This is a genomic window from Shinella sp. SUS2, assembly GCF_001262505.1.
Taxonomy (GTDB): domain Bacteria; phylum Pseudomonadota; class Alphaproteobacteria; order Rhizobiales; family Rhizobiaceae; genus Shinella.
In genome coordinates this window covers 57,672-112,355 of the sequence record NZ_KQ410742.1, presented here as the reverse complement: position 1 = coordinate 112,355, position 54,684 = coordinate 57,672, and the positions used below count along the sequence as shown (strand labels likewise).

The window sequence follows — 54,684 nt, the reverse complement described above, 5'->3', positions numbered from 1 at the left end:
TTCAACCTTCAGCACGGCGAGCAGCGACACGGAATTGGCTTCGCCCGAATTGTAGAGATAGCCGATCGTCTTGGCGTTCGGCAGGATTTCCTTGAGCAGCGCGATATGCTCGGCAACCGGCGACAGGTCCGAAAGACCGGTGACGTTGCCGCCGGGCTTGTCCATGTTGGTGACGAGCTGCGCACCGAGCGGGTCGGACACGGCAGTGAAGACGACCGGAATGTCCTTCGTCGCGGAAACGACGGCCTGCGCGGACGGCGTGGAGATCGGCACGATGACGCTTGGATCTTCGCCGGCGAACTGGCGGGCGATCTGGGCGGCCGTCGCGGGGTTGCCCTGCGCCGATTCGTAGAGGAACTTCAGGTTCTCGCCTTCCTTGTAGCCGGCCGCTGCCAGCGCTTCCTTCACGCCGTCGCGGGCAGCGTCGAGCGCCGGATGTTCGACGATGGCGGTCACGGCAACCGTGACCTCTTCGGCCTTGGCCGGCAGCGTAATCGCGAGCGTTGCCGCGAAAGCAAGCAGAAGGTGGCGCATGGATGGTCTCCCTAGAATGATTTTAGGCTGTTTCTAGGCAAAACGGGCCTTCAAATCAATTCTCGGAATCGGCTTCATCAATCACAATTTCTGATAGGAAGCCGCGGCGGGACGGCTTTCAGTCGTCCTCGCCGTGCCCGACGATCATCATCGCCTCGAACGCCATGCGATCGACCTTGCGCATACGCTCGGATTCCGATTTCAGCTGGCCGCAGGCAGCGAGGATGTCGCGGCCGCGCGGGGTGCGGATCGGCGAAGCATAACCGGCCTGGTTGATGAAGTCGGCAAAGCGCTCGATCTGCTCCCAGTCGGAACACTGGTAGTTGGTGCCCGGCCAGGGGTTGAAGGGGATGAGGTTGATCTTCGCAGGAATGCCCTTCAGCAGCTGGATCAGCAGTTTGGCGTCCTCCAGCGTGTCGTTGACGTCCTTCAGCATCACATATTCGAAGGTGATGCGCCGGGCATTCGACAGGCTCGGATAGGCGCGGCAGGCGTCGAGCAGCTCCTTCAGCGGGTACTTCTTGTTGATCGGCACCAGCATGTCGCGCAGGTCGTCGCGCACGGCATGCAGCGAAATCGCCAGCATGACGCCGATTTCCGAGCCGGTGCGATAGATTTCCGGCACGATGCCCGAGGTCGACAGCGTCACCCGGCGCTTGGAGAGCGACAGGCCGTCGCCGTCGGTGGCGATCAGCAGCGCGGTCTTGACGCTTTCGAAATTGTAGAGCGGCTCGCCCATACCCATCATGACGATGTTGGAGACCTTGCGGCCTTCCGCCGGAACGATGGCGCCGGCCGGCGTGTCACGGTCCGGGAAGTCGCCCAGCCGGTCGCGGGCGAGTAGCAACTGCGAGAGAATTTCCTCCGATGTCAGGTTGCGCACCAGCTTCTGCGTGCCGGTATGACAGAAGGAGCAGGTGAGCGTGCAGCCGACCTGGCTGGAAATGCAGAGCGTGCCGCGGCCTTCCTCGGGAATGTAGACGGTTTCGATCTCCACCGGCCGGCCTGCACCGCGCGGGGGAAAGCGCAAGAGCCACTTGCGTGTGCCATCGCTGGAAATCTGCTCGTCGACGATCTCGGGACGGGCAATGGTGAAATGCGTCTTCAGCATTTCGCGCATGTCCTTGGAGACATTGGTCATGTCGTCGAAATCGGAGACGCCGCGTACATAGAGCCAGTGCCAGAGCTGGCTGACGCGCATCTTCACCTGGCGCTCGTTGACGCCTTTTTCGACGAGCGCCCGGCCCATCTCCTCGCGTGTGAGGCCGATCAGCGACGGCTTTTCGGCGGCGGGAAGGGTGCGGATGGCCGGCGCCTTGACGGGCTCGGCCGTGTTGAGAAAGTCCATGCTTGCAGCCATCGGGTCATCCTCAAGAACAGGGCACGCCGGCGCAGGCTTTTGCGCCACAAGCGGTCCATGCTCGACAGAAGTTCATTGCGGGCCTGCCGGTGCCGCTCGATGCGGCGCAAGGCCCAGTTGCCGGCCCTTTAGCACTGTTCCGGCGCAAAGTCACCTGCCCGCCCGGTTGTGCAAACGAAAAGGCCGGCGAGGGCGCCGGCCTTTTCGGTTTCTATCCGCCTCGAGACTCAGCGGCAGCTTTCGATCTGCTTCAGCGCCGCGGAAATGCCGGACAGCGAGTAGGAGTAGGACGTGCCCGTGCCACGGCGGGATTTCGCCTCGACCCGCATGTCCTTGCCGCCCTTCATGGCGGCGACGAGGGCCGGCTCTTCGGCGGCGTTCTCCACCCAGGCCGAGTTGCCCTTGGTGAACATCACGAAGGTGCGGCCGTCGATGACGACGTTGACCTTGGAGGCTTCCTGCAGCGGATAGCCCATCATCGCCTGCGGTTCGTAGCTGATGTTCTGGCCCGGGCGCTGCGAGACGAGGAAGAACACGTCGCCGTGGTCTACGCCGGCCGGGTTCTTTTCCTTCGGCACCGACAGCACGTAGCAGACCTTGCCACCGTTCGCCTGGTAGGAATAGGCGCCCCAGGCATTGAACTGCTGAATGCGCGTCGGCGACTGGGCCGAGGCAACGCCTGCGGTCACGACGACGAGGGCGAGTGCGGTTGCGAGCTTTCTTACGAACATGTTTTCCTGCCGGTTGTCTTGCCAGTGATTGCCCGGCCGAAGGCGGCGCCTTCGATGCCGGTGTCGGCCACGCATGATGACGATTTGATTTATTTTGACTTAATTCAGGTTACCAAACCGTCAACATGCACGCATTTTACTAAGGTCTTCCGCGCCGCACCGGGACAAATTTGCGTCGAAACACGCCGCTGCCTTTCAGGTGTTTTTGCCATTCGCAAAGACACTGTCGTTCTTCGTCGGCACAACTCCGCATGCAAAGCTGCCGAGCCTTTTTGCGGGAAGTGCCGAGAACGGCGGGCGTGCCCAGTCCCCATGTGGTGAGATTGAACCTGTCGAAGCCATTTAAGGCATAAGGAATAGGGCAAGAATTTGACTTCTCGCCCTTGGGTCGAGAACGGCAAGGGCTGCAGCGGGAGGCTCAGCCAGCCGGCTGTGCGTCCGGCTCGTCCGCAAGAGCCTTGTCTGCAGCCACATAGTGGTCTTCGCGGATATGTCCGCGGATGGCGGCGAAGGCGGCCGTCAACACGGCGATGTCGTCGGAAAAGCCGACGAGAGCGAAGAAATCGGGTACGCCGTCGAGCGGCAGCACGAAATAGGCGAGCGCAGCGAGCAGGATGCCGCGAACCTTGGTCGGCGTGCGGGAATCCAGGGCGCAATAGTAGGCGGCGACGAGATCGCGGGAGAACGGCACCTGCCGCATTGCACGCTTGAGGACCGGCCAGAACCGCTTCTTCACGCGGCCCTCCTGACGCTCCTGCTCGTCCTCATCTCCCGGCAGAAGGATCTCGCCGATCTTCACGTCATCCATGCATGGCCTCCTTCAGGTGGCGATGCCGGAAAAACCCGGCGCGAAACATATGGGAACGGCTTCACGGGTCTTCAACTCTTCGTGCGCAGAGCCGCCGCCTTGTCCATTGCGGTCGCCAGCTTGAAGTCCAGCTCCGTCAGTCCGCCCGCATCATGGTTCGTCAACCGCACCTCGACGCGGTTGTAGACGTTGAACCATTCAGGGTGATGGTTGAATTTTTCCGCTGCGAGCGCCCCCTCGGTCATGAAACCGAACGCCTCGCGGAACGATGCGAACTTGAATTTCCTCTCGATGGCGATGCCGTCTTCCGATCGGGCCCAGCCGTCAAGACTTGCCAGCGCTTCGGCGATCGCCGCGTCGTCGAGCTTTTCCTGTTTCATGGCGTCGTCTCCTTCTCCGCACTCTACCATAGAAAACGGCGCCCGAAGGCGCCGTGTTCCGTTTGCCGAAAGGCCGGTCAGACGAAGAACTGGCCGCCATTCGCCGAGATGGTCGAGCCGGTGATGAAGCCGGCGTCGTCGGAAGCGAGGAAGACGACGATGCGGGCGATCTCGTCCGGCTCGCCGAGGCGGCCGACGGGGATCTGCGGGATGATCCGCTCGTTCAGCACCTTTTCCGGGATGGCGCGCACCATTTCCGTACCGATATAGCCGGGGCATATGGCGTTGACCGTAATGCCCTTTGCGGCGCCTTCCTGGGCGAGCGCCTTGGTGAAGCCGAGGTCACCGGCCTTGGCGGCGGAATAGTTCGCCTGGCCCATCTGGCCCTTCTGGCCGTTGATCGAGGAAATGTTGATGACGCGGCCGAAGCTGCGGTCGCGCATGCCGGTCCAGACCGGATGGGTCATGTTGAAGAGGCCGGTGAGGTTGGTGTTGATGACCGCGCCCCACTGCTCCGGCGTCATCTTGTGGAACATCGCATCCTTGGTGATACCCGCATTGTTGACGAGGATGTCCACCGGGCCGAGGTCGGCCTCGACCTTGCCGATGCCTTCGACGCAGGCCTCGTAGCTCGCGACATCCCATTTGTAGACCGGAATGCCGGTCTCCGCCTTGAAGGCGTTCGCGGCATCGTCATTGCCGGCATAACTTGCAGCCACCTTGTAGCCGGCCGCCTTCAGCGCTACCGAAATGGCAGCGCCGATGCCCCGCGACCCACCCGTTACCAATGCTACCCTGCTCATGTGGCTCACTCCCCTAGAACTGTTTTTGAGTCGACCCGTCGCCCTGCCGGCGGCAGGTCATGGCAAAGCAGCCCGTAAGCTGATGCTTACATGCTCTCAACGCACATCGCCACGCCCATGCCGCCGCCGATGCAAAGCGTGGCAAGGCCCTTCTTTGCGCCGCGGCGCTTCATTTCGAAGAGCAGCGTGTTGAGGATGCGGGCGCCCGACGCGCCGATCGGGTGACCAATGGCAATGGCGCCGCCGTTGACATTGACGATGGACGGATCCCAGCCAAGGTCCTTGTTGACCGCGCAGGCCTGGGCCGCGAAGGCTTCGTTGGCTTCCACAAGATCGAGATCGCCGATTTTCCAGCCGGCGCGCTCGAGCGCCTTGCGGGAGGCCGGGATCGGGCCGGTGCCCATGATCTTCGGGTCGACGCCGGCCGTTGCCCAGGAGACGATGCGGGCGAGCGGCTGGATGCCACGGCGCGCGGCTTCCGCTTCGCTCATCAGGAGCGCGGCAGCGGCGCCGTCGTTGAGGCCGGAGGCGTTGGCGGCGGTCACGGTGCCTTCCTTGTCGAAGGCGGGGCGAAGCTTGGCCATCGATTCGAGCGTCGCCCCATGACGGATATACTCGTCGGCATCGACGCTGACGTCACCCTTGCGGCCCTTGACGATGAAGGGAACGATCTCGTCCTTGAAGCGGCCTTCCTTCTGCGCGGCCTCGGCCTTGTTCTGCGAGGCGACGGCGAAGACGTCCTGCTCGTCGCGCGAAAGCTGCCACTGCCTGGCGACGTTTTCGGCGGTGATGCCCATGTGGTAGCCGTAGAAGGCGTCGGTCAGGCCGTCCTTGATCATCGTGTCGATCATCTTGAAATCGCCCATCTTCACGCCGCCGCGCAGATGCGCGCAATGCGGCGCCATCGACATGGATTCCATGCCGCCGGCAACGATGATGCCGGCATCGCCCGTGGCGATCTGCTGCATGCCGAGCGCGACGGCGCGCAGACCCGAACCGCAGAGCTGGTTCATGCCCCACGCGGTCGCTTCCTGCGGAATGCCGGCCTTCATGGCAGCCTGGCGGGCCGGGTTCTGGCCTTCACCGGCCGGCAGGACCTGGCCGAGGATCACCTCGTTCACCTCGCCCGCTGCCACGCCCGCGCGCTCCAGAACCGCCGAAATGACCGTCGCCCCGAGCTCATGGGCAGGCGTGTTGGCGAAGGCTCCATTGAAGGATCCGACCGCGGTGCGGCCGGCGCTGGCGATGACGATGGATGGGGTGCTCATATGTGCTTCCTCAGTTCTGACAACCTTGCGGTCGGCCTTGGAACCAGGCCCGGCGCACGAACGGCGCGAGCGTGGCGGTTCTCCCGAAATCAAAACTGGCAAAGCGGAGGGGGAGAGTCAAACGGGATATCCGGCGCCGCTAAAATTTCATGGAAGCGGCGTGCAGCATGAAAATCCATGTTGCGCAGCATTGCTCGCCGCATCGCACAATTCGATTGTCAGCGCGCGTCTTTTTGCCGATACTCGCGAGGACCAAAAAAGAAATGGAAATACGGGGATGAGGAGACCCTAATGGCCAGGAACGACGGTCAGATCGTCATCAAGAAATATGCGAACCGGCGGCTCTACAACACGGGCACGAGCACCTATGTGACGCTGGACGATCTCGCGGTCATGGTGAAGAAGGGCGAGGAATTCATCGTGCAGGATGCCAAATCCGGCGAGGACATCACCCATTCCGTACTGACGCAGATCATTTTCGAGCAGGAATCGAAGACCGGCAACACGCTTTTGCCCATCTCGTTCCTCCGTCAGTTGATCTCCTATTATGGCGATCAGATGCAGATGGTGGTGCCGAGCTATCTCGAGCACTCCATGCAGGCCTTCACCGAGCAGCAGTCGCAGATGCGCGAACAGATCAACAAGACGTTTGGAGATACGCCGCTCGGCAAGAACCTGCAGGTGCCGATGGCGCTGATCGAGGAGACGACGCGGCGCAACACGGAAATGTTCCAGCAGGCGATGAAGATGTTCTCGCCCTTCGCCAATGCGACGCCGCCGAAGGAGACCCGCAAGGCGGAGCCCAAGGACCTCGACGAGCTGAAGGAACAGTTGCGCGCGCTCCAGACGAAACTCGACAATCTCAGCTGAGAAAACCGGCCAGCGCGGGCTTGCCCCGCGCTGCTACAGCCCGATCGAAAGGTCTCGGCTCGCCGTGCGGATCGACACGGCAAAACCCGCGATGACATCGATGAACGTGATCGTCATCAGGATGAAGAAGATTTGTGTCGCCGCGCCCTGCACGAGCAGGAATTCGACGAGAAACACCACGAACAGCACCATCGACAGCATGTGATCGAGCAGCGCGCGCGAACCCGGGCGTGTGGCCTTCAGGATTTCCACGAAGAGCAGAACGAGCGCGATGAGGATCAGGAGATCGCCGAAGGCCATCGTCCAGGTCGTGCCGGACAGCATGTTGACCGCTATCACCTCGCTGTCGAGAACGGCGACGCCGCCATCGCCGAAGAGACCGGTCATGGCAAGGTTGTAGAGGGCGAAGGGGATGATCAGCAGCGGTATGGCCAGAAGCATGGGCGGCGGTCTCCTAACGGCCGTCTTCGCACGAGCGGCCCTATGGCCCTCTTAGCCCAAGAATTGGCACAAGAAAATGTCGCTGCGTCGTCGACCAAGCCTTTCGGGACGTCTGGCCAAAAGAAAAGGGCCGGCAAGCCGGCCCCTGATCTCAGCTGATGCCGAAAACGCTTATGCGCTTTCCTTCGGCGTCAGAACCTGGCGACCGCGGTACATGCCGGTCTTCAGGTCGATGTGGTGCGGACGGCGCAGTTCGCCCGAGTTCTTGTCTTCGACGTAGGTCGAACCCTTCAGAGCGTCTGCGGAACGGCGCATACCGCGCTTGGACGGGCTCGTTTTTCTTTTCGGTACAGCCATTTCACTAACTCCACTTATCGGGCAAACACATCCACAGGCCACCGGATGGGCGACAGGGACATGTCTTTATCTCGGAAATTGGGCCGGCTTATACACAGCAAAATCCCGCTTGACCAGTCCCCGGGCGGTTTTTTTCGATTCCGCCGGTCAGGCCTCGTCTTCGGGCACGATCCACGGTTCGGCGAGCGCCGCCGTCTGCCACTTCTGCCAGGCCGGGTGCGCCTTCATGCGCGCCATGTAGGCCAGCACGGTTTCGTCGCGGGTCAGGCAATAGGCTTCGAACCGGTTGACGACCGGGGCATACATCGCATCGGCGGCGGAAAAGGCGCCGAACAGGAACGGTCCGCCGGAGCGCGCGAGCGCCGTCTTCCAGATCGTCTCGATGCGGGCGACGTCATCCATGACGCCGTCGGGCAGCTTGATTTCGCTCGGCTTGCGACGGATGTTCATCGGGCAGGCATTGCGCAGCGCGCGGAAGCCGGAGAGCATTTCCATCGATATCGCCCGTGCTTCGGCCCGTGCCGCGGCGTCCTTTGGCCAGATGCCGGCGTCGGGAAAGAGCTCGGCGACATATTCGATGATCGCCAGCGATTCCCATACCCGCACCGCGCCGTGGTGCAGAACCGGCACCTTCCCGCTTGGCGAGATCTTGATGAATTCCGGGTTGCCGGCGGGAAAGTCGAAGGGGATGACCTTGTCCGTGAACGGCACGCCGGCTGCCGCCATGGCGATCCAGGGCCGGAAGGACCAGGAGGAATAGTTCTTGTTGCCGACATAGAGGATGAGGTTCGACATGGTGTTCCTGCGCTTCTGAGATGACGCAGACCCTAGGCCTTCACCGGAGCATTCACCAATGAAAAGGCCTGAACCTACTCATAAAGGCATTTGATATATTCGCCCGATCGGCTGGCGCGCCGCTCGATGAGGCGGGCGAGACGCTGCAGACCACGACCCGGTTTTCCGGCGTTGCGCTCATAGGGGTTCGGCAGCGAGACGGCGAGAAGCGCGGCCTGCCGGCGTGAGAGCTTGGCGGCCGGTACCTTGAAATGGTGCTGCGCCGCGGCCTCGATGCCGTAGATGCCGGGACCCCATTCGGCGATGTTGAGGTAGATTTCCATCAGCCGCCTCTTGCTCCAGACAAAGTCTGCCGCGACGGCAAGCGGCAGTTCCATCGCCTTGCGTACGAAGGAGCGGCCGTTCCAGAGGAAGAGGTTTTTCGCCGTCTGCATCGGGATTGTGCTGGCGCCGCGGGTCTGCTCACCGGCCAGCGCCTCGTTGACGACGGCGCGCATCTCGCCCCAGTCGACCCCGCCATGGCGGCAGAACTGGCCGTCCTCGGACATCATGACGGCCTGCACGAGATTGGGTGAGATGTCGTCGAAGTCCACCCACTGCCGGTCGTAGCCGCGCAGGAGCGCGAGATCGCGCAGCATCAGCGTGGAAACCGGCCGCACGAATTCGACCGTGTAGAGCAGGATCAGCACATAGGGCAGCGCGACGATGGCGAGGACGATAAGCACGAGGCGACGCCAGTTCCGGCGAAGCTGGCTCATCCAGCCATCCTTCTCACCGGCCTCTGTCTCCGTGTTGACCGCATCTGCGCGTGTTTCCGGTACGATGTCCAAGAGCCGGCGTCCGTCCTTCCGTCGTTGGGCCTTCATACCGTTACGGCTCGGCAAAAACCAGTCTGCGCCGCGATTCTTTGAAGCAGCCCAGGCATGGCCGTTGCTTCGGCCCGGAGCCCATGCCAAAGAGCGGCCATGAGCGAACGTTACCAGGAATTCCAGTCTCTCCTGAAGGGCAATGCCGAGGCGGTGGAAACACTGCTTGCCACGCTTTTGTCCGGCACTGTCGCGGCGGATGAGATCGCCCGTCCCGAGCGGCTGCTCGCCGCCATGCGCCACGGTGTGCTCAACGGCGGCAAGCGGCTGCGGCCCTTCCTCGTCATCGAATCCGCCGCGCTCTTTCCGGGCGTGGAGCGCATGGCGGCGTTGCGCGTCGGTGCGGCGCTCGAATGCATCCATTGCTACTCGCTCGTGCATGACGACCTGCCGGCCATGGATGACGACGACCTGCGCCGCGGACAGCCGACCGTGCACATCGCTTTCGACGAGGCGGCCGCGATCCTTGCCGGCGACAGCCTGCTGACGCTTGCCTTCGACATCGTCGCGGCACCCGAAACGCATCTGCCCGATGCCACCAGGACGGCGCTGGTACTGGCACTCGCCCGTGCCGCCGGTATCGGCGGCATGGCCGGCGGCCAGGCGCTCGACCTTGCGGCCGAGACCGAGGCCCCGGACGAGGCGGGTATCGTGACGCTGCAGAAAATGAAGACCGGCGCGCTGCTGCGCTTTGCCTGCGAGGCCGGTGCGATCGTTGCGGGCGCTTCGGCTGAGGAACGGATCACACTGCGCCGCTACGGCGAAACGGTGGGCCTTGCCTTTCAGATCGCCGATGACCTGCTCGATCTCACCGCCGATGCCGCGACCATGGGCAAGGCGACCGGCAAGGACGCTGATCGCGGCAAGGCGACGCTGGTCGCCCGGCGCGGCCAGACCTGGGCGGAGAACCGATTGCGCGAACTCGTTGCGGAGGCCGAGACGCTTCTTGCGCCGTTCGGCCATCGCGCCGGCATCCTCATCGAAACCGCCCATTTCATCGCCAATCGCAGGAACTGACGCCATGAGCAAATTCTGGTCGCCGATCGTCGCCACGCTCAAGCCCTATGTCGCCGGCGAGCAGCCGCGCATCCAAAACCTCATCAAGCTCAACACCAACGAAAACCCCTACGGCCCTTCGCCAAAGGCGATCGCCGCCATGCAGGCCGCCGTCGCCGACAGCCTGAAGCTCTATCCGGATCCGGGTGCGCTGGCGCTGCGCCAGTCGATCGCCCGTTTCCACGGCGTGGATGCGGATGAGGTTTTTGTCGGAAACGGTTCCGACGAGGTTCTGGCGCATGCCTTCGTTGCGCTTCTCAAGCACGACAAGCCGCTCGTCTATCCCGATATCACCTACAGCTTCTACCCGACCTATTGCCGGCTCTTCGACATCCGGGCGGAGGAGATTGCGCTGAAGGACGATTTTACCATCGACCTTTCGGACTACGACCGGCCCTGCGGCGCCATCATCCTGCCGAATCCGAATGCCCCCACGGGCATCGGCCTGCCGCTTTCGGCGATCGAAAAACTGGTCGCCGGGCACCCGGACCAGCCCGTGGTGGTGGACGAGGCCTATATCGATTTCGGCGGTGAGAGCGCAATCCCGCTGACCCGGAAATACGACAACCTGCTCGTCATCCACACGCTGTCGAAATCCCGCTCGCTGGCGGGTCTGCGCGTCGGCTATGCCATCGGCCGGCGCCCGCTGATCGATGCGCTGGAACGTGTCAAGGACAGCTTCAACTCCTATCCGCTCGACCGTGTCGCGCAAGCCGGTGCCGCCGCCGCGATCGACGACCGCGAATGGTTCGACGAGACGCGGGGAAAGGTCATCGAAACGCGTGAACGCGTCACCGGAGCGCTCCGCCAGCGCGGTTTCGAGGTGCTGCCCTCGCAGGCGAACTTTGTCTTCGCCCGTCATCCCGGCCATAGCGGCGAGGCGCTGGCGAAGGGGTTGCGCGAGCGCGCCGTGCTGGTGCGCCACTTCGCCAAGCCGCGTATCTCTGATTTCCTGCGCATCACCATCGGTACGCCCGAGGAATGCGACCGGCTGATCGCGGCGGTCGAGGAGATCGTCTGACGTTTTCGGACGATACCCGCCTCCGCCGAACACGGGGACATGTGGTGCAATTCTCCCGCTAGGCGGTGAAAAGGCGATCGGCTATCGTCTGCCGATAGCCACCGGTGCCTCATGACCGATCTCACACCCTACCTGCCGCAGCTCGCCGTCGCCTGGACGGCCTATTTCATCGCCACGGCATCGCCGGGGCCGGCGATCATCGCCATCATCGCGACCTCGATCAGCCGGGGCCGACGGGCCGGACTGGCACTGGCCTGCGGGGTGCTGACGGGATCCTATATCTGGGCCATCCTCACGGCTTCCGGCCTTTCCGCCCTTATTCGTACCTATGGCGAGGCGATCGTCGTCCTGAAGATCGTCGGCGGCTGCTATCTGCTCTGGCTGGCGTGGAATGCCTGGCGTGCGGCGCGCCGGAGCGAGGAGGTCTATCGCATGCAGATGGCCGCAATGCCCGCGCTGTCGCCGCGCCGGCAGTATCTCAAGGGCCTCGGCATCCACATCACCAATCCAAAGGCGATCTTCAACTGGATCATGCTGACGTCGCTCGGCATGCCGCCGGGCGCGCCGGGCGAGGTCATGGCGACGTTCATTGCCGGCTGCATGGCAATCGGGGTCTGCGTCTTCCTCGGCTTCGCGCTGGTCTTTTCGCTCGGCCCGGTGCACCGGGCCTATCTCAGGGCGCGCCGCGCCATAGAGGGCGTCATGGCCGCCTTCTTCGCCTTTGCCGGCTTCAAGCTGCTGACGGCACGGCTGTGATCGCGCAAGGGCAGCCCGCCTATTCGGCGGCTGCCTGGCCCTGGCCGTAGCGCTTTTCGATATAGTCGTTGACCAGCGTCTCGAATTCGCCGGCGATATTGGTGCCGCGCAGCGTCATCGCCTTCTTGCCGTCGACATAGACGGGGGCGATCGGCAGTTCGCCGGTGCCGGGCAGCGAGATGCCGATATCGGCATGTTTGCTTTCGCCGGGCCCGTTGACGATGCAGCCCATGACCGCGACCTTCAGCCCCTCGACGCCCGGATATTTTTCCCGCCAGACCGGCATGTTCTTGCGGATATCGTCCTGGATCTTCTGGGCGAGCTCCTGGAAGACCGTGGAGGTGGTGCGCCCGCAGCCCGGACAGGCGGCGACGACGGGAATGAACTGGCGAAAGCCCATGACCTGCAGCAGTTCCTGCGCCACCTGCACCTCGCGGGTGCGGTCGCCGCCGGGCTCGGGCGTCAGCGAGATGCGGATCGTGTCGCCGATGCCCTGCTGCATGAGAATGCCCAGCGAGGCGGAGGAGGCGACGACACCCTTCGTGCCCATGCCGGCTTCCGTCAGGCCGAGATGCAGCGCATGGTCGGAGCGCGCCGACAGCATCGCATAGACGGCGATGAGGTCCTGCACGTTGGAGACCTTCGCCGAGAGGATGATATGGTCGCGGGCAAGGCCGATCTCTTCGGCAAGCTCGGCGGACAGCAGCGCGGACTGGCAGATCGCCTCGCGCATCACCTGCTGGGCGGTCAGGGGAAAGCCCTTGTCCTGGTTCTCGTCCATCAGCCGGGTCAGGAGCTCCTGGTCGAGGGAGCCCCAGTTGACGCCGATGCGGACCGGCTTGTCGTGGCGGATCGCCGTCTCGACGATCGCGGCGAACTGCTTGTCTTTCTTGTCCTTGAAACCGACATTGCCGGGATTGATGCGGTATTTCGCCAGCGCCTCGGCGCAGGCCGGATGATCGGCGAGCAGCTTGTGACCGATATAGTGGAAGTCGCCGACGAGTGGCACGTCCATGCCGAGCCTGAGCAGGCGCTCGCGGATCTTCGGCACCGCCGCCGCGCTCTCGTCGCGGTCGACCGTGATGCGCACGATCTCCGAGCCGGCGCGGTGAAGGGCCGCGACTTGCGCCACCGTCCCGTCGATATCGGCCGTATCCGTATTGGTCATCGACTGCACGACGACAGGTGCGCCACCGCCGACGAGCACGCCGCCGACATCGACGCCGACGGACTGGCGCCGCGGCTTCGGTTCAAAGTCGAAGGAGAAGGACATTCGGGAGCCTCTTGCTCGAAAACCGGCCGCATGGGGCATCGCTCGCGCGGCCTTTGCCCTCAGGTGGATCAGGAAACCGGGCTTGTCAACCGTCGGGGCCGGAACGCGCGACGATTTGATCGCCGCGCGTCCTGCGTTCAGGGGCGTTCGCGCACGTCGGCATGCACGGCGTGGTGCGAGAGCAGCAGCACAACGACGAAGAGCACCGGCAAAAGGGCGAAGATGATGGAAAAGCCCGTATGTTCGGCGATGAAACCGATGACGGAGGGGGCGAAGAGCGAGCCGGAATAGCCCATCACCGTCGCGACGGAGAGTGCCACACCCTGGGCAAAGCCCGGCAGGTTGCCGGCGGCGGAAAAGGCGATCGGCACCATGTTGGAGATGCCGATGCCGCAGATGGCGAAGCCGAGCATGGCCATATAGGCATTCGGCGCCAGCCCCGCGACCACCATGCCGATCATCGCCATGACGGTGCAGAAACGCAGCGTCTTCACTGCGCCGAAACGGTCGCGCACATGGTCGCCGGCAAAGCGCATGGCGGCCATGGTGAGCGAGAAGGCGCCGAAGGCGAAGCCCGAGAGCGCCAGCGAAGCGCCGAGTTCGTCGCGCATGTAGAGCGCGCCCCAATCAAGGATCGCGCCTTCCGGCACCATGGAGAACAGCGCCATGAGGCCGATCATCCAGGGCAGCAGCGTCATCGGCAGGCGCACCTTCTGGCGCTCCTCGTTCGGATGCGGCGCATCGTGCAGCACGAAGGGCCAGGTAACGGCGAGCGTGGCGGCGCCCAGCACGGTCAGCAGGACCGCATGGCCCAACACGCCGAGCGTCTCGATGAGGAAGCCGCCGGTTGTGGCGCCGATAAAGGCGCCGAGGCTCCAGAAGGCATGGCAGGACGACATGATCGCGCGCCGCATGGATTTTTCGACCTCGACCGCATTGCCATTCATCGCCACATCCATGGCGCCCATCAGGCCACCGAAGAGGAAGATGGCGAGCGCGCCGAGCGGAACGGTCGGGGCAAGGGACAGCAGAATGAGGGGCAACAGGAAGAGGACGGATGCTGCCTTCACCGTACGGGTGGTGCCGTAATGCGCGATCAGGAAACCGGCGATCGGCATCAGCACGAGCGAGCCGATGCCGAAGCACATGATCATCAGACCGAGGCCGGATTCGGAGAGCGACAGGCGGCTGGCGAATTCCGGGATCTTGGGTGCCCAGGCGCCGGCGAAGGTGCCGTTCAGCAGGAAAAGGCTGGAGACCGCCAGCCGTGTCGGCGGGAAGGCGGTTTTCGCGAAGCTGCTGCCTTTGATGGCATTTTCGGGCGTCGTCATGGGAGGTCCGTTTCAGGATGCTGGGAGAGGCGCCTATCCGGCCCGCAGGGTGTCGATGCCGGCGGCGGCGAGCACCGCCGCCTCCGTTTCACCCGCATCCGCCTCGATCACGGCGCTTGCCACGCGGGACAGGGGGGCGACAGAATAGGGAGCTGCGGTGAAAAGCTTGTCATTGGTGACGATGACGATCACCGTCCGGCTGCGGGAGGCGACGAAACGCTTGAATTCCGCCTCCTCGAAGCTGTCGGCTGTGACGCCGGCCTCGGGATCGATGCCGCAGACGCCGAGCACCAGCACGTCCGGCCGAAGGGCCTCGGCGTCCCGCATCGCCTTGGCGCCGATCGCCGCGCCCGAGCGGGCATCGATCAGTCCACCAAGCTGGATCGTCGTGATGTCGTGCTCGAGCAGCGCGGCCGCAATGGCCGGCCCGTTGGTCGCGACGGTGAGGCCTGCGGCTTGTGGCAGGGCGCGGGCGAGCGCGACATTGGTGCTGCCGGCATCGAGAAAGACGGTGGCGCCGGCGGGGATGAGGCCGGCGGCGGTGCGGGCGAGCGCTGCCTTGCGCTCACCGGCGATCGCCATGCGCTCGTTCATCGTGGTGGAGGCGTGCGTCATGCGCAGTGCGCCGCCATAGACCCGGCGGCAGAGGCCGGAGGCGGCCATTTCACGCAGATCTCGCCGGATCGTGTCTTCCGACACGCCCAGCTCCTGCGCCAGTTCCGCCGCGATGACCCGCCCCGAAAGGTCGAGCCGCGCGCGGATCAGGTCTTGTCGTTCCCCGAGCAGAAGAAGGTCCTGTCCAGACATTACCGAATCCAATCGTGCATGATTGCGTAGCAATGCGCACAAGTCGGCAGAAACGTCAATGAACGGGGACAATCACATTTGATTGCTGTCCGAAACGGGGCGGTTTTACAGAGGGGGCCGGAAACGAGCGGAGGCCCCCTTGGGGAAGCCCGCCGTCAGGCGTAGGCGAAGTCCGTGGTCTTGCCGACCAGAACGGAGCGTAGCTTCTCCAGCGCGCGGTTTTCGATCTGGCGCACGCGTTCCTTGGAAATGCCGAGCACGGCGCCGAGTTCCTCGAGCGTTGCTCCGTTTTCCGCCAGTCGCCGGGCACGAATGATCTTCATTTCACGCTCGTTAAGCTGGCCGAGGGCGGCGTGTAGCCAGTGATGGCGGCGTTCGCCGTCGATGCTGCCTTCCGCCTGCTCGTCGGGAAGCGGTGCGTCACTGGTGAGAAAATCGAGCCGGTTTGAGCCTTCGCCTTCGGCGGAGGAGATTGGCGCCTGGAGCGAAACATCGGAGGAGGAAAGGCGGGCATCCATGGTGCGCACGTCGGCGGTGCTGACCCCGAGCGCGGCGGCGATCTCCTGATGCATCGCCTCGGCGGTGAGGTGGGTGTCGCCGCGCGCAAGGCGCGCGCGCAGGCGTCGCAGGTTGAAGAAGAGCGCCTTCTGCGCCGAACTGGTGCCGCCGCGTACGATCGACCAGTTGCGCAACACATAGTCCTGGATGGAGGCGCGGATCCACCAGCTGGCATAGGTGGAAAAGCGGACCTGCCGTTCCGGTTCGAAACGGGCGGCCGCCTCCAGAAGGCCGATGTAGCCTTCCTGCACGAGGTCGCCCAACGGAAGGCCGAAATTCCGGAACTTTCCGGCCATGGAAACCACCAGCCGCATATGGGCCATGGCGATGCGGTTGCGCGCTTCCTGATCCTTGTTGTTCTTCCAGGCCTGGGCGAGTGCCTGCTCTTCGTCCCGTTCGAGATAGGGCGCGGACATTGCGAGCTTGATCATGCGGCGGTCTGCGGTCGTCGTAGCCATGGGGGTCTCTCCACGTTAACCGAACCGGCGCAAGGAGGCCTGTTTCTGCCTCTGGTCTTGCGCCCTGCTTGATGATGACGTTTCGTAAAGGCCGGCGGATCGCTCGAAATCGGCTTTCAAGAAAATAAAGTGGCGAGCCACCTCCGCGGCCGCCCGAAGCCGGTCGTCTTCGGGGTGGAAAACGACCCAGGGCCGGAAAAGTTCCCACAAAAAAACCCGGCTGTTGCCAGCCGGGCTTTAAAATCGAACGTACCGCCCTAGATCAGGCCGCCTCGTCCTGCGAGTCGTCCTCGTCGATGGTCTTGCCGCGCTTCGGACCCTTGGCGAGGTTCGTTTCAACGAGGCGAACGGCTTCGGTTTCCGACATCTTGTTGACGGCGGCGATTTCACGGGCCATGCGGTCGAGCGCGGCTTCATAGAGCTGACGCTCGGAATAGGACTGTTCCGGCTGATTTTCCGCGCGGTAGAGGTCACGGACCACTTCGGCGATCGAGATCAGGTCACCCGAATTGATCTTGGCATCATATTCCTGCGCGCGGCGCGACCACATGGTGCGCTTCACGCGGGCCTTGCCCTGGACAACCTTCAGCGCGCGTTCGACGAAATCGGTCTCCGACAGTTTGCGCATGCCGATCGAAACGGCCTTGGCAACCGGCACCTTGAGACGCATCTTGTCCTTTTCGAAATCGATGACAAAGAGCTCAAGCTTCATGCCGGCGACTTCCTGCTCCTCGATGGCCACAATCTGGCCAACGCCGTGAGCGGGATAGACGATCGATTCACCGGTCTTGAAACCCTGGCGCGTGGAAGATTTCTTCTGCTGGGTCGTCATTCTGTTCAAATACTCCCTGTTACGCTCCCGGCATGGCCGGGTGGGTCCGGGGACCCGGGAAAGACGGGGGCACCGTTGCGGTGTCACCACTCTGGTCCGTCCGCCATGCGCAAAAAAGGTCCCTGGCGACGCGTTCACATTTGAGCAACCGGAGCTGCCTATGGGAGGTGAGCGGCGTTGAGGGATCGTTTGCTTTCGTGGTGGTGTTCGGGCACGCAAAATGCCGCGATGTGGATCAGTATCCGGACCCTACCACAAAAAAGTGCCGAAATCAATAATTTGCTTCGCATGGGTCATCAAGCCTGTCCCATCGCCTTTTGACGGGAGCACGCTTTTTTCCCCAGCTTCGGTTGCCGCCTTATGCGGCGATCAATCGCCCTGGCCCGGATTGGGAGAGAAGTATTTCTCGTACTTGCCTTCCTCTCCGTCCATTTCCTTCGCTTCCGGCATCGCATCGCGCTTGACCGTGATGTTGGGCCAGACGGCGGCGAATTCCGTGTTGATCTTCAGCCATTTGTCGAGGCCCGGTTCGGTATCCGGCTTGATCGCCTCGGCGGGACATTCCGGTTCGCAGACACCGCAGTCGATGCATTCGTCGGGGTGGATGACGAGGAAATTCTCACCCTCGTAAAAACAGTCGACCGGGCACACTTCTACACAGTCCGTGTACTTGCAGCGAATGCAGTTGTCGGTCACGACATACGTCATGAGGAACTCCAGAATCGTCATAAGGCGGGCGCGGACGAGACCATCCGTCACCGCAGGATCCGTCACGCGATCGGCTTGCCGGACAAGGGAGACCGCGCGTATCGAGGGCCGTCCGGAGGCTGAGGTAAAGGCTTTGCGGGCGGTTTGCAAGCGTAATACATGCGCCGCCGGGCGCTTGCGAGGTATAGAATTCTAATCCTCGTCGTCGCCGGGAAAACCGTGCAGGCGGTCTGTTTCGCGGCGTTCCCGCTTGGTGGGCCGGCCTGCGCCGCGCTCGCGTGTCGCCTGCTCGAAAAGTGAGCGTTCCTCGCGCGGCGGCGGGGGCGGCGTCATGTCGCTGTAGAGAAGGCGGGCCTCCTCGTAGGGTCCGCGGCGCTCGCCCGAATGCAGCACCTTCACGACCATGTCGTGTCGGTCGAGCGAGATCAGCACGACATCGCCGGGGTGCACTATATGCGAGGGCTGGCGGATTTTCTGGCCGTTGATGCTGACATCGCCCGCTTCTACGGATTTCGCCGCCAGCGAGCGGGATTTGCGCAGCCGCGCGAAGAACAGCCACTTGTCGATGCGCTGTCGCGCCTGACCCGCCGGCTGCTCCTCGTTGCGTGCCATCGGCTTACTTCTTCAACTGCTCCTTGAGCGCTGCGAGCTTGGCGAAGGGAGAATCCGGGTCGATCGGCTTTTCCTTGCGGGGCGGTCGGGCCTCGAACTTCGCCTGCTGCGGCTTGCCGCCGCGATCGTTGCGATCGGGGCGGTGCTCGTTTCGATCGGGGCGGTTTCCGCCCTGCGGCTTTCCGTCGCGGCCCTTGGCCTGATCGGGGCGGCCGCGGCCGCCGTCACGCCGCTCGCCGCGTTCGCCGGCCGGCTGGCCGCGATGGCGATCACCGCCGCGCCGCTCGCCCTGACCCTGACGCTCGCCCTGGCGATCCCCATGGCGCTCGCCGCCCTGGCGGTGACCCTGGCGCTGGTTGTCGTGGCGAGAGCCCGGACGCCAGAGCAGCACCGGCTTCACTTCGACCGGTTCGCCTTCGACGATACCTTCTGTCGGTGCTTCCGCGCTCTCGGTGGCCGGAGCCTCCGTCGGTGCAGCCGAAGCCTCTGCGGCAGCGACAGGTGCGTCGTTGTCGCTCTCCGCCGCGTCGGCATCGTGTTCGTCGGAGATTTCCGCGCTCGCCTCGGCCGGGGCTGCGGCGGCTGCATCGGCCGGTGCCTGCGCGGCGAGATGGGCGGCGACCTCTTCTGCCTTTACGCTATCAGCACGGTAGCCGAGGCCCTTCAGGATTTCTTCCATGTCGTCCGGCGTCGCACCGAGAATGGAGAGCATGGCGGTCGTCGCCATGAAACGGCGGCCGTCATAGGCGCCCTCGGGGCGCGGCGTGCCCGATTTCCACTGCAGCAGTGGGCGAATGAGGTCGGCAAGGCGCTCGAGAATGTCGATGCGCACGGCCCGCTTGCCGAGGAAGCGGAAGCCGGCAAGCTTGTAGAAGGCGCGCTCGAAGCTCGGATCGGTGACGACCGAGGTGCGGCCGGCGGCGAGCACCGGGATGAGGTCGCCGTATCCCGGCTTGTCGAGGCCGTCGTTCTTCAGCGCCCAGAGCAAGGTGATGAGTTCGGCCGGGGCGGGCTTCAGAAGCGCCGGCATGAAGATATGGTAGGCGCCGAAGCGGATGCCGTGCTTGCGGATCGATGCGCGGGCTTCCTGGTCGAGCGACTTCACGTCTTCCGCCACGTCGCGGCGGAAGAGCACGCCGAGATTTTCGACGAGCTGGAAAGCGAGGCCCTTGGCGAGGCCCTGCAGGTCTTCCGCGCGCGAAAGGTCGTCGAGCGGCTTCAGCACGGTCGCGATGTGGTGGTTCACGAAGCGCTCGATGCGGGCGGCGACGTGGTCGCGCGCATTGCCGGTCAGCTGCTCGTCGGAGAGCAGGATGACGCGCGGACGCATGACATGGTCGCTCGCCGTCAGGCGTGCGACGGGATCGCCGAGCCAGCGCACGGTGCCGTCGGAGCCGAGCGCGAGGTCGCCGTTGCCGGCAGCATGCAGGCGTGCGGCCCGGGCTTCGAACTCCAGCGCGAGCGCCTTCTGTGCAGCCGTCTGCACGGCCTTCGCATCGGGGCCTTCTGTTCCGGAGGCCAGCGTAAACCGGAAACCGGCCAACTGCCCGACATGATGTCCCTCTACGAAGACATCGCCATTCACACTGATTTCAGCTTCCAGCATCGCATTCTCTCTCAGGCGCTTCATGAGCACAGATGTCCTGCGATCAACAAAGCGTTTCGTCAACCGTTCATGTAGCGCATCGGACAATCGGTCTTCGATTTCCCGCGTCTTTTCCTGCCAGTGTGTCGGATCGGCAAGCCATCCGGGCCGATTCGACACATAGGTCCACGTCCTTATCTGTGCGATTCGCGCCGAAAGCGTGTCAATCTCGCCATCGGTTCGATCGGCGCGGCGCACCTGATCGGCCATGAAATCTTCGTTAACCGTGCCGCGCTTTACCAGATCCGCGTAGAGCGTCGAGATGAGGTCGGCGTGCTGGGCGGGGGTAATGCGGCGGTAGTCGGGAAGTGCGCAAGCCTCCCAGAGCTTTTCGACGCGCTCGGGTGTCGTCGCAAGGTCGCGGACGTCGGGGTAACGCGACAGGTGCTCCAGTGCCTGCTGGTCGACGGCCGGCAACGCCCGCGTCAGCCCGCCGATCGGCGGCGGGGCATCGAGCGACTTGCGCAGGTTCACGAGGGAAGAATAGTCGAAGCGGGGCGTGCGCCATTGCAGCACGCGCACAGGGTCGAACTGATGCGTCTCGATGCGCTTGACCAGCTCGTCGTCGAACGGATCGACACGGCCCGTCACGCCAAAGGTGCCGTCGCGCAGGTGCCGCCCGGCGCGGCCGGCGATCTGTGCGAGTTCCGCGGGATTGAGGTTGCGGAACTGGTAGCCGTCGAACTTGCGGTCCTGCGCGAAGGCGACATGGTCGACGTCGAGGTTCAGACCCATGCCGATCGCATCGGTGGCGACGAGATATTCGACGTCGCCTTCCTGGTAGAGCGCGACCTGCGCATTGCGGGTGCGGGGCGAGAGCGCGCCGAGCACGACGGCTGCTCCGCCACGCTGGCGGCGGATCAGCTCGGCGATCGCATAGACCTCGTCGGCCGAGAAGGCGACGATGGCCGTACGCTGCGGCAGGCGGGTGATCTTCTTGGAGCCGGCGTAGAAGAGCTGCGACAGCCGCGGGCGCTCCACCACATGGATGCCCGGCAGGAGCTGCTCCAGAATGGGCTTCATGGTGGCCGCACCGAGCAGCAGCGTCTCGTCGCGCCCTCTCAGATGCAGGACCCGGTCGGTGAAGATGTGGCCGCGTTCGAGATCGCCGGCAAGCTGCACCTCGTCGATCGCCACGAAGGAGGCGCGCGTCTCGCGCGGCATCGCCTCCACCGTGCAGACCGAATAGCGCGCCATATGCGGCGTGATCTTCTCCTCGCCGGTGACCAGCGCCACATTGTGCTGGCCGACCTTGTCGACGAGGCGCGTGTAGACCTCGCGCGCGAGAAGGCGCAGAGGCAGGCCGATAATGCCCGTCTCATGTGCCACCATGCGTTCGATTGCGTAGTGGGTCTTGCCCGTATTGGTCGGGCCGAGCACCGCGGTGACCCCGCGGCCGCTCAAGATCATGGGTGCTTGCGACAAGTCACGCCCCGGCAGGTTTCCATCTCCGCCGGACGCATCCGGCAGGCAACAGATGCCCATCGAGACGTCCGATGGCAAGGGGCAAGGCGAAAAGCGCCGCTTTTCTCGCGCTTCTGCGACCTTTGCGGAACAGTCTGCGAACGAATCGGAGACGAATCGCTGACTCCGGATGATTCAGGGTTTGTTCACCACAAGGGATTGACGTGATTCGGGTAGGTGCCGCGAAATGCTGAATCGGAACAAGGGGTGACGAAGGCGGTCCAGCGGAGGCCCATTCCGGCCGTGTTCATTCCGTGTTCTTGCGTGGACACCCGCATTTCCCGGGTGCTATCGCTGCGCGAAAGGCAGAAGAAAGAAAAACCATGCGCAATGTTCTCTTTGTGTGCAGCCAGAACAAGCTGCGAAGCCCGACGGCCGAACAGGTGTTCGCAAGCTGGCCGGACATCGAGGTTTCCTCCGCCGGCACGAACAACGACGCGGAAAATCCGCTCTCGGCAGAAGAGATCGGCTGGGCGGACATCATTTTCGTGATGGAGAAAGCCCATCGGAGCAAGGTCCAGGCAAAGTTCCGGTCTGCTCTCAAGGGTAAACGGCTCATCTGCCTGGATATTCCGGATGACTACGCGTTCATGGACCCCGCGCTGGTCCGGTTGCTGAAGACAAAAGTCCCTCAGCATCTATAGGTGTTGCGGCGGGAGTATCTAAAGGCCGGTTTGCCGGGCTCAGCTGCGGCAAAGGTCGCCTCAGGCCCGGGCCGATTGCCCTATGATGGCTTGCCGATCAAATCAGGTGATCGCGCAGGTCCGCGCTATCCCAGCCGCCGCCGGCCTCGTAGAGTGGGAAAACCTCTTCCGTGAGGTATGGCCCGCCACCGACGGATTCCTTCGAGGACATCAGCACGAAGCGGTTCACGGTGAAGGGGGCGGTGTAGAAATTGCCACGACCGGAAAGATAGTGGGCGACGTCCTCGGTGCGGGCATTGCGCAGGCGCGCGAGCGTGACGTGGGGAGTGAATTTGCGCGGATCGGCGGGAAGGCCGAGGCGCTGGCAGATGCGCTCGATCTCGCCCTGGAGGGCGTACATTTCCGGCGCCTGCGTCACCCCGGCGAAGACGGAATGCGGTTTCTTCGAGCCGAAGGAGCCCATGCCCGACAGGGCCAGCTGGAATTCCGGGCGCTCTATGCGGTCGAGCTTGTCGACCACCTCGTCGGCGGTGCGGCCGTCGATGTCGCCGATGAAACGCAAGGTAATGTGGAAGTTCTCGACATCGATCCAGCGGGCCCCGGGAAGTCCGCCTCTCAGCAAGGAGAGGCTCATGGCAGCATTGCGCGGCACTTCGAGGGCGACGAAAAGTCTCGGCATAGCGACTTCTCCCTGCTGGAATGTACTGTCAGCGAATCACGCAATGGATTTTTGCGCAACCCTTATTTCGCACCCGCGAAAACTACTCCTTCGCCGGTATCGATTTGATGAACGCTTCGGCGGCGGGAAGAATCGTCGCCACCATCACGTCCACCCCTTCGGAATTCGGATGCATGCCGTCCTCGAGCTGCAGGTTCGCCTTGGTGACGACCCCGTCCAGGAAAAAAGGATAGAGCGCGACGCCGTGTTTTTCCGCCATGCGCTGGTAGATGCCGTTGAAGCGCCCGCCGTATTCGGGGCCCATGTTCGGTGGTGCCAGCATGCCGGCAAGCAGCACTGCGATGCCGCGCTCCTTGAGACGCGTCAGCATGGCGTCGAGGTTCTTTTCCGTCTCTTCCGGTGGAATCCCGCGCAACGCGTCGTTGGCGCCGAGCTCCAGAATCACACCCTGCGTGCCTTCGGGGATCGACCAGTCGAGCCGGGCAAGGCCGCCGGAGCTGGTGTCGCCGGAAACGCCGGCATTGGCGATCTCGATCTCGTAGCCATTTTCGCGCAGCGCCTTTTCCAGCTTCACCGGAAAGGCATCCGCCGCGGGCAGTTGGTAGCCGGCCATCAGGCTGTCGCCGAAGCCGACGAGCTTCACCGGTTCCGCCCGGGCGCTGCCCACGGATAACAAAGCTGTGATTGCAAGTGAGGCGAAAAATGAAAGCGCCGCTTTAAACGACATGTCGCTGATCCTAGATTGCTGGCATTCCGGTTGTTTGAAGACATATAGGGCAGAATTCCTTGGCCAAAACCATCATCGATCTCAAAAAAGCCGATCTCACCCTCGGCCGGGCGGCCGCCTCCGTGCATGTGCTGAAGGGGATCGACCTTGTCATCGATGGCGGCGAATCGGTCGGTATCGTCGGCCCGTCCGGTTCGGGCAAGTCGACGCTCCTGATGGTGCTGGCCGGGCTCGAGCGGCTCGACAGTGGCGAGATCCATATCGACGGCGCGGGCCTGCACGGCATGAACGAGGACCAGGTGGCCGATTTCCGCGGCCGCAATGTCGGTATCGTCTTCCAGTCCTTCCATCTCATTCCCAACATGACCGCGCTGGAAAACGTCGCGGTGCCGCTGGAACTCGCCAATGTGCGGGACGCCTTCGAGATCGCCCGGCGGGAGCTGACGGCGGTCGGCCTCGGTGAGCGCCTGTCGCACTATCCCGGCCAGCTTTCGGGCGGCGAGCAGCAGCGCGTGGCGATCGCCCGGGCGCTCGCACCCTCGCCGAAGCTCTTGATCGCCGACGAGCCGACCGGCAACCTCGACACCGAGACGGGCCGGCAGATCGCCGACCTTCTTTTCGCCAAGCAGGCCGAGCGTGGTATGACGCTGGTGCTGGTGACGCATGATCCCTCGCTTGCCGCCCGGTGCAGCCGGCAGGTCGCCATGCGCTCCGGCGAGATCGTTTCCGGCGCAGCGCCCGTCAAGGCGACACTGGCAGAGGCGGTACCCGCATGAGGGTCGGCGCGGTCCTCAGGCAGGTTCCACTGGCGCTTCGCCTGGCGCTGCGCGAAATGCGTGGCGGCCTCAAGGGGTTCTACATCTTCCTCGCCTGCATCGCGCTCGGAACGGCGGCGATCGCGGGCGTCAATTCGGTGTCGAGCGCCATCACCCAGGCGATCGCCTCGCAGGGGCAGACCCTGCTTGCCGGTGACGTGCGCTTCGAATTCAACAACCGTTTCGCAACCCCGGAAGAGCTGAAGCACTTCCAGGGGCTCGGCGATGTTTCGCTGTCCTCCAGCCTGCGCTCCATGGCGCGCCTGCCCGATGGATCCGACCAGACGCTGGTCGAGGCCAAGGGTGTCGACGGCGCCTATCCGCTCTACGGCACGCTGGGAACCAGCCCGCAGCAGCCGTCCGCCACGCTCTTCGCGAAAGAGGGCGAGCGCTATGGCGCGGTCGTCGCGCCGCTGCTGCTCGACCGGCTCGGCATCGCCGTCGGCGACGAGATCCTGCTCGGCACGGCCCGTCTGAAGGTGACGGCGACGCTGGTTCGCGAGCCGGACGCGGTTTCGGAAGGTTTCGGCTTCGCGCCGCGGCTGATGGTCTCGGAAGAGGCTCTGCAGGCGAGCGGTCTCGTGCAGACCGGCAGTCTCGTAGAGAACGCCTATCGTATCCGGCTTGCCGATACCGACGTTTCGCTGGCGAAGGTGCGGGCGGATGCCACGAAAGCCTTCCCGAAGGCCGGCTGGTCGATCCGTACCTCCAACAGCGCGGCCCCTTCGCTGACCAACAACATCACGCGTTTCTCGCAGTTCCTGACGCTGGTCGGTCTGACGGCACTGATCGTTGGCGGTGTCGGTGTCGCCAATGCGGTGCGCGCCTATCTCGATTCCAAGCGCTCCGTCATCGCCACCTTCAAGTGCCTCGGTGCGCCGGCCTCGCTGGTCGCGCTGGTCTATCTCGCGCAGATCGCCCTGATCGCCGCGGTGGGCATCCTGATCGGCCTCGTGGCGGGTGCGCTGATGCCGATGGTGGCGATGCGCTTCCTCGACGGCGTGCTGCCGGTGCCGGCCGAGGCGACGATCTATCCTTCGGCGCTTCTGCTTGCCGCCGTCTTCGGTCTGCTGACGGCGCTCGCTTTCGCCATCATGCCACTCGGGAATGCCCGCGAGGTGCCGGCGACGGCGCTCTTCCGTGAGCAGGGATTCGAGACCGGCCGCCTGCCGAGCTGGCCCTATGTCGCGGGTGCGGCGGTCTTCCTTGCGGCGCTGGCCGGGCTCGCCATCGTCACGGCCTATGACCGCTACATCGCCATAGTCTTCCTCGGGGCAATTGCCTTTGCCTTCGTGGTCCTGCGTGTCGTTGCCATGCTGATCACCGCGATCGCGCGGCGCAGTCCGCGCGTCAATTCGCCGTCGCTGCGGCTTGCCATCGGCAATATCCATCGGCCCGGGGCGCTCACCTCGTCCGTCGTGCTGTCGCTCGGCCTCGGTCTTGCGCTCCTCGTCACGCTGACGCTGATCGACGGCAACCTGCGCCGGGAACTGACCGGCAATCTGCCGGAGCGCGCGCCGAACTTCTTCTTCGTCGATATCCAGGGCAGCGAACTGGACGGGTTCCGCACCGTGCTCCAGTCCAACATGCCCGACGGCAAGATCATCGAGGTGCCCATGCTGCGGGGCCGTGTCATGGAGCTGAACGGCGTCGAGGTCTCGAAGGTCAAGGTGCCGCCCGAAGGGCAGTGGGTGCTGCGCGGCGACCGCGGCATCACCTATGCCAAGCGCACGCCGGAAAACTCGACGCTTGCCGAGGGTGAATGGTGGCCGGAGGATTATTCCGGCGAGCCGCTCGTTTCCTTCGCCGCCGAGGAGGGCCGCGAGCTCGGGCTCAAGATCGGCGACAGTGTGACGGTCAATGTGCTCGGCCGCAACATCACGGCGCGCATCGCGAACTTCCGCAATGTCGAATGGGAATCGCTGTCGATCAATTTTGTCATGGTCTTCTCGCCGAACACCTTTGCCGGCGCGCCGCATGCGTGGCTGTCGACGGTGATTGACCCGCAGGCAACCGCCGAGCAGGAGGCGGCGACCCTGAAGGCAGTCACCAATGCCTTCCCGACGATCACCAGTGTGCGTGTCAAGGATGCGCTCGATGTGGTCAACGAGCTGGTCGGCCAGCTCGCCACTGCCATCCGGGCGGCGGCCGCCGTCGCGCTCATCGCCTCGATCCTCGTGCTCGCCGGGGCGCTTGCGGCCGGCAACCGGGCGCGCGTGCACGATGCCGTGGTGCTCAAGACGCTCGGCGCGACACGCGCTACGCTGATCCGTGCCTTCAGTTACGAATATCTGATGCTGGGTCTGGCGACGGCGCTCTTCGCGCTCTTTGCCGGCGGGGTGGCGGCCTGGTTCGTGGTGAGCCGCATCATGACGCTGCCATCGAGCTTCCTGCCCGACGTCGCCGTCATGACGGTCGTTACAGCCCTCGTCATGACCGTCGGCATCGGCCTTGCCGGGACCTGGCGCATTCTGGGGCAGAAGGCCGCGCCCGTGCTGCGCGAACTCTGACGATGCCGGGATCCGCGGTCTGCGAGGGGCGCGGGTCTTGTACGAGACACAATTCATGCGCATATTGTTTACAGGCAAGCTGGAGCCCCACAGCGGTTGCCCGGGCTCTCGCGCCGAACCCTCGGCGAATAAACGGGAACCCGACACCGTCATCACAGGGGGCTTTACGAGAGGAAAACATGGCTGATCTCCGCAACTACCAGACCCGAACGGCCAATGCCGGCGCTCAGGCCGGCGCGGTCGTCGACGAAGGCCTTCGCGCCTATATGCTCCGGGTCTACAACCTGATGGCTCTTGGTCTCGCGATCACCGGCGTGGTGGCTTATGCTGCTTCGCAGGCCGCTTTCGCCGACGGGCAGCTCACCGCCTTCGGCCAGGCGATCTATGTGAGCCCGCTGAAGTGGGTCGTGATGCTCGCCCCGCTGGCGCTGGTCTTCTTCCTGAGCTTCCGCATCCACACGATGAGCGTTGCGGCCGCGCAGGCGACCTTCTGGGTCTATGCCGGCTTGATGGGCCTGTCGCTGTCGTCGATTTTCCTGGTCTATACCGGCGCCAGCATCGCGCAGACTTTCTTCGTCTCCGCCGCCGCCTTCGGCGCCCTGTCGCTGTTCGGCTACACGACGAAGCGGGACCTGTCCGCGATGGGTTCGTTCCTGATCATGGGCCTGTTCGGCCTGATCATCGCCTCGCTCGTTAACCTGTTCCTGCAGTCATCGGCGCTCGACTTCGCGATCTCCGCGATCGGCGTGCTGGTCTTTGCAGGCCTGACGGCCTGGGACACGCAGAAGATCAAGGAAATGTATTTTGAAGCCGACGACGTCGCCGTGGCCGGCCGCAAGGCCATCATGGGCGCACTGACGCTCTACCTCGACTTCATCAACCTCTTCCTGTTCCTGCTGCGCTTTCTCGGCAATCGCGAGTAACGACGGCAGCCGGATGTGGCTGAAAAAAGAAACCCCGCCGGAGACGGCGGGGTTTTTGTTTGGGAGAAGCGATCACTCGCTGATGATCTTGAATTTTTCGCCGGTGCGGACGGTGCTCGCCGCCGTCATCGCGTTGATCAGACGGAAGAGGTCGAGTTTCCGATCCGTGCCCATCATCCGTCCGGCGAGCGAGGCGACGGTGTCGCCCGCCCGCGCGGTGACGACGCGTATGCGCAACGGCTTCAGCGAGGTGACTTCGGCCGGCGTCAGCTTGCGGAACGAGGCCTTGAGGATCGCCGCAGTCGGTTCCAGCGCCTTCGAGCCCATCGGCACGGCAGTCAGGAAGCGGTAGATCTGGTTGTCGATGCGCACGACCGTGACGTCGAACTCCCAGCGGTCGGCGGCGGCCTTGGCTGTGGCCGCCTCCAGCCCGTTGATCATGACGGGCTGGATCGTCTCCGGTCTGAGGCCGGTCACCCAGCCGCTCGAAATGTAGTTCACGAGGTCCTGCTTGCGGCTGTCGGCAACACCGTCGAAGCGGATCGCGACATCGCCGGGACCTGTCGCCAGCACCGCATCGGCCTTGTTGTCGATCTGGAAGCCGGCCGGCACGTCGAAGCGGATGCCGAGTTTGCCATGCAGGAAGGTCTGGCCGCGCACATAGCCCTCTTCCGGCGCATCGCCGTAGAGCAGGCCGTCGATGCCGGCGAGGTAGTAGTCCCGGCCGCGGTCGCCGATCGCGCCTTCCGCGCCGAAGGCGCGGGCATGCAGGCGCGCCAGCTCCACGCGCTGCGGTGCATTCGGGTGGCTCGACAGGAAGTCGAGGCTCTGGTCGGAATCGGGGTCGACGGCGGTGAAGCGGGCATAGGCCGCCATGGAATCGAGGAAGCGCGCCGCCGCATAGGGGTCGTAACCCGCCTCGCCCAGCATGCGCACGCCGATCACGTCGGCCTGGAGTTCCTGGTTGCGCGAGAAGGCGGCGAGGCGCATCTTTCCGCGCGCCAGGGCCTGCTTGCCGGCGATGTTGCTGGAGAGCACCTCGGCCACGACGCGGCTGGCGATGACCTCGGCCTCTTCCTTCTTCTGCCGCTCGATGCCGTGGTTGGCGGTGACGTGCGCCATTTCATGCGAGAGCACGGCCGCGACTTCCGAGGCGTCGTTGGCAAGCGCCAGCAGGCCGCGGGTGACGTAGAGATAGCCGCCCGGCAGCGCGAAGGCGTTGATCGCGGGCGAATTCAGGATGGTGATACGATAGGACTGGTTCGGGTTTTCCGAAACGAGCGTCAGCGCGCCGGCAATGCGCGCGACGAGCCGCTCGGTCTTGGCGTCCTTGTATTCGCCGCCGTAGCTGGCGACGATGCGCGGGTGCTCGCGGGCGCCCATCTGGGCGCGCGGGTCGTTCTTCTGCACCTCGTCGACGATCTGCGGGTTGGACGAGGGCGAGATCGTCGGTTCATAGGTCTGTTCGATGATGGACTGGCAGCCGGCAAGCAGCGTGCCGGCGAGCATCAGCGCCGCAAGGGGTCTCAAAACCCCGCGTCCGCGTACCGTTGCAGCTTCCTGCGTTGCTCTCGCCATATCTCTTGCCCACAGCCCGAACCGGGTCCTCGAATGGATGAGATAGACGCACCATACCCGGCCGGCAACTCCCGATTCGACAAACGCTTCCCTTGTGGCTCCGGTGACACAGGGGGGCGTCCAAATTGTGGCGTGTCGCCGGGGCGCCAAGCCGGGTGTTCCGCTAAAGCGCGGAATGGCCGAGGAATTTTGCAACGGCTGGTGGCTCCCGTCGAGAAAGGAAATCGACGACCGGCTCCTGGAGAAGGATTGTGCCTGCCTCCAGGAACATGACCTGGTCCGCCAGTCGGCGGATGTCTTCCGGCTGGTGGGTGATGAAGAGCATCGTGCTCTTCGTCTCGTTGCGCAGCTCCGTCAGAAGTTTCGCCATCTCCGCCCGCATGGCCGGATCGAGCGCGGCGAACGGTTCGTCGAGCAGCAGGATCGGCCGGCGCCGTACGAGGGCGCGGGCAAGCGCCACGCGCTGCCGCTCGCCGCCCGAAAGCGAGCCCGGCAGGCGCTGCTCGTAGCCGCCGAGGCCGACGCGCGCGAGCGCGGCGAACACGCTCTCTCGCGCCGCCGCATCCAGCCGCAGCGCTGGATCGATACCGAGGCCGACATTGTCGGCAACCGTCAGGTGCGCGAAAAGATTGTTGTCCTGGAAGATGATCGAGACCGGCCGTTCCGCGGGATCCCGCTCTGCCATGGTTTCGCCGAGCAGCCGGACATCGCCTGAAGCCGGCGCCTGGAAGCCGGCGATAACGTTGAACAGCGTCGATTTTCCCGCGCCCGAGGGGCCGACGACTGCGACCGCGGCACCGGCTGGAATGGCGCAGTCGAAGGACAGCCGCTTTTCCCCGAAGTGCACGGCGACATCTGTGAGGTGGATGGCAAGGTCAGGCATCGGTGCTTGGTCTTTCAGTCGGGCGCTCCGCCGCGGTCGAGGGCAGCGTCAGGAGAAGGCATATTGCGCCGAGCAGCAGGGCGATGCCGGCGGCATCCGCGGTGCGATAGCTCGCCATGCGGGAGTAGAGCAGCCACGGCAGGGTGGTGAACCCTTCAGCACCGAAGATGGCGACGGCACCGAGATCGCCGAGCGACAGCGCCATGGCGAAGGCAAAGGCGGTGAGCAACGGTTTCCTGAGGGCGGGCAGGTCAATCCATCGCAGACGATGCATTCCGGTGACGCCGAGGCTGAGGGCGAGGCGAGCGGTGCGGATGAGATGGGTGCGGTAGGCCGGCTCCAGTACGCGCACGACGAAGGGCAGCGCCATCAGCGCGTTGAGCACGGTGACGACGGCGGGGGCGAAGCGTCCGGTCTCGCCGAAGGTTCTCAGCACGAGGAACCAGCCCGTAGCGACGACGACCGGCGGCACGAGCAGGATCAGCGAACCGACCGCGGGCAGGGCACGAGCCATCAGCCGTGTGGCGAGGTCGACCTTGCCCGTCTCGGCCAGCCGCGGCACGAGCACGATGGGCAGCGCGATCGAAAGGCTGAGGCAGGCCGAGGCGAAGGAAACTGCAAGGCTGGTGACGAGCGCCCGGTGCAGCAGCGGATCGAGCGCCAGCCGGCCGAGATCGGCGGAAAGGCCTGAGACGAGGGTGGCGACGAGAGGCGCTGCGGTGAAGAGGGTGAAGAGGAGGATGACCAGGCCATCGGGAAGGCGGTGCCGGCGGCCGTCGAAACGGCGGATGGCGCGGCCTGTCGTCATGCCCTCTTCGGGTGGCTTGCCGAACAGCGAGATCAGCCAGAGCAGGCTTGCCGTGACGAAGATCTGCAGGAAGGCGAGCAGGACGGCGCGTTCGGGGTCGAAATCGAAGCGCAGCGCCTGGTAGATCGCTACCTCGATCGTCGTTGCAGCCGGCCCGCCGCCGAGCGTCAGCGCGATGGTGAAGCTCGTTGCGCAGAGCATGAAGACGAGTCCGGCGATCCCCGGCAGGACCCGCCGGATGACAGGCCATTCGATAAGCCGGAACACTGCGCCGCTGCCCATGCCGAGATTGGCGGAGGTCAGCCAGTATTCGGCCGGAATGCGCTCGAGGGCCGCCAGCAGGAAGCGTGCGGCGAGCGGCAGGTTGAAGAAGACATGGGCAATCAGGATGCCGGCAAGCCCGTAGACGCTGACCGGGTTCTGCAGCCCGGTGAGCCCGAGCAGATCGTTGACGACGCCCTGTCGGCCCCAGACCTCGATGACGCCGAGTGCGGCGACCAGCGCCGGCAGGCCGAGCGGCACGACGGACAGCCGGATGATCCAGACGCGGCCGGAAAAATCCCGCTGTCGGGCGAGCGCCCGGGCGACCGGAATGGCGAGCAGGACGGACAGGAGTGTGGAGAGTGTCGCCTGCAGCAGAGTGAACTGCGCGACGCGCCCGATATAGGCATCGAGGAGCGGCGCGCCGGAACCGGAGCCGGCATGGGCGAGGAGCACGGCGGTCGCCGCACCGACGAAGACCAGCACGGTGCCGAGGGCGAGGCCCCCGGCGACACGCAATGTCCGTCGCTCGGTGCGGGCGAAGATCACGTTACTTGGCGCTCATCGCCGCGAGCCATTCGTCGATCCAGGCCTTGCGGTTGGCTGCAACCTCGTCCGACGACATCAGGAAGGTCTTTTCCGGCTTCACCAGCGCGTCGAAGGCGGCAGGCAGCGGGTCCTTCGTCTTGGCGGCCGGCATCATCCAGTTGGTTTCCGGAATGATCGACTGGAAATCCGGACCGGTCATGAAGGTCAGGAACTGGCGGGCAAGATCCTTGTCGTCAGCGGTGCGCGTCAGGCCGGCGACTTCGATCTGCACGTAATGGCCTTCGGAGAAGGCGGCGGCCTTGTATCGCTCGGTCTTCTCCGCGATGACGTGGTAGGCCGGTGAGGTCGTGTAGGACAGCACCATCGGCGCCTCGCCCTTGGTGAAGAGGCCATAGGCTTCCGACCAGCCGGGCGTGACGGTCAGCACGCGATCCTTGAGCTTGCTCCAGGCCTCGCCCGCCTTGTCGCCATAAACCGACTTCACCCAGAGCAGCAGGCCAAGACCGGGCGTCGACGTGCGCGGGTCCTCGATGACGATTTTTTGCGACGGGTCGCCTTCGACGAGGTCCTTGAGGCTTGTCGGTGGGGTCTTCAGCGTCTCGCTGTCATAGACGACGGCGAAATGGCCGTAGTCGTAGGGCAGGAATGTGTCGTCGGAGAAGCCGCCCGGCACGGTGAGGTCCGCCGGCGAAAGGCCATGCGCCTCGAAGAGGCCAGTCGCCTTGGCCTCGGTGATGAGGTTGGTGTCGAGGCCGAGAACGAGGTCGGCCTTGGTGCTTTCGCCTTCGAGCTTCAGGCGCGTCAGAAGTTCCACGCCATCGGCGACGCCGACCCATTCGACCGTGCAGCCGCAGGTCTTCTCGAAGGCTTCCTTGACCTTCGGGCCGGGGCCCCATTCGGCGACGAAGCTCTCGTAGGTGTAGACGGTCAGCGTCTTTTCCTGCGCGAGCGCGGGAAGGGCGAGGGAAACGGCCAGTGCCGCGATGGTGGAGAAAAGTGTCTTGCGCATCCGCGCCTCCTTGTTGTTCACAAAACGGGAGTAGGGCGCAGGATGTGCCGTCTAATCCCTCCGCCGGTACGAGCCGGATCAGGTTCTTCGGGTTGGCGAGACCGCCTCTCAGCCAATGGATCAAAAAAACCCGCTGGCACCCCGTTAGAGCAAGGCAAGGCATAGTCCCGCTTGTGACAGTACGCAAGGGGCAAGCAAAAGGCCGGCGCAAGCGCCGGCCCTGCCGTTCTGAAATGTGCCGGGCCTTAAAGGCCGAAGGCGTCCTTGAACTGATACCACCAGGAGCCGATGGTGGAATATTGCGCACGGAACATGCGCCCACCCGGGAAGGGAATCCAGGGCAGCTTTTCGAACTGGCTGAAGCGCGAGAGATCGCCGTCGACCGCTTCCGAGAGGATGCGGCCGAAGAGATGCGAGCCGGTGACGCCGTGGCCGCTGTAGCCGTGGGCAAAATAGGTGTTCTTGCCGATCTTGCCCATTTGCGGCACGCGCGAGAAGGAGAGGGCGAAGTTGCCGCTCCAGGCGTAGTCGATTTTTACGCCCTTCAGCGAGGGGAAGACCTTTTCGAGGTTTGGGCGGATTTTTGCGCGCACGTCGGCCGGATCGGTGCCGCCATAGACGGTGCCGCCGCCGAAAATCATGCGCTTGTCGGCGGAGAGGCGGAAGTAGTCGAGGATGTAGCGGACGTCCTCGACGCACATGTCGCTCGGGATCAGCGCATCGGCGCGCTCGGCGCCGAGCGGCTCGGTGGCGACCATCTGGGTGGAGACGGGCATGACGCGCGAAACCAGCTTCGGCACGACATGGCCGAGATAGGCATTGCCGCAAAGCACGGCGACCTTGGCGGTGACGCTGCCCTTCGCCGTGTGGATGACGGGCTTTTCCGCCTCGTGCTCGACGCGGGTGACGGGCGACTGTTCGTAGATCACGCCGCCAAGCGATTCCAGTGCCTTGGCCTCGCCGAGGGTGAGGTTGAGCGGGTGCATGTGGCCGCCGGTCGTGTCCAGCATGCCGCCGATATAGGCGTCGGTGTTGACCAGTTTGCTGATCGCTGCCTTGTCGAGCATCTGGTGGTCGTCCATGCCGTAGCTCTTCCAAAGGGCCTTCTTGTGCTCGAGGTCCTTCATGTGGGCGGGCGTATAGGCGGCATAGATGTTGCCGGTCTTCATGTCGCAATCGATGTCGTATTGCGAGACGATGCGGCGGATGATCTTGCCGCCTTCTTGCACCAGGCCGCCGACGAAGGCGCCGGCCTGATCGCCGTAGCGGCGCTTGATCGTGTCGAGGCTGGCATTGAGACCGTTGACGATCTGGCCGCCGTTGCGGCCCGACGCGCCCCAGCCGATGCCGGCGCCCTCGACCATCACGACCTTGTAGCCTTTTTCGGCAAGGTGGATGGCGGTGGAAAGGCCGGAATAGCCGGCGCCGAGCACGGCGACGTCGGCGGTGACAGCGCCTTCCAGCACCTTCGGCGTGCGGATGATGTTGCGGGAGGCGGCGTAGTAGCTGTCGGGATAGGCGCCGTTGCCGGCATAGGACTGGGTATTGGCCATCAGACGATTTCCAGGTAGGCGCTGAATTCGAAGTCGGTCACCTGTTCGGCAAAACCGGCGATTTCCTGCCGCTTGCAGGCGATCAGCATGGAGCGGAGATCCGTGTCGAAGATCTCCGAGACGATCGAGCCGTTCTCGAAGGCGGTGACGGCAGAGCCCCATTCCGAGGGGATGCGCGGCAGCTGCGAGAGATAGGCCCGGCCCGAGACCGGTGCCGGCGGCTCCCACTTGTTGCGGATGCCGACAAGGGCGGCGCCGAGAATGCCGGCCATGACGAGATAGGGGTTGGCATCGGCACCGGCGACGCGGTGCTCGATGCGGCGCGCCTTGTTGCTGCCGCCGGGAATGCGGATGGCGGCAGTGCGGTTCTCGTAGCCCCACGAAACGGAGGTGGGGGCATGCGTATCCGGGCGCAGGCGGCGGTAGGAGTTGAAATGCGGTGCGAAGAGCAGCGTCGATTCCGCCATGCCGCGCGTCAGGCCCGCGACGGCATGTTTCATGATGTCGGAGCCCTCGGGCGTGTCGTTGTCGAAGACGTTGTTGCCGTCCTCGTCGATCAGGCTGAAATGCATGTGCATGCCGCTGCCGGAGCGCATGCCGTAGGGCTTTGCCATGAAGGTGGCGGCAAAACCATGCTTGCGCGCGACGCCCTTGATGATGCGCTTGAAGAACAGCGCGTCGTCGGCGGCCTTCAACGGGTCGTCGGAATGCATCAGGTTGATTTCGAACTGGCCGATACCGTTTTCGGCGACGGCCGAATCCGCCGGCACATTCTGCCGTTCGCATTCCGCATAGACGTCGGAAAAGAACTGGCCGAAATCGTCGAGCTCGTCGATGGAGAGGATGGCGTCGGAGTCGAGCCGCTTGCCGGTATAGGGCGAGATGGGCGGCTGTGCATGGTCGGGCTCGGCGTCGATCAGGTAGAACTCCATTTCCGAGGCGACGACGGGGCGCAGGCCGAGTTCGTGGTACTGGCGCACGATATTGGCGAGTGCCTGGCGCGGGTCGGCAAGGAACGGTGTGCCGTCCTCCTTGAACAGCCAGAGCGGCACGACGGCGGACGGCTTCAACGTCCAGCTGACGGGGAGCGCGCCACGACCGGTTGCGGCGCAGATGCCGTCCATGTCGCCCGAGGCGAAGACATGGCTTGAGCCGACGATGTCCTCACCCCACACGTCCACGCCCACAATGGACAGCGGCATGCGAATGCCGCCCTTCAGCACCTTTTCCGCCTGCCCGACGGGCACGCGCTTGCCGCGCAGGATGCCGTTCAGGTCGCAGACCACGGCCTGGATGCTCTCCACGCCGTCGGCATTGATCAGCCAATTGGCATCATCGTTCGGAGTCATGGTTCCCTTCCGTATCACATAATTATTTTTGTGATCACATTTTCAAAATATGCACACTTTCTTGTCGGGGGTCAAGCTGCTAGAACCTGTCACAAAGCATAGGATAGCATCTGCAGCCTTTCGTGGAGGGATGGATTGGGCAATTTGGCGCTTGAGCCGCTGGACCGGCCGGACGGGATGACGACGCATGAATATGCGCATCGGCGCCTGCGCCAGGCGATCATGGTCGGCTCGATCCGGCCGGGGGAATCGTTGACGATCCGCGGCATTGCCGAAGCGATGGAGAGCAGCCCGACGCCGGTGCGCGAGGCGCTGCGCCGCCTTTCGTCCGAAGGGGCGCTGCGCGTGCTCGACAACAGGCGCATCATGGTGCCGCGCATGACGGCGGACCGGTTCAGCGAGCTCGTCTCGCTGCGTTCCGTGCTGGAGCAGCACGCCGCGCGCCGGGCGGTACCGCATATCACCGAGCGCCGGATCGACCGGCTGGAAGAGATCGACAAGGCGCAGGATGAGGCGATCGGGCGCAAAGACAATGCGAACGCCCTGCTCCTGAACCAGGAATTCCATCGCACGCTCTACACCGCCAATCCCGAGCAGGTGATCATGCCGATGGTGGAGAGCATCTGGCTCCAGCTCGGCCCCTTCCTCGGTATCGCCATGGAACATGTCGCCCAGCTCTACTTCGTCGATCGCCACCAGGAGGCCATCGAGGCGCTACGCAAGCGCGATGAGGATGCAGTGGCGGCGGCGATCAAGGCCGATATTTCCGAGGGCATCGGCGGTTTCGAGCGGGCGGCGATCGAGAACCTGTTGCGGCTGGCAGGCCAGTAGCCGGCGCTGCGGGCGCCTTGTCTTGCCGGGGCACGCATGCATTGATGTGCAAACGAAAGATCCTTGGGGCAGGCATATGAAGACGGATGTCATCGTTCTCGGCGCGGGTGTTGTGGGTATTTCGACCGCGATTCATCTGGCACGGCGCGGCAAGTCGGTGGTGCTCGTCGACCGGCGCGGGGCTGCGGAAGAGACCTCCTACGGCAATGCCGGCCTCATCCAGCGCGAGGGTGTTTTCCCTTACGGCTTCCCGCACGATTTCGGTGCGCTCTTCCGTTATGCGTTGAACAACACGATCGACGCGCACTACCATCCCTCGGCAATCCCCGGCATTATCCCGTTCCTTGCCCGCTACTGGTGGCATTCCGGTTTTCGCCAGCACCAGAGCATCGCCCATCTCTATGCACCGTTGATCGAGAACTCGATTTCCGAGCATGCCGACCTCATCGCCGCCTCGGGCGCCGAAGACCTCATCCAAAAGGACGGCTGGATGAAGGTGTTTCGCACCGAGAAGGAACGTGACAAGGCCTATGCGGATGCGGAAAAACTCTCCGCCAATTTCGGTGTCAACCACCAGAAGCTGACGACCCGGGAGGTCGCCGAGGCCGAGCCGTCCATTCGCGTGGAGCTCACCGGCGGCCTGCGCTGGACCGATCCCTGGTCGATCCTCGACCCGCAGAGCCTGCTGAAACGCTACCTTGCCTATTTCCAGTCGCTCGGCGGCGCGCTGAAGTCGGGTGATGCGGCGACCATCGAACATGTGCTTGAAGGCGAGGGCTGGCGCATCGCCACGCCGGAGGGACCGCTGGAAGGCAAAGAGGTCGTCGTGGCGCTCGGTCCCTGGGCCGATACGGTGACGCGCAAGCTCGGCTACCGCTTCCCGCTGGCGGTGAAACGCGGCTATCACATGCACTACGGCACGGAAGACGGTGCGAAGCTCAACAATTGGGTGCTCGATGCTGAACGCGGCTATTTCCTCGCGCCGATGCAACGTGGCATCCGCCTGACGACCGGCGCCGAATTCGCCAAGCGCGACACGCGCAAGACGCCGGTGCAGCTTCGCAGGGCGGAAAAGGTGGCGCGCGAGTTCTTCCCGCTCGCCGAGCGACGCGACGAGGAGCCCTGGATGGGCGCCCGCCCTTGCACGCCGGACATGATGCCTGTTATCGGCAAGGCGCCGCGCCATTCCGGCCTCTGGTTCGCCTTCGGCCACGCCCATCACGGCATGACGCTGGGCCCGATCACCGGCCGTGTGCTGGCGGAAAAGATGCTGGGCGAGCGCACGGTCATCAATATCGGGCCTTACCGACCGGAGCGGTTCATCGCCTGAGGCGGTTGCACGACGGATCCGCCGCAGTGCGGCGTTGAGGCGGCGCACCCGCCCTTGATCTGCCACAGCCCGCCACCCCGCCCTCCTTCGTCATCCTCGGGCTTGACCCGAGGATCCACGCATTACGGCGTAGCTTGAGTTTGTGGCATGGATCCTCGGCTCAAGGCCGACGATGACCGCGGAGAGGTGGAGAGCCTTGGCTGGGGTCGCCTGGTCCGATGTGGCAGCCTATCGCCTGATCCGCGTCGACAGAATGATCGACGACAGCGTGCGTTCCACGCCGTCGATAGCGCCGATGCGGTCGATCAGGTGATCGAGTTCGGCGATCGACGTTGCCTCGACCACGGCGATCAGGTCGAAACTGCCGCTTACCGAATGTAGGGTGCGTACGGCCGAGATGGCGTGCAGTTCCGTGGTGATGCGCGCCAGCGTCTTCGGCGCGATGGTGATCAGCACATGCGCCTTCACCATGCCGCTCTCATAGGCGTCCGAAAGCTTGACGCCATAGCCGGCGATCACGCCGTCCCGCTCCAGCCGGTCGATTTTTGCCTGCACGGTCGTGCGTGAGAGGCCCAGTTTGCGGGCGATCGTGGCTGTCTGTTCGCGGGCGTTCTCGCTGAGGATGGCGAGAAGTTCGCGATCCTTGGCACCTAGCGTCGAAATGCTCATTTTAACCGTCATTCTGCCGATACTGATGATTGATTATGCCGGATATGGCGCTTTAAATCGACAGTCTTCCCTCTCAAAATAAACGCATCAATTCATGCCGGAGGGAAATCACATGAAGGACATCGTCGTCATCGGCGCGGGCAAGATCGGCTCCACCATCGCCCGCATGCTGGCTCACAGCGGGGATTACCGCGTCACCGTCGCGGACCGTTCGGACGAGCAGCTTGCCGCCATCGAGCGCCACGATGCCGTTTCGACCGCCGTGGTCGATATCGCCGACGGCGCCGCGCTCCGCGCCCTGCTTGCCGGCAAGTTCGCCGTCCTCTCCGCTGCGCCCTATCATCTGACGGTCGCCATCGCGGAAGCCGCAGCAGACGCGGGCCTGCACTATCTCGACCTCACGGAAGACGTCGAATCCACCCGCCAGGTCAAGCGCATCGCGGAAAACGCCAAGACGGCCTTCATCCCGCAGTGCGGCCTTGCACCGGGTTTCATCTCCATCGTCGCCAACGATCTCGCCAGCCGTTTCGATTCGCTCGAAAGCGTGCGCATGCGCGTCGGCGCGCTGCCGCAGTATCCGTCCAACGCGCTCAACTATAACCTGACCTGGAGCACGGACGGCGTTATCAACGAATATATCGAGCCCTGCGAAGCCATCGTCGAAAGCGCGCTGATCGAGGTTCCGGCCCTCGAAGAGCGCGAGGAATTCTCGCTCGACGGCGTCACCTATGAAGCCTTCAACACCTCGGGCGGCCTCGGCACGCTCTGCGAGACGCTGAAGGGCAAGGTTCGCACGCTGAACTACAAGACGATCCGCTATCCCGGCCACGCCGCCATCATGAAGGCGCTCTTGAACGACCTCGGCCTGCGTCACCGCCGCGAAGTTTTGAAGGACATTTTTGAAAACGCCCTGCCGACCACCACGCAAGACGTCGTCATCATCTTCGTCACCGTCTCGGGTCGCAAGGGCGGTCGCCTGATCCAGGAAACCTACGCCAACAAGGTTTACAGCGCCCCGGTCGCCGGCGCCCTGCATTCGGCCATCCAGATCACCACGGCCGGCTCGATCTGCGCCGTGCTCGACATGCTCGCCGACGGGTCGCTGCGCGCCGAAGGATTCGTTCGCCAGGAAGAAATCGCCCTCGACGCCTTCCTCGCCAACCGTTTCGGTCACTACTACGCCCAGGAGCACCACGGCGCCCGCGCCGCTTGAGTTTCCAAACCCATTAAACGCCCCGGTCGAAGGCCGGGGCGTTTTCGCATCTGTGGCTCAGCCGCGGGGAAGTAGAGAACGCCACAAGGCGCGAACCCATAAAAATGGGGCCTCTTGCGAGGCCCCTTTTCTTTTGCCGATTTTTGCTTTGCCGCTCAGACGAGCCGGGCGCAGGCGTCTGCGATGCGCTTCAGCGCTTCCGCCAATTCGGCTTCCGACGTGGCGTAGGAGATGCGGAAATAGGGCGAGAGGCCGAAGGCCGAACCCGGAACGACGGCGACATGGGCGTCTTCGAGGAGATAATCCGTGAAGTCGCTGTCTGCCTCGATGCTCTTGCCCCTGGGTGTCACCTTGCCGATAACGCCAGCGCAGCCGGCGAAGGTGTAGAAGGCACCCTCGGGCGTGCGGCAGGTGAGGCCGGTGATGGCGTTCAACGCGGAGACGACGAGATCGCGGCGGTGCCTGAAGCTCGCCTGGCGGTCCTTCAAGAAGTCCTGCGGGCCGTTCAGCGCCTCGACCGAGGCGGCCTGGCTGACGGAGGAGGGGCAGGAGGTCGCCTGGCTCTGGATCACCGCCATGGCCTTGATCAGCGCCTTCGGGCCACCGGCATAGCCGATGCGCCAGCCGGTCATGGCATAGGCCTTCGAGACGCCGTTGATGGTGAGCGCACGGCTCTTCAGCCGCGGTTCGATGGCAACGGGGGTGACGAACTTGAATCCATCGTAGACGATGTGTTCGTACATGTCGTCGACCATCAGCCAGACATGCGGGTGTTTCAGCAGCACGTCGAGTAGCGGGCGGTAGTCGGCTTCGCCATAAGCGGCGCCCGAGGGGTTCGAGGGCGAGTTGAACAGCACCCAGCGGGTCTTCGGCGTGATCGCTTTTTCGAGCTGCTCGGCCTTCAGGCGAAAACCGGCTTCGGCGTCGCAGGGGATCAGCACCGGCACGCCGCCACAGATCTCCACGATGTCGGAATAGGACGTCCAGTAGGGCGTCGGGATGATCACCTCATCGCCCGGATTGACCGTCGCCATGAAGGCGTTGAACAGGATCTGCTTGGCGCCCGTCGCGACGGTGACCTCGTCGAGCGCGTAGTCGACATTGTTTTCGCGGCGAAATTTTTCGGTGATCGCCTTTTTCAGCTCCGGCGTGCCGTCGAGCGCGGTGTATTTCGTCTCGCCGCGGTCGATGGCGGCCTTGGCGGCAGCCTTGACGTTGTCGGGCGTATCGAAATCCGGCTCGCCGGCGCCGAGAATGATGACCGGTAGGCCGTCCTTCTTCATGGCAGAGGCGCGGGCGCCGATCTGCAGGATTTTGGAGACGCCGATGGCGGCGATGCGCGAGGCGGGCTGGAAGCCCGCCTCCTCGATTTTGCTTGCGACGGTCATGGCCGATTACTCGATATCGAAGGAGACGCCCTGGGCGAGCGGCAGGGCCTTCGAATAGTTCACCGTGTTGGTGGCGCGGCGCATGTAAGCCTTCCAGGCGTCGGAGCCGCTCTCGCGGCCGCCGCCGGTTTCCTTCTCGCCGCCGAAGGCGCCGCCGATTTCGGCGCCGGACGTGCCGATGTTGACATTGGCGATGCCGCAATCCGAACCGTCGACCGACAGGAAGCGTTCGGCCTCCTGGACGTTGAGCGTGAAGATCGACGACGAGAGGCCGGCGGCGACAGCGTTGTGATCGTCAAGAACGGCGTCGAAGTCGGAGTACTTCATGACGTAGAGGATCGGCGCGAAGGTTTCTTCGAGAACCGGGCCGGCCTGCTTCGGCATTTCGACGATGGCCGGCTTCACATAGTAGGCCGTGTCCTTGCCGGCGTCGGCAACGCGCTCGCCACCAGTGACGGAACCGCCTTCGGCCTTGGCCGCTTCCAGCGCCTTCTGCATGCCGTCGAAAGCCTGCTTGTCGACGAGCGGGCCGACCAACGCCGAGGTTTCCAGCGGGTTGCCGACGGAAACGCTGGTATAGGCCTTCTTCAGGCGCGGCACGAGCTGGTCGTAGACGCTGTCATGCACGAAGAGGCGGCGCAGCGTCGTGCAGCGCTGGCCGGCGGTGCCCATCGCACCGAAGGCAATCGCGCGCAGCGCCATGTCGAGATCGGCCGAGGGGCAGACGATGCCGGCATTGTTGCCGCCGAGTTCGAGAATCGAGCGGGCGAAACGCTTGGCGAGACGCGGGCCGACTTCCTTGCCCATGCGGGTGGAGCCGGTGGCCGAGACGAGCGCGACCTTGTGATTGTCGACGAGGGCTTCGCCGATGGTGCGGTCGCCGATGAGGACGATCGACAGGTTTGCCGGGGCATCGCCGAAGCGGGCGAGGGCGCGCTCGAAGATCGCCTGGCAGGCAAGCGCCGTCAGCGGGGTCTTTTCGGAGGGCTTCCAGACGATGGAATTGCCGGCGACGAGGGCGAGTGCGGCGTTCCACGACCAGACGGCGACCGGGAAGTTGAAGGCCGAGATGATGCCGACGACGCCGAGCGGGTGCCAGGTTTCCATCATGCGGTGGCCGGGACGCTCGGTGGCGATCGTCAGGCCGTAGAGCTGGCGGGAGAGACCGACGGCGAAATCGCAGATGTCGATCATTTCCTGCACTTCGCCGAGACCTTCCGAGGTGATCTTGCCGGCTTCGATGGAAACGAGGCGGCCGAGATCGGCCTTGGACGCGCGCAGTTCCTCGCCGAGCAGGCGAACGAGTTCGCCGCGCTTGGGCGCGGGCACGAGACGCCAGGCCTTGAAGGCGTCGTGGGCGGCGTCGATCGCCTTGTTTGTGTCAGTGGCCGAGACGGTCTTCAGCTTGCCGATCTCCTCGCCGCTGACGGGGCTGTAGGAGGCCATGTCGCCGCCCTGCCAGGCGCTGCGGGCAACGCCGAGCTTGTCGAGAAGGGCTGCGGTTTCCTGTTTCACGTCGACGTTCGTCATGGGGTGTCTCCCTGTCGGTTTCTTAAAAGGTGATCGCGCCGAGCGGGCCCGGCGAGGTGATGGTCTTCAGTCCGGCCGCGAGCTCGCGGAGCTTTTCCGGGGTGTATCTGTCATAAAAAACCTGGTTCTTGCGGCCGATGGCGTGTTCCGCGCTGAAGCTGCCACCGAATTGCTCGACGGCGACGGTGAAGACCCATTCGCGCAAATCCGCTTCGAAATCGGGATCGGCGAGCCGAGGATCATCCTTCGCGACGACCAGATTGAAGTGCACGCCGCCGTCGCCGATATGGCCGAAGTCGCAGATCGTGACGTCCTCGAAATGGTCAGGCATGTCCGCCTTCATATGGGCGAGGAAGGGCATGATGTCACCCCGGCGGAAGGACAGATCGAAGGCGATCAATCGTCCACGATGCTTCACGCCTTCGGACAGTGCATGGCGCAGCGCCCAGATCTCGTGCGGCGGGCCGACGAATGCGTCGGCGAGCGGCGCATCCTCGCGCTCCCAAATCGCGGCCAGCACCTCCTCCAGCACCGCATCAAGCGGCTGCTCACCCTCGCGCGGCGGGCTTGAACGGGAGATCTCCGCAAGGATGACGAAGTCGGGCACCACGCCACCCTGGAAAGGGTTGCGCAGCGACGGCACATGGTCGAGCGCGGCGGCGACCGCGTTGCCGGACATGCCTTCGAAAGCCGAGAGGTAGCTGCCGAGCGCGTCTTCCATGGCGACGAGCAGCGTTGCCACCTGCTCTGCCGAGGCGGGCACGAGCAGGGCGGTGGCAGACTGTTTCGGTGCCGGTTCGAGGTTCAGCACGCATTCGGTGACGATGCCGAAAGCGCCCGACGTACCGATGAAAAGCTGCTTCCAGTCGACACCGGTATTGTTCTTGCGCAGATCCGAAGACAGGTCGAGCACGGTGCCGGCCTCGTCGGCGAGCACCACCGTGAGGCCGAGAACGTTGCGGCGCACGTCGCCGTAGCGCAGGAAGCGCGAACCGCCGGTGTTCGTCGCGATCATGCCGCCAAGACGCGGGTCGGCGCCGAGGTCGATCGGAAAGAACAGGCCGCTCTCTTCGAGCCGGCCGTTGAGGTCGGAAAGGCGCAGACCCGCTCCGGCCGTGACGGAACGGTTTATCCGGTCGAGCTCGAAGGGCGCGTTCAGGCGGTCGAGGCTGAGCACACCCTGAAGGCCGCTACCGTCAGGCGTCGAGCCGGAGACGAGACCGGTATTGCCGGATTGCGGCACGAGGGCGATGGCGTTCCTCACGCAGTAGGAGACGACGGCAGAGGCCTCCGCCGTCGTGGCCGGACGCGCGACGAAAGCGGCGCGGCCCTTGTCATAGCGCGCGCCGGTCTCGTAGGCAGCCATGTCGGCTTCCTCGGTGAGAAGGCCCTTCTCGCCGGTGATGCCTTTCAGTACTTCGATATGGCGTGCCTCGATCATGCGTTCTTCCGTCACTCCGCAGCGGCAGCCATGTTCACGATGCCGAGGCACATTTCAAGCGACGCGCGCTGGATGGCGGCATAGTGCGCGAATTCGTCGAGCACGGCGGCGCCGAGATCGCGCTCGAACATCACCTGGTTCGGGCTTGCGACGAAGTCCTGGGTCGCGTCGTCGCCAAGGTTCGACTGGAAGATGCCTGCGGCACTGACCGGCAGGAAGTCCTCGTAGACGATCGGATCGAAGCGGATGAGGCCGGCTTCGATCGCCGTTTCGAGATCGGCGTTGCGGCCGGTGACGGCCTTGCCCTTCTGTGTCAGGGAGTAGGTGAAGTAGCCGAGGCCTGCCTTGCGGATGCCGTCCCAATCATCGGGAAAGGTCTTGAAGACGTCGGAGAGAGCGGCTTCGTATTCGTCAGCGTTGGAGCCGTCAGCGGCAGGACGTACGCGGGCGCGCGTCTCGGTCAGCAGCCCGTCATAGAGCGCGCGGCCCTTCGGCGTCAGCGCCACGCCGCGCTGCTCGATCTCGCCGAAGCGGGCCGTGTGGGAGCCTTCCTGCCAGGTGCCGTCGGCGCCGATGAAGGAGACGGCCTCTTCCAGGGCCTTGAACGAGGTCTGGCGCAGGAGGATCGGGCAGGTTCGGGTCGGCGGACCTTCGACGACGGCCTTCGGGGCGATGCCCTCTTCCGGCATGCGGGCCTGCACCTTGTCGATGTCGAGCGTGCGCGGCGTCAGGTGGTTGATGTGCGGACCCTTGAAGGAGACGACGTCGGCGATCAGACGATGCGCATCGTGCAGGCGCTTGTACATACCGGTGCTGACGATGGCCTGATCGTGCCAGCGGAAGGTTTCCAGCAGTTCGGTGACGAAGCGGGCGGCATCGGCCGCATCGAGGCCGCCGTCGCGTTCGGCCTTCTCGATGAACCTGACGGCTTCGTCGGTAAAGATCTTTCGCGCGGCGAGCACGTCGGCCGCTTCCTCGCGCAGTGTCTCGTCGGCGATGAGATCGAGGCGCAGCAGCGAGGTGAAGACGCGGAAGGGATTGCGGTTGAGGCTTTCCTCGCCGACCGGGCGGAAGGCGGTGGAATGCACCGGCACGCCCGCGGTGGAGAGATCGTAGTAGCCCACCGGATACATGCCCATGACGGCAAAGGCGCGGCGCATCATGGAAAGCTCTTCCGGCGTGCCGAGGCGGATGGCGCCGTGGCGTTCCTCGGAGATGCGCTCCAGCGTGTCCGTCGCCTCGAGACGTTCCTTGAGGACGGGGTCGGCGGCGAGCGTCTCGGCGTTCACATCGGCCACCAGCGCCATCAGCGTGCCATAGGCCGGAACCTCGGTGCGATACATGGCGGACATGGCGGTGGAGAAGTCCGCGCGGATCGTGTCGGCGGAAACGTGCGAATTTGCTTTCATGGCGAGTGATCTCATCTCGGTGTTGCGCAATTCCAGGAAAACCGCTTCACACTTTTCGTGGAATTGCTTTAGAAGGGTGGGAGGCCCTGATCATTCTCAAAACGGATCATACCGGATCGTTTCTTCCCGCGATTGCGACCGTTCTGACTATGTTGATGCGAGGAAAGAATGAAGCTCAGTCGAAGGCTGATTCCTGACGTCACCACGCTGCAAGCGTTCGAATGTGCTGCCCGTCATGGCAGCTTCACGCAGGCGGCCCATGAGCTGAACCTCACCCAGAGTGCCGTCAGCCGCCAGATCAAGGACCTCGAGGAACAGCTCGGCGTGCTGCTCTTCGAGCGTGTGCGCCAGCGCGTGGTGCTCTCCGACGACGGCCGCCGTTTCCTGCCGGAAGTACGCAAGCTGCTGCATCAGACGGAAGAGACCATGCTGCGCGCCATGGCGTCGGCCTCTTCCGAGCACAGCCTTTCCATCGCGACGCTGCCGACGTTCGGAAGCCGCTGGCTGACGCCGCGCATTCCGGGTTTTCTTGCGGAAAATCCGGGCACGATCGTCAACATCGCCTCGCGCTCGGCGCCATTCGATTTCGACGAGGAGAATTTCGACCTTGCGATCCACTACGGCCAGCCGGTCTGGGCGCGGGCGGCCTGCTCCTATCTGTGCAGCGAGGTCATCCTGCCCGCGGCGAGCCCGGAACTGGTAAAATCCTGGAACCTTGCCGAGCCGAAGGACCTGGAAAGAGCACCGCTCCTGCATCTTGCGACGCGGCCGAAGCTCTGGGCACAATGGTTCGAGCTGAACGGTGGCTCGGCGGATACGGCCTATCGCGGCCACCGCTTCGACCAGTTCTCCATGGTCATCGAGACGGCCGTCGCCGGGCTCGGCTTCGCGCTCCTGCCGTATTATCTGATCGAGCAGGAGCTGGCGAACGGCCGGCTTGCCGTCGTTTTCGACCGGCCGATGGAGACGGAGAACAGCTATTATCTCGTCGTGCCGGAGGGAAAGCTTGAAAACCCGCTGAGTCAGGCATTTCGCGCCTGGATCTCCAAGCAGGTCCCGGCGTAGGATTTCCGCGACCGATCATGCGGCGGGGGCATGACCCCGTTCTCATTTTTTGCTTTAGTCGTCGTGCCGCATGGCCGATTGTGCGGCGAGAAATCCTCCTCCTCCGGAAAAGACTGACGCCCATGCTCAACGATCCGCGCTCCCATGGCCTTTGGGAGATGACCGCTCCGCCCGCCCCCGAAACCGTTGCCTTTTCCGGCAAGGCGGAGGCGGATGTCGTCATCGTCGGCGGCGGTTATACCGGCTTTTCGGCGGCGCTGCATCTGGCCGGGCGCGGCACGCGGGTCATCCTGCTTGAAGGGGCGGAGATCGGCTATGGCGGCTCGGGCCGCAATGTCGGCCTCGTCAATGCGGGCATGTGGGTCATGCCGGACGAGTTGCCGGGCGTGCTCGGCGACGTGCACGGCGGCCGGTTGCTGGAACTTCTCGGCAATGCGCCCCGTGCGGTGTTCGATCTCGTCGAAAAGCATGCCATCGACTGCGAGATCAATCCGGCGGGCACGCTGCATTGCGCCGTCGGAAAGGCGGGTCTCGACGAATTGAAGCAGCGCGCAGAGCAGTGGGCCCGTCGCGGCGCCCCGGTGCGCCTGCTGGATGCCGCCGAGACGGCGGCGAAGGTGGGCACCGAGGCTTATGCCGGCTCGCTTCTCGACATGCGCGCCGGCACGATCCAGCCGCTGGCCTATGCGCGCGGCCTTGCCCGTGCGGCGATTGCAGCGGGTGCCCAGGTCTTCACGGCAAGCCGGGTGACGGGCGCAGAGCGGACCGGAAAACGTTGGACGGTAAAGACCGCGCGCGGCTCTGTCACGGCGGACTGGGTGGTGGTTGCGACCAACGCCTATACGGTCGCGCCCTGGAACGAGGTGCGCACCGAGCTCGTGCATCTGCCCTACTTCAACTTCGCCACCGTTCCGCTTTCGCCCGAGATGCAGGCAAGGATCCTGCCGGAGCGCCAGGGCGCCTGGGACACGAAGGAAGTGCTCTCCTCCTTCCGCTTCGACAAGCGTGGCCGGCTGGTGTTCGGCAGTGTCGGTGCGCTGCGCGGCGCGGGTACAGGCATCCACAAGGCCTGGGCGCGGCGCGCGCTGAAAAAGCTCTTTCCCGCTATCGGCGACGTCGCTTTCGAGGCGGAATGGTACGGCAAGATCGGCATGACCACGGACAACCTGCCGCGCTTCCACCGCCTTGCCGACAACGTCATCGGCTTTTCCGGCTACAACGGCCGCGGCATCGCGCCGGGCACTGTCTTCGGCCGCACGCTGGCGGAGCTCGTTTCCGGCGAGATCGCCGAACGGGACCTGCCGTTGCCGGTAAGCGAACCCGAAGCGCAGTCCTTCCGCTCGATGCGCGAGGGCTATTACGAACTCGGCGCGCAGATCGCCCATTTCGCCGGCGCCCGCTTCTGATTTCAGAGGAGAGAGCCCGCCTGTTTCCTGCGGAACAGCGGGCGGCGGGGCGATGTGCGATCTTCTGATCACCGGATGAGAGAGGCTCATCCTTACCAGAGATCAGGAGAGACCCCATGCGCAAGATCATCGTTTCCGCCACCGTTGCCCTCGTCGCCGCCGTCTCCTTCGCGGCGCCCTCGCAGGCCGGCTACTACAGCTACGGCTACGAGCCCTATTGCTTCATCAAGAAGGTGAAGTCCTACGACTACTACGGCAACGTCGTCATCAAGAAGATCAAGGTCTGCAAGTAAACATCGCCCAGACTGACCTCCCCAAAGACCCGGATGTTCCCTGCATCCGGGTCTTTTGCCGTGCTGCGGTCAGAGGCGCAGGCCCGGAATGGCGAGCGGATTGTCGGAGAGCGCGGCGCGGTCCGGCCGGTCGATCCTGGGAGTGCCGGTAAACGCATCGAAGAGGTCGCGCACGAAGGCTTCCGGCAGGTCCTTGGTGATGAGCACCAGTCGTGTGCGGCGGTCCGCCGGGTCGGGCCAGGCGGAAAGGCGCTCCGGCGGATGAAAGACGCTCTGCACACCCTGCAGCACCAGCGGCCGCTCCGGCGTGTTCGACATCAGCACGATGCCCTTCATGCGCAGGAGCTTTTCTCCGTGCGCGGAGCGCAGCAGGTCGATGAACATTTCCAGCGCCATCGGATCGACCGGGCGGTCGTGCACGATGCTGAAGGAGCGGATCGTCGCGTCGTGGCGGGTCACGTCATGGGCGTGCTGGTGGTCGTGGTGGTGATGCCCGTGATCATGCCCATGGTGATGGTGCCCATGATCATGGTGGTCGTGTGCTTCCTCGTGCAGCCAGCGGCGGACGTCAGGAATCTTGCTGCCGGGATCGTAAAGTCCATTGGCGAGGAGGGCGGGGCCGACGAGACCAGGCGTGTCGATATCCACGATGCTTGCCCGTGGATTGAGTGCGGCAATCTCCCGCTTCACCGCCTCTACCGTTGCGGCATCTGAAAGCGAGATCTTGCTGATCAGCACGCGGTCGGCGACGGCGACCTGCTTGACGGCTTCCGGATGGTTGGCGAGCGTCGACAGGCCGTTGACGGCATCGACCACTGTTATCACGCCGTCGAGGCTGAAGGACTGGCTGAGCACGGGATTGCCCATGACGGATTGCAGCACCGGTGCTGGATCGGCAAGGCCGGTGGTCTCGATCACCACACGCTTCAGCGGCTGGATCTTGCCCGTCTGCATGCGATCCATCAGGTCGGCGAGCGTATCGACCAGTTCGCCGCGGATGGTGCAGCACAGGCACCCGTCGGAAAGCTCGATGACGCCGTCGCTCGACTGTTCGACGAGCAGATGGTCGATGCCGACCTCGCCGAATTCGTTGATGATGACGGCCGTGTCCGTGAGTGTCGGATCCTTCAGCAGGCGGTTGAGCAGGGTCGTCTTGCCCGCGCCCAGAAATCCGGTCAACACGGAAACCGGCACGCGCCGCTCAGCAAGGGTCATGGTCTTTCCAATCAAATGGGGCCAATCAAACGGGCCAGTCAAAAGGGGCCGTTCAGAAGGTGGTGGGACGCGGAATCGGGATCGGCACATTGGCAAGGCCGCCGGTATCGCCGACGGCGACCTGCTCGTTGCCGGCAGGCTTCGCCGTGTCGCCGCCCATGAGGCCGGCAAAGACCAGCTTCAGCGGCCGGTTGAGCTCATGGATGTAGGGTGACACGAGCTTCTGGCGTCCGGCCTCGTCACGGCCTTCGCTGCGCACCTTGGCTGCGTGCTTCGAGCAGATTTCCTGCGACACGTCGGTGACGATGTCGCGAGTCTCGCCATAGGGGCGAAGCTGGCCGAGCGTCGGTACATTGCCCGCCCGCATCGTCAGGCCCTTTTCCAGCATGCCGGCGGAAATGTCCGCCCGTGCGCCGAGGCTGTCGGAGCCGAGCACGACGGAGACGACGCTGCGGCCGTTGCGGGTGGCCGAAGACACCTGGTTGAAGCCGGAGGCGCAGATGAAGCCGGTCTTCATGCCGTCAGCGCCGTCAAAGCGGCCGATCAGCATGTTGAAATTCGGATACTGCTTCTTGCCGGTAGTGAAGCCTTCCAGCGCGAAATAAGGGGCGTATTGCGGGAATTCTCGCTTCAGCGTTACCGCAAGGACCGCAAGGTCGCGTGCCGTCGTGTACTGGCCCTTGCCGGGCAGGCCGTTGGGATTGATGAAGCGCGAGGAGCTCATGCCGATGCGGGCCGCCTCTGCGTTCATGCGGTCGACGAAGGCCTGCTCGGAGCCGGAGATCGTCTCGCCGATGGCGACGGAAACGTCGTTGGCCGACTTGACGAGGATGATCTTCAGCGCGCTGTCGAGCGTCATCTTCTGACCGGGCTTGAAGTACATCTTGCTCGGCGGCTCGGCGGCGGCATGTTTGCTCATGACGACCGGGCTTTCCAGCGTCAGCTCGCCGGCCTTGACGGCGCGGAACACGGTATAGGCCGTCATCAGCTTGGTCAGCGAGGCCGGATACCAGCGCTGGAAGGCATCCTCATGCTCGATGACCTTCAGCGTGTTGACATCCACCAGGATGCGCGGGGCGGCGCTTGCCGCGTTCGCCAGAAGGGAGGCTGCGAGCAGCAGGCTGGAGCCCAATAGCCATGCGCTCCGGCGCGTCGTTCGTCCGTTCATCTGCAAGGGTCTCACCTCGAAATCGGGAGTTGTCTCGAACCGTCGCCCTATTTAACCTATATGGCACCGTGATGGCAAAGCCATCGAATGCAGTTGGCCGCTTTCGCGGCCGAAATGACAGGAAGTGTTGCATGCCCATCCTCAACCGCGCCGCAGAGATGCAGGATGAAATCGCCGAATGGCGCAGGCACATCCACCGGGAGCCGGAAATCCTCTTCGCGGTGGAAAAGACCGCCGCCTTCGTCGCTGAAAAGCTGCGTGAATTCGGCGTCGACGAAATCGTGACCGGCATCGGCCGCACCGGCGTCGTCGGCCTTATCCGCGGCAAGGCTGCGGGGCGCACCATCGGCCTTCGTGCCGACATGGATGCCCTGCCCATCGAGGAGACGAGCGGAAAGCCCTGGGCCTCGACCGTCAGGGGCAAGATGCATGCCTGCGGCCATGACGGGCACACGGCCATGCTGCTCGGCGCGGCGAAGTATCTCGCCGAGACGCGCAGTTTCTCCGGCAATGTCGCGGTCATCTTCCAGCCGGCCGAAGAGGGTGGCGGCGGCGGCAACGAGATGGTCAAGGACGGCATGATGGAGCGTTTCGGCATTGCCGAAGTCTACGGCATGCACAATCTGCCCGGCATGCCGGTCGGCTCCTTCGGCACGCGCCCCGGCCCGATCATGGCCGCGACCGACGAGTTCAACATCACGGTGAAGGGTCGCGGCGGCCATGCCGCCCTGCCGCACAAGACGGTCGATCCGATTGTCATCGGTGCGCAGGTGGTTTCCGCGCTGCAGACCATCGTCTCGCGTGTCGCCGATCCGATTGCCTCCCTCGTCGTCTCTGTTACCAAATTCAACGCCGGTTTCGCCCACAACGTCATCCCGGAGACGGCGCAGCTTGCCGGCACGGTGCGCACCCTGAGCGCCGTGATGCGCCAGGAGGCCGAAGCCCGGATCCGCCAGATCTGCAGCGGCCTTGCCGCCGCGCATGGTGCCGAGATCACGGTCGGCTACCACCGCAACTACCCCGTCACGGCCAATCATCCCGACGAGACCGACCATGCCGTTGCCGTCGCGCGCGAAATCGCCGGCGAGGCTGCGGTCGATCCCGCGCTGGACCCGATGATGGGCGGCGAGGATTTTTCCTACATGCTGCTCGCCCGCCCCGGTGCCTTCGTCTTCCTCGGCAACGGCGACAGCGCGGGCCTGCACCACCCTGCCTACGATTTCAACGACGACGCGATACCCCATGGCGTGAGCTATTGGGTCAAGCTTGCCGAAAGCCGCCTCGCCGCCTGAAAATCGCTTGGCTAAAAGCCCCGGCTTTTGTATGGGTTCAGTCAGTGGTCCCGTAGCTCAGCAGGATAGAGCACCAGATTCCTAATCTGGGGGTCCCGCGTTCGAATCGCGGCGGGATCACCATTGCCTTGATGCTCCTGCCGTCTCTTCCGACAAGTATCCGGATACTGCTCTCCGCACGCGGACCTGCATGCAAATCCGGACATGGTCGATGGCGGCATCGAATGAGAATTTCGACGCTCCACTCGACGATTACGATCAAAAATTGAAGCTTGGAGTAGGGGGGTCCGGGAGGAGATATGAAGAACCGGCAGAACGAGAAGGCTAAGCTGGCCGCGCGCTATCTCAATGGCATTGCCATCGCGGTTGCTTTGGCGGGGCCTTGACGCCCCCCCTGGCAGGGATTCATGAAAATCCGGGTCCGATAAACTGGACGACCGCTGGTATCGTGGCGATCTGCATGGTCGTTTCGGTGTCGTTCCACGCAATGGCGCGTCGGGCGTTGAGTTACCTGCTGGACTAGGTCTGGCCCAAGCGTTGGGGGCCATCGCCCCGATTTGGAGGGATCAGACGTCCTCCTTCTCGCGCTCCGGCGTGACGACGCGCGGCTTGGGGCGAATGGAGGGGATGGCGGAGGGTTTGGTGACGACCTTCGGCTGCGGGGCTTTCAGGCCGAGCATGCTGCGGATCCGGTCGCTGACCAGGGGGCGGAAGCGGGTGGCGCGGAAGGGCATGTCGTCGGCCCCGTAGCCTTCCGGGCCGTCGTCCTTGCCGCGGTAGAGTTCGACCAGCTTGATGCCGTAGAAATCGCCATCGACATAGTGGCGGTAGTGGCCGGTCCAGCGGACCGTATAGACCTGCCCTTTGCGGATGCCCTGGTCGATCGAGACATTCTTGAAGCGGTCGTTGATGCAGACGACCTTCTGGCCGACACGGAACGTGGGCATGCGATGGTCCCCTCCAGTGACCGGCCGGATCAGCCGGTCTTGCGGCAGTTGACGCCTGGTGCGTTCTCGCCCTTGGTCAGGTCGTAGAGCGTCGCCTCGTCGCCCTTCGTCCACCATTCATACTGGCCGCCGGCATATTTGGCGCCGGAGGCGGACAGGACGTTGGCGGCGATGACCGTCTCTTCGGCGATTTTCAATACGGCAAGCGAATTCGTACCGGCATTGATATATTCGACGACGACGCGCTGCTCGGCGTCGCACTGGTAGTTGATCGTCTCGCGCGCCACGCTCTGTTCGGGTCCCGGTAGGCGGATGACGATGTCGGTGTTGTTCTTGAGGCCGGCAAGGCGGATCGCCGGGGCGCCTTCCTTGCCCGTCAGGTGCAGGATGCCGTTTTCGAGCTTCCACGAGGTGACGGTGCCGAGCGCGTCGAAGAATTTCTGTTCCTGGTCCATGATGGCCGGCGCGCACATTTTGCGCGTCGCGGCAGCGGGGGCAAAGGCGATGTTGCCGTTCTGCACCTTCAGCTTGCCACGATAGGTGTTGCAGCCGCCATTGCCGCCATAGGAGCCGTCCGGCTTGATCTCCAGCGTCGTCTGCAGGTCGTCGATGACACCATTGCCGCCGATATCCTCGGCAAGCCAGGTGCCGCCGAGACCACCCGGGACCGGCTCGTCGGCATAGGCCGGAGCTGCCGCCATGAAGGCGAGGCAGGCGAGGGTCCATACTCTCAGGCGTCGGTACACAGATTTCTCCAATCGCGTCAGGGCGGAAGACCGCTTTGCCGGGACGTTATGGCCGTCCGGGTGAAAAGGTCAAGCCGCGGGTTTGCGAAGACTGGCGCAGCCTTCGCTTTACAGCATTTCCATGACTTGTTGCAGGCGTCTTTCGCCTGTAGAGCCTTTTGTCGATAACAAGAAAATCGCGGACTTCACCATGGCTCCCGACGCGCGGCAAAAGCGCCGTATCACCATTCTCGGCTCGACAGGCTCCATCGGCACCAGCACGCTCGACGTGGTGCGCCAGCTCGGCGGGCAGGATCGCTACGAGGTGCTGGCGCTGACCGGCAACGGCAATGTCGACCTCCTCGCGGCGCAGGCGAAGGACTGCGGGGCGAAGATGGCGGTGACGGCGGACGAAAGCCGCTACAGTGCGTTGAAGGAAGCCCTTGCCGGCAGCGGTATCGAGGCGGCGGCGGGGCGAGCGGCGCTGCTGGAGGCAGCCTCCGGTGCGGCCGACTGGGTGATGGCGGCGATCGTCGGCACGGCAGGCCTTGCGCCGACGCTGGCTGCAGCAAGGAAGGGTGCGGACATCGCGCTCGCCAACAAGGAGTGCCTCGTGTCGGCGGGCGACCTCTTCGTCCGGGCCGTCGCCGAGGGCGGCGGGCGGCTGATCCCCGTCGACAGCGAACACAGCGCGATCTTCCAGGCGCTGGAGGACGACCAGCGCCATGCGCTCGAGCGGA

Annotated in this window: 52 protein-coding genes, 1 tRNA gene and 1 riboswitch (2 of these 54 running past the window's edge); of the genes, 17 read left to right on the top strand and 36 right to left on the bottom strand. The window is 64.2% G+C overall.

Annotated elements, in window-relative coordinates:
- The 7 genes from AKG11_RS26695 to AKG11_RS26665 form a co-directional block, all read right to left on the bottom strand.
- Positions 1-534, bottom strand: the 5' portion of a protein-coding gene (locus AKG11_RS26695) for an ABC transporter substrate-binding protein (RefSeq protein ID WP_050746109.1). The gene continues 420 nt to the left of window position 1, outside the view; 534 of the gene's 954 nt are visible here — the first part of the coding sequence; the start codon lies at positions 532-534; the stop codon falls past the left edge of the window.
- Between the two features lie 118 nt (positions 535-652).
- Positions 653-1,882, bottom strand: a complete 1,230-nt coding sequence (gene rlmN / locus AKG11_RS26690; RefSeq protein WP_050746124.1) for a dual-specificity RNA methyltransferase RlmN — start codon at positions 1,880-1,882, stop codon at positions 653-655.
- 239 nt (positions 1,883-2,121) lie between these two features.
- A complete protein-coding gene (locus tag AKG11_RS26685) occupies positions 2,122-2,625 on the bottom strand; it encodes an invasion associated locus B family protein (protein ID WP_024271256.1) in 504 nt (167 codons plus the stop codon).
- A gap of 418 nt (positions 2,626-3,043) precedes the next feature.
- Positions 3,044-3,433, bottom strand: coding sequence for a YkvA family protein (locus tag AKG11_RS26680; RefSeq protein ID WP_023511983.1), 390 nt, complete (start codon positions 3,431-3,433; stop codon positions 3,044-3,046).
- Positions 3,434-3,504: 71 nt separating this feature from the next.
- Positions 3,505-3,813 (bottom strand): 4a-hydroxytetrahydrobiopterin dehydratase, encoded by a 309-nt coding sequence (locus AKG11_RS26675; protein WP_023511984.1) that lies wholly within the window; start codon positions 3,811-3,813, stop codon positions 3,505-3,507.
- Positions 3,814-3,890: 77 nt separating this feature from the next.
- Entirely contained in the window at positions 3,891-4,616 is a 726-nt protein-coding gene (locus tag AKG11_RS26670; protein ID WP_023511985.1) for a beta-ketoacyl-ACP reductase, read from the bottom strand.
- 86 nt (positions 4,617-4,702) lie between these two features.
- Positions 4,703-5,884: an acetyl-CoA C-acetyltransferase gene (locus AKG11_RS26665; RefSeq protein ID WP_050746108.1), complete on the bottom strand. Its 1,182-nt coding sequence runs from the start codon at positions 5,882-5,884 to the stop codon at positions 4,703-4,705.
- Positions 5,885-6,175: 291 nt separating this feature from the next.
- Here AKG11_RS26665 and phaR point away from each other — a divergent pair, with 291 nt between their 5' ends.
- Complete coding sequence (gene phaR / locus AKG11_RS26660) at positions 6,176-6,754, top strand: polyhydroxyalkanoate synthesis repressor PhaR (RefSeq protein WP_050746107.1); 579 nt, start codon at positions 6,176-6,178, stop codon at positions 6,752-6,754.
- A gap of 33 nt (positions 6,755-6,787) precedes the next feature.
- On the opposite strand, the gene AKG11_RS26655 is transcribed toward phaR, so the two are convergent.
- The 4 genes from AKG11_RS26655 to mtgA all read right to left on the bottom strand — a co-directional run bounded on the left by AKG11_RS26655 (position 6,788) and on the right by mtgA (position 9,177).
- Positions 6,788-7,195: a hypothetical protein gene (locus AKG11_RS26655; RefSeq protein ID WP_024271258.1), complete on the bottom strand. Its 408-nt coding sequence runs from the start codon at positions 7,193-7,195 to the stop codon at positions 6,788-6,790.
- 171 nt (positions 7,196-7,366) lie between these two features.
- Positions 7,367-7,552: a 50S ribosomal protein L32 gene (gene rpmF / locus AKG11_RS26650; protein ID WP_024271259.1), complete on the bottom strand. Its 186-nt coding sequence runs from the start codon at positions 7,550-7,552 to the stop codon at positions 7,367-7,369.
- Between the two features lie 147 nt (positions 7,553-7,699).
- Complete coding sequence (locus AKG11_RS26645; protein WP_050746106.1) at positions 7,700-8,347, bottom strand: glutathione S-transferase family protein; 648 nt, start codon at positions 8,345-8,347, stop codon at positions 7,700-7,702.
- A 74-nt stretch (positions 8,348-8,421) separates the two neighbouring features.
- Positions 8,422-9,177 (bottom strand): monofunctional biosynthetic peptidoglycan transglycosylase, encoded by a 756-nt coding sequence (mtgA, locus tag AKG11_RS26640; RefSeq protein ID WP_371260154.1) that lies wholly within the window; start codon positions 9,175-9,177, stop codon positions 8,422-8,424.
- A 135-nt stretch (positions 9,178-9,312) separates the two neighbouring features.
- Here mtgA and AKG11_RS26635 point away from each other — a divergent pair, with 135 nt between their 5' ends.
- The 3 genes from AKG11_RS26635 (at position 9,313) to AKG11_RS26625 (ending at position 12,046) form a co-directional block, all read left to right on the top strand.
- Positions 9,313-10,230, top strand: coding sequence for a polyprenyl synthetase family protein (locus AKG11_RS26635; protein ID WP_050746104.1), 918 nt, complete (start codon positions 9,313-9,315; stop codon positions 10,228-10,230).
- Between the two features lie 4 nt (positions 10,231-10,234).
- Positions 10,235-11,290, top strand: coding sequence for a histidinol-phosphate transaminase (hisC, locus tag AKG11_RS26630; protein ID WP_050746103.1), 1,056 nt, complete (start codon positions 10,235-10,237; stop codon positions 11,288-11,290).
- 111 nt (positions 11,291-11,401) lie between these two features.
- Positions 11,402-12,046: a LysE family translocator gene (locus AKG11_RS26625; RefSeq protein ID WP_023514624.1), complete on the top strand. Its 645-nt coding sequence runs from the start codon at positions 11,402-11,404 to the stop codon at positions 12,044-12,046.
- Between the two features lie 19 nt (positions 12,047-12,065).
- Here the strand turns inward: AKG11_RS26625 and ispG are convergent, their stop codons facing one another.
- The 8 genes from ispG to AKG11_RS26585 all read right to left on the bottom strand — a co-directional run bounded on the left by ispG (position 12,066) and on the right by AKG11_RS26585 (position 21,680).
- Positions 12,066-13,319: a flavodoxin-dependent (E)-4-hydroxy-3-methylbut-2-enyl-diphosphate synthase gene (gene ispG, locus AKG11_RS26620; RefSeq protein ID WP_023514623.1), complete on the bottom strand. Its 1,254-nt coding sequence runs from the start codon at positions 13,317-13,319 to the stop codon at positions 12,066-12,068.
- A gap of 137 nt (positions 13,320-13,456) precedes the next feature.
- Positions 13,457-14,650, bottom strand: coding sequence for an MFS transporter (locus AKG11_RS26615; RefSeq protein ID WP_023514622.1), 1,194 nt, complete (start codon positions 14,648-14,650; stop codon positions 13,457-13,459).
- A gap of 33 nt (positions 14,651-14,683) precedes the next feature.
- Complete coding sequence (locus AKG11_RS26610; protein ID WP_023514621.1) at positions 14,684-15,457, bottom strand: DeoR/GlpR family DNA-binding transcription regulator; 774 nt, start codon at positions 15,455-15,457, stop codon at positions 14,684-14,686.
- A gap of 155 nt (positions 15,458-15,612) precedes the next feature.
- A complete protein-coding gene (locus AKG11_RS26605) occupies positions 15,613-16,473 on the bottom strand; it encodes an RNA polymerase factor sigma-32 (protein WP_023514620.1) in 861 nt (286 codons plus the stop codon).
- Positions 16,474-16,735: 262 nt separating this feature from the next.
- Positions 16,736-17,305 (bottom strand): CarD family transcriptional regulator, encoded by a 570-nt coding sequence (locus AKG11_RS26600; protein WP_024271261.1) that lies wholly within the window; start codon positions 17,303-17,305, stop codon positions 16,736-16,738.
- 369 nt (positions 17,306-17,674) lie between these two features.
- A complete protein-coding gene (gene fdxA, locus AKG11_RS26595) occupies positions 17,675-18,013 on the bottom strand; it encodes a ferredoxin FdxA (protein ID WP_037408747.1) in 339 nt (112 codons plus the stop codon).
- Positions 18,014-18,205: 192 nt separating this feature from the next.
- The gene (locus tag AKG11_RS26590) at positions 18,206-18,625 is read right to left on the bottom strand and encodes an RNA-binding S4 domain-containing protein (RefSeq protein WP_023516900.1); all 420 of its coding nucleotides are present in this window, start codon (positions 18,623-18,625) and stop codon (positions 18,206-18,208) included.
- Positions 18,626-18,629: 4 nt separating this feature from the next.
- The gene (locus AKG11_RS26585; protein WP_050746102.1) at positions 18,630-21,680 is read right to left on the bottom strand and encodes a helicase-related protein; all 3,051 of its coding nucleotides are present in this window, start codon (positions 21,678-21,680) and stop codon (positions 18,630-18,632) included.
- Positions 21,681-22,057: 377 nt separating this feature from the next.
- Between AKG11_RS26585 and AKG11_RS26580 the strand changes: the two genes are divergently transcribed.
- Positions 22,058-22,378, top strand: a complete 321-nt coding sequence (locus AKG11_RS26580) for a low molecular weight protein tyrosine phosphatase family protein (protein WP_050746101.1) — start codon at positions 22,058-22,060, stop codon at positions 22,376-22,378.
- Positions 22,379-22,475: 97 nt separating this feature from the next.
- On the opposite strand, the gene thpR is transcribed toward AKG11_RS26580, so the two are convergent.
- Both thpR and AKG11_RS26570 read right to left on the bottom strand, forming a co-directional pair.
- Positions 22,476-23,057 (bottom strand): RNA 2',3'-cyclic phosphodiesterase, encoded by a 582-nt coding sequence (thpR, locus tag AKG11_RS26575; protein ID WP_024271264.1) that lies wholly within the window; start codon positions 23,055-23,057, stop codon positions 22,476-22,478.
- A gap of 82 nt (positions 23,058-23,139) precedes the next feature.
- Positions 23,140-23,784, bottom strand: coding sequence for an arylesterase (locus AKG11_RS26570; RefSeq protein WP_050746100.1), 645 nt, complete (start codon positions 23,782-23,784; stop codon positions 23,140-23,142).
- A 59-nt stretch (positions 23,785-23,843) separates the two neighbouring features.
- On the opposite strand from AKG11_RS26570, the gene AKG11_RS26565 reads away from it, so the two are divergent.
- From AKG11_RS26565 to AKG11_RS26555, 3 genes are all read left to right on the top strand, one after another.
- Complete coding sequence (locus AKG11_RS26565; protein ID WP_050746099.1) at positions 23,844-24,560, top strand: ABC transporter ATP-binding protein; 717 nt, start codon at positions 23,844-23,846, stop codon at positions 24,558-24,560.
- On the top strand, positions 24,557-27,109 hold the full coding sequence (locus tag AKG11_RS26560; RefSeq protein ID WP_050746098.1) for an ABC transporter permease: 2,553 nt from the start codon (positions 24,557-24,559) through the stop codon (positions 27,107-27,109). The genes AKG11_RS26565 and AKG11_RS26560 overlap by 4 nt, the downstream gene beginning before the upstream one ends.
- 179 nt (positions 27,110-27,288) lie before the next feature.
- Positions 27,289-28,032: a Bax inhibitor-1/YccA family protein gene (locus tag AKG11_RS26555; RefSeq protein ID WP_024271266.1), complete on the top strand. Its 744-nt coding sequence runs from the start codon at positions 27,289-27,291 to the stop codon at positions 28,030-28,032.
- Between the two features lie 72 nt (positions 28,033-28,104).
- Here the strand turns inward: AKG11_RS26555 and AKG11_RS26550 are convergent, their stop codons facing one another.
- From AKG11_RS26550 to AKG11_RS26525, 6 genes are all read right to left on the bottom strand, one after another.
- Positions 28,105-29,541: a M48 family metalloprotease gene (locus AKG11_RS26550; protein ID WP_245290249.1), complete on the bottom strand. Its 1,437-nt coding sequence runs from the start codon at positions 29,539-29,541 to the stop codon at positions 28,105-28,107.
- A 232-nt stretch (positions 29,542-29,773) separates the two neighbouring features.
- Positions 29,774-30,493, bottom strand: a complete 720-nt coding sequence (gene thiQ / locus AKG11_RS26545; protein ID WP_050746096.1) for a thiamine ABC transporter ATP-binding protein — start codon at positions 30,491-30,493, stop codon at positions 29,774-29,776.
- Complete coding sequence (gene thiP, locus AKG11_RS26540) at positions 30,486-32,108, bottom strand: thiamine/thiamine pyrophosphate ABC transporter permease (protein WP_050746123.1); 1,623 nt, start codon at positions 32,106-32,108, stop codon at positions 30,486-30,488. Before thiP ends, thiQ begins: the two co-directional genes overlap by 8 nt.
- Positions 32,109-32,112: 4 nt before the next feature.
- Complete coding sequence (thiB, locus tag AKG11_RS26535; RefSeq protein WP_050746095.1) at positions 32,113-33,120, bottom strand: thiamine ABC transporter substrate binding subunit; 1,008 nt, start codon at positions 33,118-33,120, stop codon at positions 32,113-32,115.
- 38 nt (positions 33,121-33,158) lie between these two features.
- Positions 33,159-33,274: riboswitch (TPP riboswitch) on the bottom strand.
- Between the two features lie 91 nt (positions 33,275-33,365).
- The gene (locus AKG11_RS26530; protein WP_050746094.1) at positions 33,366-34,673 is read right to left on the bottom strand and encodes an NAD(P)/FAD-dependent oxidoreductase; all 1,308 of its coding nucleotides are present in this window, start codon (positions 34,671-34,673) and stop codon (positions 33,366-33,368) included.
- Positions 34,673-36,022, bottom strand: a complete 1,350-nt coding sequence (locus tag AKG11_RS26525; RefSeq protein WP_023516110.1) for a glutamine synthetase family protein — start codon at positions 36,020-36,022, stop codon at positions 34,673-34,675. Before AKG11_RS26525 ends, AKG11_RS26530 begins: the two co-directional genes overlap by 1 nt.
- 177 nt (positions 36,023-36,199) lie before the next feature.
- Between AKG11_RS26525 and AKG11_RS26520 the strand changes: the two genes are divergently transcribed.
- Together AKG11_RS26520 and AKG11_RS26515 are read left to right on the top strand one after the other, a co-directional pair.
- The gene (locus AKG11_RS26520) at positions 36,200-36,853 is read left to right on the top strand and encodes a GntR family transcriptional regulator (protein ID WP_050746122.1); all 654 of its coding nucleotides are present in this window, start codon (positions 36,200-36,202) and stop codon (positions 36,851-36,853) included.
- Positions 36,854-36,929: 76 nt separating this feature from the next.
- Entirely contained in the window at positions 36,930-38,183 is a 1,254-nt protein-coding gene (locus AKG11_RS26515; protein WP_050746093.1) for an NAD(P)/FAD-dependent oxidoreductase, read from the top strand.
- Positions 38,184-38,411: 228 nt separating this feature from the next.
- On the opposite strand, the gene AKG11_RS26510 is transcribed toward AKG11_RS26515, so the two are convergent.
- Entirely contained in the window at positions 38,412-38,852 is a 441-nt protein-coding gene (locus AKG11_RS26510) for an Lrp/AsnC family transcriptional regulator (protein WP_165909364.1), read from the bottom strand.
- A gap of 112 nt (positions 38,853-38,964) precedes the next feature.
- Between AKG11_RS26510 and AKG11_RS26505 the strand changes: the two genes are divergently transcribed.
- Positions 38,965-40,065 carry a saccharopine dehydrogenase family protein gene (locus AKG11_RS26505; RefSeq protein WP_023517112.1) on the top strand — a complete coding sequence of 367 codons (1,101 nt, stop codon included), beginning with the start codon at positions 38,965-38,967 and terminating at the stop codon, positions 40,063-40,065.
- Between the two features lie 155 nt (positions 40,066-40,220).
- Here the strand turns inward: AKG11_RS26505 and AKG11_RS26500 are convergent, their stop codons facing one another.
- The 4 genes from AKG11_RS26500 to AKG11_RS26485 are packed head-to-tail and all read right to left on the bottom strand — an operon-like array spanning position 40,221 to position 45,833.
- A complete protein-coding gene (locus AKG11_RS26500; protein ID WP_050746092.1) occupies positions 40,221-41,453 on the bottom strand; it encodes a pyridoxal phosphate-dependent aminotransferase in 1,233 nt (410 codons plus the stop codon).
- Between the two features lie 6 nt (positions 41,454-41,459).
- Positions 41,460-42,983, bottom strand: a complete 1,524-nt coding sequence (locus AKG11_RS26495; protein WP_050746091.1) for an L-piperidine-6-carboxylate dehydrogenase — start codon at positions 42,981-42,983, stop codon at positions 41,460-41,462.
- A gap of 22 nt (positions 42,984-43,005) precedes the next feature.
- Positions 43,006-44,424 carry an FAD-binding oxidoreductase gene (locus tag AKG11_RS26490; RefSeq protein WP_050746090.1) on the bottom strand — a complete coding sequence of 473 codons (1,419 nt, stop codon included), beginning with the start codon at positions 44,422-44,424 and terminating at the stop codon, positions 43,006-43,008.
- Positions 44,425-44,435: 11 nt separating this feature from the next.
- Entirely contained in the window at positions 44,436-45,833 is a 1,398-nt protein-coding gene (locus tag AKG11_RS26485; RefSeq protein ID WP_050746089.1) for a 2-oxoadipate dioxygenase/decarboxylase HglS, read from the bottom strand.
- Between the two features lie 168 nt (positions 45,834-46,001).
- On the opposite strand from AKG11_RS26485, the gene AKG11_RS26480 reads away from it, so the two are divergent.
- From AKG11_RS26480 to AKG11_RS34710, 3 genes are all read left to right on the top strand, one after another.
- Positions 46,002-46,898 (top strand): LysR substrate-binding domain-containing protein, encoded by an 897-nt coding sequence (locus tag AKG11_RS26480; RefSeq protein WP_024271269.1) that lies wholly within the window; start codon positions 46,002-46,004, stop codon positions 46,896-46,898.
- Between the two features lie 122 nt (positions 46,899-47,020).
- Positions 47,021-48,304, top strand: coding sequence for an NAD(P)/FAD-dependent oxidoreductase (locus tag AKG11_RS26475; protein ID WP_050746088.1), 1,284 nt, complete (start codon positions 47,021-47,023; stop codon positions 48,302-48,304).
- A gap of 116 nt (positions 48,305-48,420) precedes the next feature.
- A complete protein-coding gene (locus AKG11_RS34710; protein WP_024270203.1) occupies positions 48,421-48,597 on the top strand; it encodes a hypothetical protein in 177 nt (58 codons plus the stop codon).
- A gap of 69 nt (positions 48,598-48,666) precedes the next feature.
- On the opposite strand, the gene AKG11_RS26470 is transcribed toward AKG11_RS34710, so the two are convergent.
- Positions 48,667-49,812, bottom strand: coding sequence for a CobW family GTP-binding protein (locus AKG11_RS26470; protein WP_050746087.1), 1,146 nt, complete (start codon positions 49,810-49,812; stop codon positions 48,667-48,669).
- A 52-nt stretch (positions 49,813-49,864) separates the two neighbouring features.
- Positions 49,865-50,980: a D-alanyl-D-alanine carboxypeptidase family protein gene (locus AKG11_RS26465; RefSeq protein ID WP_050746086.1), complete on the bottom strand. Its 1,116-nt coding sequence runs from the start codon at positions 50,978-50,980 to the stop codon at positions 49,865-49,867.
- Between the two features lie 131 nt (positions 50,981-51,111).
- Between AKG11_RS26465 and AKG11_RS26460 the strand changes: the two genes are divergently transcribed.
- Both AKG11_RS26460 and AKG11_RS26455 read left to right on the top strand, forming a co-directional pair.
- The gene (locus tag AKG11_RS26460; RefSeq protein ID WP_050746085.1) at positions 51,112-52,272 is read left to right on the top strand and encodes a M20 aminoacylase family protein; all 1,161 of its coding nucleotides are present in this window, start codon (positions 51,112-51,114) and stop codon (positions 52,270-52,272) included.
- Between the two features lie 46 nt (positions 52,273-52,318).
- Positions 52,319-52,395: transfer RNA gene (locus tag AKG11_RS26455), tRNA-Arg, on the top strand.
- Positions 52,396-52,838: 443 nt separating this feature from the next.
- Here the strand turns inward: AKG11_RS26455 and AKG11_RS26450 are convergent.
- A complete protein-coding gene (locus tag AKG11_RS26450) occupies positions 52,839-53,219 on the bottom strand; it encodes a hypothetical protein (RefSeq protein ID WP_023512680.1) in 381 nt (126 codons plus the stop codon).
- 29 nt (positions 53,220-53,248) lie between these two features.
- Entirely contained in the window at positions 53,249-53,965 is a 717-nt protein-coding gene (locus AKG11_RS35480) for an META domain-containing protein (RefSeq protein ID WP_156334140.1), read from the bottom strand.
- Positions 53,966-54,155: 190 nt separating this feature from the next.
- Between AKG11_RS35480 and dxr the strand changes: the two genes are divergently transcribed.
- Positions 54,156-54,684, top strand: partial view of a 1-deoxy-D-xylulose-5-phosphate reductoisomerase gene (gene dxr / locus AKG11_RS26440; RefSeq protein ID WP_050746083.1) — the 5' end (the start) only. The gene runs 647 nt beyond the window's last position; 529 of the gene's 1,176 nt are visible here — the first part of the coding sequence; its start codon is at positions 54,156-54,158; its stop codon lies beyond the right edge, outside the window.

What these genes read in the sequence shown, in the direction of transcription:
- rlmN (WP_050746124.1), bottom strand. Translation starts at nt 1,882, where the DNA reads ATGGACTTTCTCAACACGGCCGAGCCCGTCAAGGCGCCGGCCATCCGC.
- AKG11_RS26685 (WP_024271256.1), bottom strand. Translation starts at nt 2,625, where the DNA reads ATGTTCGTAAGAAAGCTCGCAACCGCACTCGCCCTCGTCGTCGTGACC.
- AKG11_RS26680 (WP_023511983.1), bottom strand. Translation starts at nt 3,433, where the DNA reads ATGGATGACGTGAAGATCGGCGAGATCCTTCTGCCGGGAGATGAGGAC.
- AKG11_RS26675 (WP_023511984.1), bottom strand. Translation starts at nt 3,813, where the DNA reads ATGAAACAGGAAAAGCTCGACGACGCGGCGATCGCCGAAGCGCTGGCA.
- AKG11_RS26670 (WP_023511985.1), bottom strand. Translation starts at nt 4,616, where the DNA reads ATGAGCAGGGTAGCATTGGTAACGGGTGGGTCGCGGGGCATCGGCGCT.
- AKG11_RS26665 (WP_050746108.1), bottom strand. Translation starts at nt 5,884, where the DNA reads ATGAGCACCCCATCCATCGTCATCGCCAGCGCCGGCCGCACCGCGGTC.
- phaR (WP_050746107.1), top strand. Translation starts at nt 6,176, where the DNA reads ATGGCCAGGAACGACGGTCAGATCGTCATCAAGAAATATGCGAACCGG.
- AKG11_RS26655 (WP_024271258.1), bottom strand. Translation starts at nt 7,195, where the DNA reads ATGCTTCTGGCCATACCGCTGCTGATCATCCCCTTCGCCCTCTACAAC.
- rpmF (WP_024271259.1), bottom strand. Translation starts at nt 7,552, where the DNA reads ATGGCTGTACCGAAAAGAAAAACGAGCCCGTCCAAGCGCGGTATGCGC.
- AKG11_RS26645 (WP_050746106.1), bottom strand. Translation starts at nt 8,347, where the DNA reads ATGTCGAACCTCATCCTCTATGTCGGCAACAAGAACTATTCCTCCTGG.
- AKG11_RS26635 (WP_050746104.1), top strand. Translation starts at nt 9,313, where the DNA reads ATGAGCGAACGTTACCAGGAATTCCAGTCTCTCCTGAAGGGCAATGCC.
- hisC (WP_050746103.1), top strand. Translation starts at nt 10,235, where the DNA reads ATGAGCAAATTCTGGTCGCCGATCGTCGCCACGCTCAAGCCCTATGTC.
- AKG11_RS26625 (WP_023514624.1), top strand. Translation starts at nt 11,402, where the DNA reads ATGACCGATCTCACACCCTACCTGCCGCAGCTCGCCGTCGCCTGGACG.
- ispG (WP_023514623.1), bottom strand. Translation starts at nt 13,319, where the DNA reads ATGTCCTTCTCCTTCGACTTTGAACCGAAGCCGCGGCGCCAGTCCGTC.
- AKG11_RS26615 (WP_023514622.1), bottom strand. Translation starts at nt 14,650, where the DNA reads ATGACGACGCCCGAAAATGCCATCAAAGGCAGCAGCTTCGCGAAAACC.
- AKG11_RS26610 (WP_023514621.1), bottom strand. Translation starts at nt 15,457, where the DNA reads ATGTCTGGACAGGACCTTCTTCTGCTCGGGGAACGACAAGACCTGATC.
- AKG11_RS26605 (WP_023514620.1), bottom strand. Translation starts at nt 16,473, where the DNA reads ATGGCTACGACGACCGCAGACCGCCGCATGATCAAGCTCGCAATGTCC.
- AKG11_RS26600 (WP_024271261.1), bottom strand. Translation starts at nt 17,305, where the DNA reads ATGACGACCCAGCAGAAGAAATCTTCCACGCGCCAGGGTTTCAAGACC.
- fdxA (WP_037408747.1), bottom strand. Translation starts at nt 18,013, where the DNA reads ATGACGTATGTCGTGACCGACAACTGCATTCGCTGCAAGTACACGGAC.
- AKG11_RS26590 (WP_023516900.1), bottom strand. Translation starts at nt 18,625, where the DNA reads ATGGCACGCAACGAGGAGCAGCCGGCGGGTCAGGCGCGACAGCGCATC.
- AKG11_RS26585 (WP_050746102.1), bottom strand. Translation starts at nt 21,680, where the DNA reads ATGATCTTGAGCGGCCGCGGGGTCACCGCGGTGCTCGGCCCGACCAAT.
- AKG11_RS26580 (WP_050746101.1), top strand. Translation starts at nt 22,058, where the DNA reads ATGCGCAATGTTCTCTTTGTGTGCAGCCAGAACAAGCTGCGAAGCCCG.
- thpR (WP_024271264.1), bottom strand. Translation starts at nt 23,057, where the DNA reads ATGCCGAGACTTTTCGTCGCCCTCGAAGTGCCGCGCAATGCTGCCATG.
- AKG11_RS26570 (WP_050746100.1), bottom strand. Translation starts at nt 23,784, where the DNA reads ATGTCGTTTAAAGCGGCGCTTTCATTTTTCGCCTCACTTGCAATCACA.
- AKG11_RS26560 (WP_050746098.1), top strand. Translation starts at nt 24,557, where the DNA reads ATGAGGGTCGGCGCGGTCCTCAGGCAGGTTCCACTGGCGCTTCGCCTG.
- AKG11_RS26555 (WP_024271266.1), top strand. Translation starts at nt 27,289, where the DNA reads ATGGCTGATCTCCGCAACTACCAGACCCGAACGGCCAATGCCGGCGCT.
- AKG11_RS26550 (WP_245290249.1), bottom strand. Translation starts at nt 29,541, where the DNA reads ATGCTCGCCGGCACGCTGCTTGCCGGCTGCCAGTCCATCATCGAACAG.
- thiQ (WP_050746096.1), bottom strand. Translation starts at nt 30,493, where the DNA reads ATGCCTGACCTTGCCATCCACCTCACAGATGTCGCCGTGCACTTCGGG.
- thiB (WP_050746095.1), bottom strand. Translation starts at nt 33,120, where the DNA reads ATGCGCAAGACACTTTTCTCCACCATCGCGGCACTGGCCGTTTCCCTC.
- AKG11_RS26530 (WP_050746094.1), bottom strand. Translation starts at nt 34,673, where the DNA reads ATGGCCAATACCCAGTCCTATGCCGGCAACGGCGCCTATCCCGACAGC.
- AKG11_RS26525 (WP_023516110.1), bottom strand. Translation starts at nt 36,022, where the DNA reads ATGACTCCGAACGATGATGCCAATTGGCTGATCAATGCCGACGGCGTG.
- AKG11_RS26520 (WP_050746122.1), top strand. Translation starts at nt 36,200, where the DNA reads ATGACGACGCATGAATATGCGCATCGGCGCCTGCGCCAGGCGATCATG.
- AKG11_RS26515 (WP_050746093.1), top strand. Translation starts at nt 36,930, where the DNA reads ATGAAGACGGATGTCATCGTTCTCGGCGCGGGTGTTGTGGGTATTTCG.
- AKG11_RS26510 (WP_165909364.1), bottom strand. Translation starts at nt 38,852, where the DNA reads ATGAGCATTTCGACGCTAGGTGCCAAGGATCGCGAACTTCTCGCCATC.
- AKG11_RS26505 (WP_023517112.1), top strand. Translation starts at nt 38,965, where the DNA reads ATGAAGGACATCGTCGTCATCGGCGCGGGCAAGATCGGCTCCACCATC.
- AKG11_RS26500 (WP_050746092.1), bottom strand. Translation starts at nt 41,453, where the DNA reads ATGACCGTCGCAAGCAAAATCGAGGAGGCGGGCTTCCAGCCCGCCTCG.
- AKG11_RS26495 (WP_050746091.1), bottom strand. Translation starts at nt 42,983, where the DNA reads ATGACGAACGTCGACGTGAAACAGGAAACCGCAGCCCTTCTCGACAAG.
- AKG11_RS26490 (WP_050746090.1), bottom strand. Translation starts at nt 44,424, where the DNA reads ATGATCGAGGCACGCCATATCGAAGTACTGAAAGGCATCACCGGCGAG.
- AKG11_RS26485 (WP_050746089.1), bottom strand. Translation starts at nt 45,833, where the DNA reads ATGAAAGCAAATTCGCACGTTTCCGCCGACACGATCCGCGCGGACTTC.
- AKG11_RS26480 (WP_024271269.1), top strand. Translation starts at nt 46,002, where the DNA reads ATGAAGCTCAGTCGAAGGCTGATTCCTGACGTCACCACGCTGCAAGCG.
- AKG11_RS26475 (WP_050746088.1), top strand. Translation starts at nt 47,021, where the DNA reads ATGCTCAACGATCCGCGCTCCCATGGCCTTTGGGAGATGACCGCTCCG.
- AKG11_RS34710 (WP_024270203.1), top strand. Translation starts at nt 48,421, where the DNA reads ATGCGCAAGATCATCGTTTCCGCCACCGTTGCCCTCGTCGCCGCCGTC.
- AKG11_RS26470 (WP_050746087.1), bottom strand. Translation starts at nt 49,812, where the DNA reads ATGACCCTTGCTGAGCGGCGCGTGCCGGTTTCCGTGTTGACCGGATTT.
- AKG11_RS26465 (WP_050746086.1), bottom strand. Translation starts at nt 50,980, where the DNA reads ATGAACGGACGAACGACGCGCCGGAGCGCATGGCTATTGGGCTCCAGC.
- AKG11_RS26460 (WP_050746085.1), top strand. Translation starts at nt 51,112, where the DNA reads ATGCCCATCCTCAACCGCGCCGCAGAGATGCAGGATGAAATCGCCGAA.
- AKG11_RS26450 (WP_023512680.1), bottom strand. Translation starts at nt 53,219, where the DNA reads ATGCCCACGTTCCGTGTCGGCCAGAAGGTCGTCTGCATCAACGACCGC.